This window comes from Flavobacterium sp. KKT103, assembly GCF_055640565.1.
In genome coordinates this window covers 115,344-173,014 of record NZ_CM145766.1, presented here as the reverse complement: position 1 = coordinate 173,014, position 57,671 = coordinate 115,344, and the positions used below count along the sequence as shown (strand labels likewise).

Annotated in this window: 48 protein-coding genes, 3 tRNA genes and 3 rRNA genes (1 of these 54 only partly in view); 30 read left to right on the top strand and 24 right to left on the bottom strand. The window is 35.6% G+C overall.

The features are described 5' to 3' along the window. The 10 genes from murD to ACZ2G0_RS00720 all read left to right on the top strand — a co-directional run. Nucleotides 1-836, top strand: partial view of a UDP-N-acetylmuramoyl-L-alanine--D-glutamate ligase gene (gene murD / locus ACZ2G0_RS00765; protein ID WP_470308569.1) — the 3' portion only. 496 nt of this gene lie to the left of the window's left edge; the window shows 836 of its 1,332 coding nt (coding positions 497-1,332); its start codon lies off the left edge, out of view; the stop codon is at nt 834-836. Nucleotides 837-866: 30 nt separating this feature from the next. Then, on the top strand, nt 867-2,156 hold the full coding sequence (locus ACZ2G0_RS00760; protein WP_470308568.1) for an FtsW/RodA/SpoVE family cell cycle protein: 1,290 nt from the start codon (nt 867-869) through the stop codon (nt 2,154-2,156). Between the two features lie 5 nt (nt 2,157-2,161). After that, nucleotides 2,162-3,253, top strand: coding sequence for an undecaprenyldiphospho-muramoylpentapeptide beta-N-acetylglucosaminyltransferase (murG, locus tag ACZ2G0_RS00755; protein WP_470308567.1), 1,092 nt, complete (start codon nt 2,162-2,164; stop codon nt 3,251-3,253). 10 nt (nt 3,254-3,263) lie between these two features. Continuing rightward, complete coding sequence (gene murC, locus ACZ2G0_RS00750) at nt 3,264-4,613, top strand: UDP-N-acetylmuramate--L-alanine ligase (RefSeq protein WP_470308566.1); 1,350 nt, start codon at nt 3,264-3,266, stop codon at nt 4,611-4,613. Next, a complete protein-coding gene (locus ACZ2G0_RS00745) occupies nt 4,600-5,322 on the top strand; it encodes a cell division protein FtsQ/DivIB (RefSeq protein ID WP_470308565.1) in 723 nt (240 codons plus the stop codon). Before murC ends, ACZ2G0_RS00745 begins: the two co-directional genes overlap by 14 nt. Nucleotides 5,323-5,329: 7 nt before the next feature. Beyond that, nucleotides 5,330-6,721, top strand: a complete 1,392-nt coding sequence (ftsA, locus tag ACZ2G0_RS00740; protein WP_300286765.1) for a cell division protein FtsA — start codon at nt 5,330-5,332, stop codon at nt 6,719-6,721. A gap of 56 nt (nt 6,722-6,777) precedes the next feature. Continuing rightward, entirely contained in the window at nt 6,778-8,736 is a 1,959-nt protein-coding gene (ftsZ, locus tag ACZ2G0_RS00735; RefSeq protein ID WP_470308564.1) for a cell division protein FtsZ, read from the top strand. Nucleotides 8,737-9,016: 280 nt separating this feature from the next. After that, nucleotides 9,017-9,466: a GatB/YqeY domain-containing protein gene (locus ACZ2G0_RS00730; RefSeq protein WP_470308563.1), complete on the top strand. Its 450-nt coding sequence runs from the start codon at nt 9,017-9,019 to the stop codon at nt 9,464-9,466. Nucleotides 9,467-9,538: 72 nt separating this feature from the next. After that, nucleotides 9,539-9,615 (top strand) — tRNA-Arg (locus ACZ2G0_RS00725). A 262-nt stretch (nt 9,616-9,877) separates the two neighbouring features. After that, nucleotides 9,878-10,528: a zinc-dependent peptidase gene (locus ACZ2G0_RS00720; RefSeq protein WP_470308562.1), complete on the top strand. Its 651-nt coding sequence runs from the start codon at nt 9,878-9,880 to the stop codon at nt 10,526-10,528. 92 nt (nt 10,529-10,620) lie between these two features. Here the strand turns inward: ACZ2G0_RS00720 and rpe are convergent, their stop codons facing one another. The 7 genes from rpe to ACZ2G0_RS00685 form a co-directional block, all read right to left on the bottom strand. Continuing rightward, complete coding sequence (gene rpe / locus ACZ2G0_RS00715) at nt 10,621-11,283, bottom strand: ribulose-phosphate 3-epimerase (protein ID WP_470308561.1); 663 nt, start codon at nt 11,281-11,283, stop codon at nt 10,621-10,623. A gap of 452 nt (nt 11,284-11,735) precedes the next feature. Beyond that, nucleotides 11,736-12,599, bottom strand: coding sequence for a sigma-70 family RNA polymerase sigma factor (locus ACZ2G0_RS00710; RefSeq protein ID WP_026707723.1), 864 nt, complete (start codon nt 12,597-12,599; stop codon nt 11,736-11,738). A gap of 260 nt (nt 12,600-12,859) precedes the next feature. Next, nucleotides 12,860-13,357 carry a hypothetical protein gene (locus tag ACZ2G0_RS00705; protein ID WP_470308560.1) on the bottom strand — a complete coding sequence of 166 codons (498 nt, stop codon included), beginning with the start codon at nt 13,355-13,357 and terminating at the stop codon, nt 12,860-12,862. After that, entirely contained in the window at nt 13,357-13,935 is a 579-nt protein-coding gene (locus ACZ2G0_RS00700; RefSeq protein WP_470308559.1) for a hypothetical protein, read from the bottom strand. The genes ACZ2G0_RS00705 and ACZ2G0_RS00700 overlap by 1 nt, the downstream gene beginning before the upstream one ends. A gap of 2 nt (nt 13,936-13,937) precedes the next feature. Further along, complete coding sequence (locus ACZ2G0_RS00695) at nt 13,938-14,642, bottom strand: hypothetical protein (RefSeq protein ID WP_470308558.1); 705 nt, start codon at nt 14,640-14,642, stop codon at nt 13,938-13,940. Then, nucleotides 14,623-15,873, bottom strand: a complete 1,251-nt coding sequence (locus ACZ2G0_RS00690; RefSeq protein WP_470308557.1) for a hypothetical protein — start codon at nt 15,871-15,873, stop codon at nt 14,623-14,625. The genes ACZ2G0_RS00695 and ACZ2G0_RS00690 overlap by 20 nt, the downstream gene beginning before the upstream one ends. 1 nt (nt 15,874) lies before the next feature. Further along, complete coding sequence (locus ACZ2G0_RS00685; protein ID WP_470308556.1) at nt 15,875-17,236, bottom strand: phospholipase D-like domain-containing protein; 1,362 nt, start codon at nt 17,234-17,236, stop codon at nt 15,875-15,877. A gap of 124 nt (nt 17,237-17,360) precedes the next feature. On the opposite strand from ACZ2G0_RS00685, the gene ACZ2G0_RS00680 reads away from it, so the two are divergent. Next, the gene (locus ACZ2G0_RS00680) at nt 17,361-18,245 is read left to right on the top strand and encodes an Abi family protein (RefSeq protein ID WP_470308555.1); all 885 of its coding nucleotides are present in this window, start codon (nt 17,361-17,363) and stop codon (nt 18,243-18,245) included. Nucleotides 18,246-18,464: 219 nt separating this feature from the next. Here the strand turns inward: ACZ2G0_RS00680 and ACZ2G0_RS00675 are convergent, their stop codons facing one another. From ACZ2G0_RS00675 to ACZ2G0_RS00660, 4 genes are all read right to left on the bottom strand, one after another. Continuing rightward, nucleotides 18,465-20,606 (bottom strand): polyribonucleotide nucleotidyltransferase, encoded by a 2,142-nt coding sequence (locus ACZ2G0_RS00675; protein ID WP_470308554.1) that lies wholly within the window; start codon nt 20,604-20,606, stop codon nt 18,465-18,467. A gap of 235 nt (nt 20,607-20,841) precedes the next feature. Then, nucleotides 20,842-21,108 carry a 30S ribosomal protein S15 gene (gene rpsO / locus ACZ2G0_RS00670; protein ID WP_144889279.1) on the bottom strand — a complete coding sequence of 89 codons (267 nt, stop codon included), beginning with the start codon at nt 21,106-21,108 and terminating at the stop codon, nt 20,842-20,844. A gap of 122 nt (nt 21,109-21,230) precedes the next feature. Further along, entirely contained in the window at nt 21,231-22,166 is a 936-nt protein-coding gene (locus ACZ2G0_RS00665; protein WP_470308553.1) for an energy transducer TonB, read from the bottom strand. Nucleotides 22,167-22,194: 28 nt separating this feature from the next. Beyond that, nucleotides 22,195-22,650: a GAF domain-containing protein gene (locus ACZ2G0_RS00660; RefSeq protein WP_300287691.1), complete on the bottom strand. Its 456-nt coding sequence runs from the start codon at nt 22,648-22,650 to the stop codon at nt 22,195-22,197. Between the two features lie 128 nt (nt 22,651-22,778). Here ACZ2G0_RS00660 and xrtF point away from each other — a divergent pair, with 128 nt between their 5' ends. The 3 genes from xrtF to ACZ2G0_RS00645 all read left to right on the top strand — a co-directional run bounded on the left by xrtF (nt 22,779) and on the right by ACZ2G0_RS00645 (nt 24,809). Then, the gene (xrtF, locus tag ACZ2G0_RS00655) at nt 22,779-23,267 is read left to right on the top strand and encodes an exosortase family protein XrtF (protein ID WP_470308552.1); all 489 of its coding nucleotides are present in this window, start codon (nt 22,779-22,781) and stop codon (nt 23,265-23,267) included. Further along, a complete protein-coding gene (locus ACZ2G0_RS00650; protein ID WP_470308551.1) occupies nt 23,248-23,697 on the top strand; it encodes an exosortase F system-associated membrane protein in 450 nt (149 codons plus the stop codon). Before xrtF ends, ACZ2G0_RS00650 begins: the two co-directional genes overlap by 20 nt. A 428-nt stretch (nt 23,698-24,125) precedes the next feature. Continuing rightward, nucleotides 24,126-24,809 (top strand): DedA family protein, encoded by a 684-nt coding sequence (locus ACZ2G0_RS00645; RefSeq protein WP_470308550.1) that lies wholly within the window; start codon nt 24,126-24,128, stop codon nt 24,807-24,809. An 84-nt stretch (nt 24,810-24,893) separates the two neighbouring features. On the opposite strand, the gene groL is transcribed toward ACZ2G0_RS00645, so the two are convergent. The 8 genes from groL to miaB form a co-directional block, all read right to left on the bottom strand. Beyond that, nucleotides 24,894-26,519: a chaperonin GroEL gene (gene groL / locus ACZ2G0_RS00640; protein ID WP_470308549.1), complete on the bottom strand. Its 1,626-nt coding sequence runs from the start codon at nt 26,517-26,519 to the stop codon at nt 24,894-24,896. 83 nt (nt 26,520-26,602) lie between these two features. Beyond that, nucleotides 26,603-26,878: a co-chaperone GroES gene (locus tag ACZ2G0_RS00635; RefSeq protein ID WP_007137725.1), complete on the bottom strand. Its 276-nt coding sequence runs from the start codon at nt 26,876-26,878 to the stop codon at nt 26,603-26,605. Nucleotides 26,879-27,018: 140 nt separating this feature from the next. Further along, the gene (gene secG / locus ACZ2G0_RS00630; RefSeq protein ID WP_300287697.1) at nt 27,019-27,348 is read right to left on the bottom strand and encodes a preprotein translocase subunit SecG; all 330 of its coding nucleotides are present in this window, start codon (nt 27,346-27,348) and stop codon (nt 27,019-27,021) included. A gap of 3 nt (nt 27,349-27,351) precedes the next feature. Continuing rightward, a complete protein-coding gene (locus tag ACZ2G0_RS00625; protein ID WP_470308548.1) occupies nt 27,352-28,191 on the bottom strand; it encodes a tetratricopeptide repeat protein in 840 nt (279 codons plus the stop codon). 55 nt (nt 28,192-28,246) lie between these two features. After that, nucleotides 28,247-28,750: an LptE family protein gene (locus tag ACZ2G0_RS00620; protein ID WP_470308547.1), complete on the bottom strand. Its 504-nt coding sequence runs from the start codon at nt 28,748-28,750 to the stop codon at nt 28,247-28,249. Between the two features lie 67 nt (nt 28,751-28,817). After that, nucleotides 28,818-30,074, bottom strand: coding sequence for a sigma-54 interaction domain-containing protein (locus ACZ2G0_RS00615; protein ID WP_470308546.1), 1,257 nt, complete (start codon nt 30,072-30,074; stop codon nt 28,818-28,820). 78 nt (nt 30,075-30,152) lie between these two features. Next, a complete protein-coding gene (locus tag ACZ2G0_RS00610; RefSeq protein ID WP_470308545.1) occupies nt 30,153-30,524 on the bottom strand; it encodes a GxxExxY protein in 372 nt (123 codons plus the stop codon). A 231-nt stretch (nt 30,525-30,755) separates the two neighbouring features. Then, nucleotides 30,756-32,201, bottom strand: a complete 1,446-nt coding sequence (gene miaB, locus ACZ2G0_RS00605) for a tRNA (N6-isopentenyl adenosine(37)-C2)-methylthiotransferase MiaB (RefSeq protein ID WP_470308544.1) — start codon at nt 32,199-32,201, stop codon at nt 30,756-30,758. A 472-nt stretch (nt 32,202-32,673) separates the two neighbouring features. Here miaB and topA point away from each other — a divergent pair, with 472 nt between their 5' ends. The 7 genes from topA (at nt 32,674) to ACZ2G0_RS00570 (ending at nt 42,464) form a co-directional block, all read left to right on the top strand. Then, complete coding sequence (topA, locus tag ACZ2G0_RS00600; protein ID WP_470308543.1) at nt 32,674-35,208, top strand: type I DNA topoisomerase; 2,535 nt, start codon at nt 32,674-32,676, stop codon at nt 35,206-35,208. 64 nt (nt 35,209-35,272) lie between these two features. After that, nucleotides 35,273-36,421, top strand: coding sequence for a formimidoylglutamase (locus ACZ2G0_RS00595; RefSeq protein WP_470308542.1), 1,149 nt, complete (start codon nt 35,273-35,275; stop codon nt 36,419-36,421). A gap of 261 nt (nt 36,422-36,682) precedes the next feature. Then, the gene (gene porK / locus ACZ2G0_RS00590; protein ID WP_470308541.1) at nt 36,683-38,089 is read left to right on the top strand and encodes a T9SS ring complex lipoprotein PorK/GldK; all 1,407 of its coding nucleotides are present in this window, start codon (nt 36,683-36,685) and stop codon (nt 38,087-38,089) included. 61 nt (nt 38,090-38,150) lie between these two features. Then, on the top strand, nt 38,151-38,804 hold the full coding sequence (gene porL / locus ACZ2G0_RS00585) for a type IX secretion system motor protein PorL/GldL (protein ID WP_470308540.1): 654 nt from the start codon (nt 38,151-38,153) through the stop codon (nt 38,802-38,804). Nucleotides 38,805-38,849: 45 nt separating this feature from the next. Beyond that, nucleotides 38,850-40,391, top strand: coding sequence for a type IX secretion system motor protein PorM/GldM (porM, locus tag ACZ2G0_RS00580; protein WP_470308539.1), 1,542 nt, complete (start codon nt 38,850-38,852; stop codon nt 40,389-40,391). Nucleotides 40,392-40,439: 48 nt separating this feature from the next. Next, nucleotides 40,440-41,330 (top strand): type IX secretion system ring subunit PorN/GldN, encoded by an 891-nt coding sequence (gene porN / locus ACZ2G0_RS00575; protein ID WP_470309799.1) that lies wholly within the window; start codon nt 40,440-40,442, stop codon nt 41,328-41,330. Nucleotides 41,331-41,414: 84 nt separating this feature from the next. Beyond that, complete coding sequence (locus ACZ2G0_RS00570; protein WP_470308538.1) at nt 41,415-42,464, top strand: NAD(P)/FAD-dependent oxidoreductase; 1,050 nt, start codon at nt 41,415-41,417, stop codon at nt 42,462-42,464. 4 nt (nt 42,465-42,468) lie between these two features. Here ACZ2G0_RS00570 and ACZ2G0_RS00565 read toward each other — a convergent pair whose 3' ends face one another. Next, the gene (locus ACZ2G0_RS00565; RefSeq protein ID WP_300288190.1) at nt 42,469-42,852 is read right to left on the bottom strand and encodes a DUF983 domain-containing protein; all 384 of its coding nucleotides are present in this window, start codon (nt 42,850-42,852) and stop codon (nt 42,469-42,471) included. Nucleotides 42,853-42,917: 65 nt separating this feature from the next. Here ACZ2G0_RS00565 and ACZ2G0_RS00560 point away from each other — a divergent pair, with 65 nt between their 5' ends. Further along, on the top strand, nt 42,918-44,825 hold the full coding sequence (locus tag ACZ2G0_RS00560; RefSeq protein ID WP_300288189.1) for an ABC-F family ATP-binding cassette domain-containing protein: 1,908 nt from the start codon (nt 42,918-42,920) through the stop codon (nt 44,823-44,825). A gap of 135 nt (nt 44,826-44,960) precedes the next feature. Here ACZ2G0_RS00560 and ACZ2G0_RS00555 read toward each other — a convergent pair whose 3' ends face one another. Further along, on the bottom strand, nt 44,961-45,947 hold the full coding sequence (locus ACZ2G0_RS00555) for an App1 family protein (protein ID WP_470308537.1): 987 nt from the start codon (nt 45,945-45,947) through the stop codon (nt 44,961-44,963). Nucleotides 45,948-46,012: 65 nt separating this feature from the next. Between ACZ2G0_RS00555 and ACZ2G0_RS00550 the strand changes: the two genes are divergently transcribed. Continuing rightward, complete coding sequence (locus tag ACZ2G0_RS00550) at nt 46,013-46,882, top strand: diacylglycerol/lipid kinase family protein (protein WP_470308536.1); 870 nt, start codon at nt 46,013-46,015, stop codon at nt 46,880-46,882. A gap of 7 nt (nt 46,883-46,889) precedes the next feature. Here ACZ2G0_RS00550 and ACZ2G0_RS00545 read toward each other — a convergent pair whose 3' ends face one another. Together ACZ2G0_RS00545 and ACZ2G0_RS00540 are read right to left on the bottom strand one after the other, a co-directional pair. Then, nucleotides 46,890-47,774, bottom strand: coding sequence for an 8-amino-7-oxononanoate synthase (locus ACZ2G0_RS00545; RefSeq protein ID WP_470308535.1), 885 nt, complete (start codon nt 47,772-47,774; stop codon nt 46,890-46,892). Continuing rightward, a complete protein-coding gene (locus ACZ2G0_RS00540; RefSeq protein WP_470308534.1) occupies nt 47,764-48,057 on the bottom strand; it encodes a hypothetical protein in 294 nt (97 codons plus the stop codon). The genes ACZ2G0_RS00545 and ACZ2G0_RS00540 overlap by 11 nt, the downstream gene beginning before the upstream one ends. Nucleotides 48,058-48,140: 83 nt before the next feature. On the opposite strand from ACZ2G0_RS00540, the gene ACZ2G0_RS00535 reads away from it, so the two are divergent. From ACZ2G0_RS00535 to rrf, 7 genes are all read left to right on the top strand, one after another. After that, nucleotides 48,141-48,416 (top strand): 4a-hydroxytetrahydrobiopterin dehydratase, encoded by a 276-nt coding sequence (locus tag ACZ2G0_RS00535; protein ID WP_470308533.1) that lies wholly within the window; start codon nt 48,141-48,143, stop codon nt 48,414-48,416. A 222-nt stretch (nt 48,417-48,638) separates the two neighbouring features. After that, the gene (locus ACZ2G0_RS00530) at nt 48,639-49,493 is read left to right on the top strand and encodes a leucine-rich repeat domain-containing protein (protein WP_470308532.1); all 855 of its coding nucleotides are present in this window, start codon (nt 48,639-48,641) and stop codon (nt 49,491-49,493) included. A 1,494-nt stretch (nt 49,494-50,987) separates the two neighbouring features. Continuing rightward, nucleotides 50,988-52,501, top strand: a 16S ribosomal RNA gene (locus ACZ2G0_RS00525). Between the two features lie 140 nt (nt 52,502-52,641). Further along, nucleotides 52,642-52,715, top strand: a tRNA-Ile gene (locus ACZ2G0_RS00520). 91 nt (nt 52,716-52,806) lie between these two features. Further along, nucleotides 52,807-52,880 (top strand) — tRNA-Ala (locus ACZ2G0_RS00515). Between the two features lie 190 nt (nt 52,881-53,070). Next, a 23S ribosomal RNA gene (locus ACZ2G0_RS00510) occupies nt 53,071-55,955 on the top strand. Between the two features lie 155 nt (nt 55,956-56,110). After that, a 5S ribosomal RNA gene (gene rrf / locus ACZ2G0_RS00505) occupies nt 56,111-56,220 on the top strand. The 16S, 23S and 5S rRNA genes sit together here with 2 tRNA genes alongside, the layout of an rRNA operon. Before the next feature lie 564 nt (nt 56,221-56,784). Here the strand turns inward: rrf and ACZ2G0_RS00500 are convergent. Then, nucleotides 56,785-57,483: a pseudouridine synthase gene (locus ACZ2G0_RS00500; RefSeq protein ID WP_470308531.1), complete on the bottom strand. Its 699-nt coding sequence runs from the start codon at nt 57,481-57,483 to the stop codon at nt 56,785-56,787. Nucleotides 57,484-57,671: the final 188 nt, after the last annotated feature.

Sequence of the window (57,671 nt, the reverse complement as noted above, 5' to 3'; positions counted from 1 at the left end):
ACTACAAGCCACATATTGCAATAATAACTAACATTAGTCCTGATCATTTAGATCGATACGAATACAAATATGAAAATTACATTGATTCAAAGTTTAGAATTACGATGAATCAAACAGAGGAGGACTACCTCATTTATGATGCAGATGACGAAGCAATTGCATCATGGCTAGCCAACAATAAAACAAGAGCACAATTAATTCCTTTTTCATTGACACAAATTATCGAAACGGGAGCTTATATAAAAAATAACATAATGGAAGTATCAATCAATCAAGAAGAATTTAAAATGGAAACCGAATCTATGGCTTTAGAGGGGAAACATAATATGAAAAATGCAATGGCAGCAACCTCTGTGGCAAAATTAATGCAAATTAGAAAAGCGACAATTCGCGAAAGTTTATCTAATTTCCAAGGTGTAGAGCACCGTCTTGAAAAAGTTTTGAAAATCCAAAATGTACAATACATCAACGATTCTAAAGCTACAAATGTAAATGCTACATTTTTTGCATTAGACAGCATGAATACACCAACCGTATGGATTGTTGGAGGTGTTGATAAAGGAAATGATTACAATGAATTAATGTCATTAGTGCGTGAAAAGGTAAAAGCAGTGATTTGCTTAGGTGTTGATAATAAAAAAATTATTGATGCTTTTGGTAATGTAGTTGACATTATGGTTGAAGTTACCTCCATGAATGATGCGGTTAAAATGGCAAAACGTATCGCTGAGAAAGGGGATACAGTATTGCTTTCTCCAGCTTGTGCTAGTTTTGATTTGTTTGAAAACTATGAAGATAGAGGAAATCAATTTAAACAGTCAGTACAGAATTTATAAGACTGATAAACAAATAGTAAAACAACAATAATGAAGCAACTAATAAACAATTTAAAAGGAGATAAAGGCATTTGGTCATTCGTGGCCTTATTGGCACTGTTTTCGTTTATGCCTGTTTTTAGTGCGAGTAGTAACTTGGCCTATTTAGGACATGGTACAGGGAATACCTTGGGGTATTTGGTGAAGCATTTTATTCATATTTGTTGTGGTTTTGCAATTATATATTCGGTTCATAAAATTCCGTATAACTACTTTCGTTCCATCTCTAAGATGCTACTTCCGGTTGTTTGGGTGATATTGGCCATAACCATGATAAAAGGGCAAGTTATTGCCGGTGCTAATGCAAGTAGGTGGCTGCAAATTCCTTTTGTTGGGATTTCATTTCAGCCATCAGCCTTTGCTGCTTTAGTTCTATTTGTATTTGTGGCAAGGTATTTATCCAAAACAAGAGAAGAGCCTATTGTTTTTGTTGAGTCTCTTAAAGAGCTTTGGCTGCCAGTATTCATCACATTGATGTTTATTTTGCCTTCCAATTTCTCAACTACGGCATTAATATTTGCCATGATTATTATGCTCGTATTTATAGGTAAGTATCCTATGAAATATATCGGCGTAATTGTAGGAGTTGGAATTCTGTCGCTAGCCTTTTTCGTTTTAATTGCGAAAGCTTTTCCGGGTGCTTTTAACAATCGTGTCAGTACGTGGGAGAGCCGAATCGAAAATTATATGAACAAAGATAATGAAGAGGATGACTACCAAATTGAGAAGGCTAAAATTGCAATCGCTTCAGGAAAAATTTACGGTCTAGGTCCAGGGAAAAGTGTACAGAAAAATTTCCTTCCCCAATCTTCCTCTGATTTTATATATGCAATCATTGTTGAGGAATACGGATTAATGGGTGGTTTGGGAGTCCTAGCGTTGTATTTGTTACTGATGTTTCGCTTCGTAGTTGCTTCTCATAAGGCTACGACATTATTCGGGAAGTTAGTGGTGGTCGGTTTAGGTTTTCCAATGATATTTCAAGCAATGATTAATATGGCAGTTGCAGTCGAATTGCTTCCTGTGACAGGGCAAACCCTTCCTTTGATCAGTAGTGGAGGTACGTCTATTTGGATGACATGTATTGCTTTAGGTATTATAATTGGTGTAACCAAAAAGGAAGAGGAAATAGAAGAAGAACAAAAAGACGCTGCAAGAAGAGAGGAAGCATTACAAAAGCTAATTGACGATCAGTTAAGTAGTGATGATGAGAAAGAGTTGAGTTATTCGATTGAAGATAAAGTATCGAATCCTATGAATGCAGTTAAAAACAAATATTAAAAAGAATGAAACCATATAAATTCATATTAAGCGGCGGAGGAACAGGTGGACATATCTACCCGGCTATTGCTATTGCTAATGAATTAAAATTGCGATTTCCTGATGCCGAATTTTTATTTGTAGGTGCCAAAGACAAAATGGAAATGCAAAAAGTGCCTCAAGCAGGATATGCTATAAAGGGTTTGTGGATTGCAGGGCTTCAACGCCAAATTAATTTAAAAAATGCGTTGTTTCCAATGAAGTTGATCGATAGTTTGTGGAAATCAAGACAAATTATTAATGATTTTCGTCCAGATGCGGTCATTGGTACTGGCGGTTTTGCTAGTGGTCCTTTGTTACAAGTTGCAAATACAATGCGTATTCCAACCTTGGTGCAAGAACAAAATTCCTATCCCGGAATTACCAATAAATTGTTGAGTAAGAAAGCGAGCGTTATATGTGTTGCTTATGAAAATTTAGAACGTTTTTTCCCGAAGGATAAAATGGTGTTAACGGGTAATCCGGTTCGTCAAGATTTAATTGATGTTTCAAGCAAGCGTGATGAAGCGAACGCTTTTTATGGTTTGGATTCCAATAAAAAAACGCTTTTAGTACTTGGAGGAAGTTTAGGTTCTAGAAGAATTAATCAGTTAATCGAAAAGGAGTTAAAAAACATACTGAATCAGGAGGTACAAGTGATCTGGCAATGCGGAAAACTGTACTATGAAGAGTATAAAAAATACAATGATGGCAATGTGCAAGTTGTAGCTTTTATTGAAAGAATGGACTTAGTATATGCTGCTGCAGATGTGATTATTTCTCGTGCAGGTGCTTCTTCAGTTTCGGAATTGTGTATCGTGGGTAAACCAGTGATTTTTATTCCGTCTCCCAATGTGGCAGAAGACCATCAAACGAAGAATGCAAAGGCAATTGTCGAGAAAGATGGTGCTATATTGCTAGCGGAGTCCGAATTAGATGCTAAGTTTAGCACCGTATTTGAAGCCTTATTGAAGGATGAAGTCCAGCAAAAGCAGCTAAGCGCAAATATTAAAAAGTTAGGATTGCCGCAAGCCACTCAAGAAATTGTAAATGAAATTGTAAAATTAATTAAGAAATAACAACCTAAAAATGAACTTAAACCAAATACATAACGTCTTTTTTATTGGCATTGGTGGCATTGGAATGAGTGCGTTAGCTCGTTATTTCAAAAATATCGGAAAGCAAGTTGCTGGTTATGATAAAACGCCAACTGCGCTAACTAAAGAATTGATTGAGAACGGGATTGCCATTCATTTTGAAGATCGAATTGATTGGATACCTCAAAATTTCAAAGCGGATAATACGTTAGTTATTGTAACGCCAGCGGTACCAAAAACGCATTTGCAATGGAATTACTTTTTAGAAAAAAACTATGAATTAAAAAAGAGAGCCGAAGTATTGGGGATCATAACCAAAGATACGTTTTGTTTTGCTGTTGCAGGTACGCATGGAAAAACAACGACCTCAAGTATTTTAGGACATATTTTGTATGAGAGTGGCGTGGATGTTACTGCTTTTATTGGAGGAATAGTTGAAAACTATAACTCTAATTTGATAGGAAGCGGTAAAACAGTTACAGTGGTAGAGGCGGATGAGTTTGATCGCAGCTTCCTGCATTTGCATCCTAATATTGCTTGTGTTACTTCTATGGATGCCGATCACTTAGATATTTATGGTAGCAGTGATGCAATTGAAGCCTCGTTTGTAGAATTTGCTGATAAAGTAAAAGACAAGACTAAATTATTTATAACTAACGAATTACCTCTTGAAGGTGTTACAGTAGCGGTAAACGCAGCTGCTGTTTATAAAGCTTTTAATGTACGAATTGCTGATGGTAGTTATGTGTTTGATATCGAAACACCTGCAGGAATCCTTACTGATTTTAAGTTTGCTTTACCAGGGCGACATAATTTAATGAATGCTTTGATGGCTATCGCAATGGCAGTTAACTTCGGCACCCCAACCGATGCCATTGCAGTAGCCTTAGCTTCATTCAAAGGCGTTCGCCGCCGTTTTTCATACCAAATAAAAAAGGAAAACTTGGTGTACATCGATGATTATGCACATCATCCTACTGAGATAAACGCAGTGCATCAAGCGGTTAGAGAATTGTATCCAGGTAAAAAAGTTTTGGCTATTTTTCAACCACATTTATTTAGCAGAACTAGCGATTTTGCTGATGATTTTGCGAAAAGTTTGTCTAATTTTGATGAACTTTTGTTGATGGATATTTACCCCGCTAGAGAGCTTCCAATGGAAGGAATCACATCGGAATGGTTATTGTCTAAAGTGCAGAATAATAGTAAAAAATTAGTTACAAAAGAGAATGTGATTAGAGCAATTTTGGAAAGTGACGCTTCGATAATTGTAACTATTGGAGCAGGAGATATTGGAGAGTTAGTGGAACCAATTAAAACAGCTTTGTATGAAACTATTTAATTGGACCAACACGCGGTTAGTGCTAATGATTGGAGTCGTTCTTTTTCTGTTTTCGTTTACATCAAAACGAAATGGTCATCGAAAATTGACTAAATCAGAGGTTATTTTTGTAGGAGAAAATACTTTGTTTATTAAACAAGAAACGGTTAATAAATTGTTAATAGAAAATAGTGGTAAGGCATCAAGCATTGAAAAAGATAAATTAGATTTGAATAAGTTGGAGAGAAACCTAGATTCAAATGATATGATTGAGAAATCAGATGTATTTGTAAGTATCGATGGTGTCTTAAAAGCAGTGGTGAAACAAAAGACTCCTGTAGCGAGAATAATCAATGGAAATAGATCCTTTTACATTGATTACAAGGGAGGTGAGATGCCATTGTCGAATAATTTCGCAGCAAGAGTACCACTTGTTTCGGGGGAAATAAATAAAAAGAACAGCGAAGATTTTGCCCAATTGTGTCGGGATATTTATGACGATGATTTTTTGAAAAAAAACATCATTGCGATTCAAATTATGCCTAATGGAGACTTAAAAATGTTCAATAGGAACTACAACTACCAAATTGAATTTGGAAAATTGTCAAATGCGTCGCAAAAATTTAAAGATTATAAAGCTTTTTTTCAAAAGGCAGTTGTAGATAGTACGTTGTACAAATATAAAAAGATAGACCTCCGGTTTACGAGTCAAGTAGTTTGCACTAAATAAATAGATAATGGAAAAAGAGAATATTGCAGTGGGTCTAGATATTGGGACAACAAAAATTGTTGCCATGATAGGCAAGAAAAATGAATACAATAAGTTAGAAATTTTGGGTGTTGGTAAATCCAAAAGTTTGGGTGTTGCTAGAGGTGTAGTTAATAATATAACGCAAACCATTCAGTCGATCCAACAAGCTATTCATGAAGCTGAAAATAACTCAGGTTACAAAATAAAAGATGTTGTAGTAGGGATTGCTGGACAGCACATTCGTAGTATTCAACACACCGATTACATCAGCAGAAACAATCCTGAAGAGGTAATCAGCGTGGCAGATATTCAGTTGTTAATTGACCAAGTTAACAAGCTCGCAATGCTTCCCGGAGAAGAGATTATCCATGTACTGCCTCAAGAGTTCAAAATCGATGGTCAGTCAGAGATTAAAGAACCAATAGGAATGTATGGCGGTCGACTAGAAGCTAGTTTTCACGTTGTAGTAGGGCAAGCAGCTTCGATTAGAAACGTGGGCAGATGCATTCAAAGTTCAGGTATCGAATTGTCAGGATTGACATTAGAACCTCTAGCTTCAGCAGATGCTGTTTTAAGCCAAGAGGAGAAAGAAGCCGGTGTTGCTTTAATCGATATTGGTGGTGGAACTACTGATTTAGCCATTTTTAAAGATGGGATTATCCGTCATACTGCAGTAATTCCTTTTGGAGGAAATGTAATTTCGGACGATATCAAAGAAGGTTGTTCTATTATAGAAAAACAAGCAGAATTACTAAAAGTAAAATTCGGTTCGGCTTGGCCAGGAGAAAACAAGGATAATGAAATTGTTTCAATCCCAGGTTTAAGAGGAAGAGAGCCAAAAGAAATATCATTAAAAAACTTGTCAAAAATCATACACGCTCGTGTTGTGGAGATTGTTGAGCAAGTGTTTACTGAAATTAAAACATACGGTCACGAAGATCCACGTAAAAAATTAATTGCGGGAATTGTCCTTACTGGTGGAGGAGCACAATTAAAACATATCAAGCAATTAGTAGAATACATTACAGGAATGGATACTAGAATTGGGTATCCTAATGAGCATTTAGCGGGTAATTCTGATGAGGAGTTTTCAAGCCCATTGTATGCAACCGCTGTAGGTTTAGTGATGAATAGTATTGATAATAAATCACAAAGTGCAGTTCGAAAAGAGGAGTTAGCGCCGCCACCAATTCATACGCGACCAATCTTTCCTTCGGAACCCGTTGTAGAATATGCTGATGATAGGAATTATTCTTATCAGCAAGAGGGAAGTGAAAAAGCAGAAAAGAAAGAAGAATCTACCGGAGAGACAATAAGAAGATCGTTTTTTGATCGTTATGTAGATAAGATTAAGGATTTTTTAGATAATGCAGAATAGGCTTTGGCCAAAAAAAATACAATAGTTAATAATTAATATCAAAAACCAAATAAAAGATGAGCAACTCAGAATTTGGAAGTATTTCATTTGATTTACCAAAAAACCAATCAAATGTAATCAAAGTAATAGGTGTAGGAGGAGGCGGAAGTAACGCAATTAATCACATGTTCAAGCAAGGAATCAAAGGTGTTGATTTTATTGTTTGTAACACAGATTCACAAGCGTTGCAAAATAGTTCAGTACCAAATAAAATTCAGTTAGGTGTAAACCTTACTGAAGGATTAGGTGCAGGAGCAAACCCTGATGTAGGACAACAATCTGCTATTGAAAGTATCGCTGACATCGAAAAAATGTTAGATCGCAATACTAAGATGGTTTTTATCACTGCCGGAATGGGTGGTGGTACAGGTACTGGAGCAGCTCCAGTTATTGCGCAATTAGCAAAAGAAAGAGAAATTCTTACGGTAGGTATCGTAACACTTCCTTTTTCTTTTGAAGGTAAAGTGCGTCAAGAACAAGCGCTTATCGGAATCGAAAAATTGCGTAAGCAAGTGGATTCCTTAATCGTAATCAACAACAATAAATTAAGAGAAGTATACGGAAATCTTGGTTTCAAAGCTGGGTTTTCGAAAGCTGATGAAGTTTTGGCAACAGCCTCAAGAGGAATTGCTGAAGTAATTACACATCACTATACTCAAAATATCGATTTACGTGATGCCAAAACTGTTTTAGCGAATAGTGGAACGGCTATCATGGGATCTTCTGTTTCTTCAGGAGAAAATAGAGCTAAGGAAGCAATCGTTTCGGCTTTAGATTCCCCTTTACTAAATGATAACAAAATTACAGGTGCTAAAAACGTATTGTTGCTCATCGTTTCTGGCTCTAATGAAATCACTTTAGATGAAATAGGAGAGATAAATGACCACATCCAAACTGAAGCTGGTTTCAATGCAAACATCATTATGGGTGTTGGTGAGGACGAGACTCTTGGTGATGCTATTGCAGTAACTATTATTGCAACTGGTTTTGATATTGAACAACAAAACGGAATCGTAAACACGGAGCCAAAAAAAATAATCCATACATTAGAGGATGAACAAAGAAGTGTTCATAACCTATCAAATACTGCAGTTCCTGCTTTTGACTTGAATGCAGATAGTGCGGCTTCTAATGTAAATGACAGAGTAGTTTTTGACTTAGTTGAAGAGGAAGAAGACGAGAGATTCGTTCCTACAGTACAACAAACAGTTGTTCCAGTTGCGGGAAACGAAGATTTGATGGCAATGTCTGAATTTATTAAAAATCTAGATGTAACCTTTGAAATCGTTTCTCCATTAAAAGATATTGATTTTACTTTTACTACACCAAGAGCTACCGAAACGAAACAAGTGGAGCAGCCTAAAGCTGTTGAAAAAGAAGAGCAAACTACTTTTTCTTTTGATTTGCCACTTTTTAAGTCAGAGCCAGTTGTTGAAGTACCAGTTGAAAAAGAAGAGAAAATTTTGTTTGAATTAACAAATGAAACTCGTGAAATTAAAGTAAATCAACCGGTACAGTTTGTTCCTGTAACGGAGCTTTCGGATAACGGAATTATCAAATATTCTCTTGAAGAATACATGGAAGTTGAAAATGATTTTATTGCCTCAAAACCAGCTGCAAAAGTGGAGGAAGTGATTCCTGAGGAAATGAACATCACAATGAAACAAGTAGATACTACGCAACAAGCGCCATCGAAGTTTGAAGAAATTTCTCCAATGGAAATGACAATCGAAGAGACATTGCGTTTAAGAGCTGATGAAAGAAGAAAGAAACTAAAAGAATTTAATTATAAGTTTCACAATAATGTATCTAAAATTGATGAATACGAAAGAGAGCCAGCTTATAAGCGTTTAGGAATAGATATTTCTAATAATCAAGCTAACAATACCAACTCTAGAATATCAGTAGGTACGGACAGTAATAATGATTTACAATTGCGTTCTAATAATTCTTATTTGCACGATAATGTAGATTAACTTTGAAATTAACAAAGGATATAACCCGAAAATTACATTTAATTTTCGGGTTATTTTTTTTATATTCGCACCACGGTTTACGAGAAAAAGGAGATGGGCCAATTTCCTGCTGTACGTTACAAGATTTTTTCGAAAAACGGTTATTTCTAAGGGTTTTAAAGAGCTTCCGTTGGTCGCTTTTCAAATCCAAGAAATAAATCCGTTTTCTCTTAAAATGCTTTTCACTACCATCAGGGGCAACAAACCCGTACTCTCAACCCCACTAATTAAATAAATAGATATGAGTTTAGCAACAAACATCATGGATGAGCTTAAAGCTGCCATGAGAGCAAAAGATACAGTAGCATTAGAAGCATTACGAGCGATAAAATCAGAATTGCTTTTAGCACAAACGGCTAACGGTTCAAAAGAGGAAATCTCAGAGGACGAAGAGGTAAAATTATTACAGAGATTGGTAAAAACCCGCAAGGAAAGTGCTAGAATCTTTACGGAGCAAAATCGTTTGGATTTAGCTGAACCCGAATTGGCTCAAATTGCTGTAATCGAGAAGTTTTTGCCAGCACAATTAAGTGAGGCAGAAGTAGAAGCTGTAATTGCAAAAATTATTGCTGAAACAGAAGCATCTGGAATTGCATCGATGGGAAAAGTAATGGGATTAGCCTCTGCTCAATTAGGAGGAACGGCAGAAGGAAAAGTAATTTCTACTATCGTTAAAAAATTATTAGTATAAATAAGTAGCATTTGTTTATCGGTTTTAAATTATACTATTTAAAACCGATATAACGAGCGGTATCATTAATAAGGCTGAGTAGTTCAACTGGATAGAATATCAGATTTCGACTCTGAGGGTTGCAGGTTCGAACCCTGTCTCGGCCACCAAAAGCAAGCTTTTAAGCTTGCTTTTTTTATACTATCTTTTCAATTAATTTGAATTGGGTAAGCAGTTTTGTAGCTTCGTTTATCTAATTCTTTTCTGTTAACTATAATGAGCGTCTTTCAATTTTTTGTTTTTACTATTTTAGCAGCATTGCTCGTTATCTATATAATGGGTTTGATAGTCGAACCCTTGTATGTGCTAATTTTCAATAAACCATTTTACATTCATTGGTATCCTATCCCAAAAAGGTTAAGCTCAAGTCAGATGAAAGTTTTAAGTCAAGAATTTACTTTTTATTCAAAGCTTCCCGAGAAATACCAAGTATATTTTGAGCATCGAGTAGCTTCTTTTTTGAGGCATTACAAAATAATTGGAATGGATGGTTTTGAACTCTCGGATCGATCTCGCGTGCTGATCGCAGCGACTTATGTGATGCTGACCTTTGGTATGCGCCGTTATTTAATTACCATCTTTAAAAATATAATCGTTTATCCTGAGGCTTATTTATCCCGCATCACAGGTGAAATGCACAAAGGAGAATTTAATCCTGGATTGAAAATTATCGTGTTTTCTTGGGCTGATTTTGAAGAGGGATTTCAGTTTGCAAATGATAATCTAAATTTGGGTCTACATGAGTTTTCTCATGCTTTGTATTTTCATGGCTTAAAAGGGAGGGACCATTCTAGCGCTATTTTCAGTGACGAATACAGCAAACTTCAAGAATATTTGGTTCAGCCTGAAGTTGTTCAAAAATTAACCGAATCTGATTATTTTAGAATTTACGCTTATACTAATCACGCTGAATTTTTTGCTGTAGTATTGGAGCATTTTTTTGAAACTCCGCATAGTTTCAAAAGTGAATTCCCGGACTTATATACTATCGTTAAAAAAATGATTAATCATAAAGATCATTAGCAAATAATTCCTGATGAACTAGTAAATGGTTAGAGAGTGCTGTAAAAGTAAAAAGTCCTGAATTTTCAGGACTTTTTACTTTTGGGTATCGATTAAATTGTAGTCAGTTTTTTTAGGTCGGCTACAGTTGCGATTGGATCAGCCGCGCCAAACACGTAGCTTCCAGCAACTAAAACATCCGCTCCAGCTTCTGCTAGTTGTTTAGCATTTTTATTCGTTACACCACCGTCAATTTCGATCAGCGTTGTAGCGCCTTTTCTTTCGATCAAGGCTTTCAGTTTTCGTACTTTATCGTAGGTGTTTTCAATGAATGATTGCCCACCAAATCCAGGGTTGACACTCATGAGGCACACTAAATCAATGTCATTAATTACGTCTTCGAGTAAATCCACATTCGTGTGCGGGTTCAACGCAACTCCGGCCTGCATACCCTCTGCTTTAATGGCTTGTAAGGTTCTGTGTAAATGTGTACAAGCTTCGTAGTGTACGCTAAGAATATTGGCGCCTAAGGCTGCAAAAGTTTTGATGTAGCGGTCAGGGTCAATAATCATTAAATGAACGTCTATCGTTTTAGTTGCATGCTTGTTGATAGCTTCTAATACAGGCATTCCGTATGAAATGTTTGGAACAAAAACACCGTCCATGATGTCGATATGAAACCAATCGGCTTCGCTAGCATTAATCATTTCGATATCACGTTGCAGGTTCCCAAAATCGGCAGCAAGTACGGATGGAGCAATAAGAGTATTTTTCATGTTGTAGTTGTTTGATCTGAATTTGAGTCAGATTCTTTAGTAGTTGTTTGTGCAAAAATAGTTTTTTTGAAGCAACGGAGAAAGTTTTTTGTGTAGACAGTTCGTGATTTGTATTCTTATTTGCGTAAGGGATAGAGGCGGCATCCTCGTAGCGGAGCGCAGAGATACAGCCGAAAGCCCGACCCGAAGTCGCGAGGAGGAACGACGAAGCAATAACGGAGGGTTACGCCCTGTTGGTGATTAGTGATTAGTGATTAGTGATTAGTGAAAAGTGATTAGTAATTAGTAAAAAGAATTAAGATTAAAAAGTAAAACTCCGGTAATCAGCCGGAGTTTCAATCATCAATCAAAAAACGAACAGTTAATCAGACTGTTGTTTGCTGTACGCCAAAAGTCAAATATCCTAGTAGCCTGTGGCTTTAAGATATTTGACTCTTTTGGCTTTAGGTTTATTAACCTAAATATGTCTTTAAAATCTTACTTCTAGAAGTATGTTTCAATCTACGAATTGCTTTTTCCTTGATCTGACGTACACGCTCACGAGTTAAGTCAAACGTTTCACCAATTTCTTCTAAAGTCATTGGGTGTTGATCACCAAGACCAAAGTACAAACGAACAACATCAGCCTCACGAGGCGTTAATGTTTCTAATGAACGCTCAATTTCAGTACGTAGTGATTCGTGGATTAATTCTCTGTCTGGGTTAGGAGACTCACCTGAACGTAAAACGTCATAAAGGTTTGAATCTTCTCCTTCAACAAGAGGCGCATCCATTGATAAGTGACGACCAGAGTTTTTCATAGACTCTTTTACATCATTTACCGTCATGTCTAGTTCTTTTGCAATTTCTTCAGCAGATGGTGGACGCTCGTTAGATTGCTCTAATAACGCATACATTTTGTTGATTTTATTGATAGAACCAATTTTGTTTAATGGCAAACGTACAATACGAGATTGTTCAGCAAGTGCTTGCAAAATCGATTGGCGAATCCACCATACAGCATACGAAATGAATTTGAAACCACGTGTTTCATCAAAACGTTGAGCTGCTTTTATAAGTCCAAGGTTACCTTCGTTAATTAAATCGGGAAGTGTTAATCCTTGATTTTGATATTGTTTTGCAACCGAAACCACAAAACGTAAATTCGCTTTTGTTAATTTCTCTAAGGCTCTTTGATCTCCAGCCTTAATCTTTTGTGCTAATTCTACTTCTTCATCGGCCGTAATAAGGTCAACTTTACCTATTTCTTGTAAATATTTATCTAATGATGCAGTTTCACGATTCGTTACCTGCTTGGTAATTTTTAGTTGTCTCATGTGTTTGTCTCCTCTACTTTTAAGTGTACATATGGTTATACGTAGGAATCAGAATAAAAGTTACAAAAGTTTATAAAATAATTTATTTTAGTTTATCAATGAGTGAAGTCAAAGTAGGGCATTGCCTTCGGCCCGGGCTGTACGCTGTATCTTTGATTCCATTTCATTTCATCAAAGGATGCCGCTTCCATCCCTAATGCGGTTTTGGAGTTTGTAGAATGTTTTCTGCTTTTAGAAAAATAAAAATTCCGATTAAAATCTCATATAGAAAGCTTAAAATGGCGAAGGGTTATTATTTCTTTCAACACATTCTTCCATTTATATTTTATTTTTTTTCCATTTCCAAATTCATTGAAATGGCCAATATAGATTTCTTTGACTCCAAAAATATTTAATATTGCAAAACATCTATGAAAAGTATCAATTTTTTTTAATTCGTCTTTTATCGACAATTCATAAAGGTGAAAGTAGTCAACATCAAATCGAAAAAGTACTTCTATAAAATCTTCATAAATGTTCAATCTTAATTCCTCCAAAATTAATTCATATTTGAATTGAGGAGTTAATTTGGAGTTTCTCTGGATAAGCCGACCTTTATAAATGGGTTTTTTAGTTTCAAACGTAATAATTAATTCTTCCTTACTCTCAATTTTAATTGCTGCATTTAAACTTAAAGCTAAATCTTTTGCAAGTTGTTCTAAATTTGAAAGCTTTAATTTATGTGAGCCAACTATAAATGGATGTTTAAATTCGTCCATTATAAAATAGGTTTCCAATCCAGTTCCTTTTCAATTAAAGTCCTGTAATGGGTTTCAATTTGTGTTGGAGTTCTCCGAATATATTCCTCAGCTAAAACTCTTTTATTTCCTTTTAAGTTTTTTAAATAGTCAATTCTATTATCAGATTTAATTGTTTCAATGACTTCACCTTTTTCATTTTTGATTTCCCATTTTTCACCAAGATGTGTCCAGATTACAGCATCAATGTCGGTGTTGTTAATCCATTCTAAAATATTATTCTTGAAGAACACATTTTCATGCGAAAAAGTATCAATTGATTTTTTATAGCTACCAATTTGCTTTCTGCCAGAGCCTTCTCTAACTGCTAAATTAAATTTTGCTTCTTCCAGCGTTTTATAACTTGAAATTGCAAAATAAGTTTTAACTTCTTTTGTTTCTTTTGGTGTAATAACAAGCGTTAATCTCCCATCTTTTGAAATTCTTGCAAATTCAATGGGTAGCAGTGGACCATTTTGTGACCAGCCTATTTCTTTGTTAAATTGTAAATCTTTGGGTTGCCATAAAAGGGAACCCCAACCTAGTATTGCTATTTTCATTGTTATTTAGGTATTGATTCTTTACAAATGTGATTTAATTTGTCACGAAAATTATTTCTTAATTCGCAAGCTGAAAACTCATCAAAAATAGTTCTATTAATTATTGCTTTTTTGTAATTAAGAATTAATTCTTCTAAAGCGAGTTGGAGATTTTCTCGATAAATTATTTTTTCAACTTTATTTCCATTTTTAACTTCATCATAAGCTAAAGCTGATTTAGAAGAATCACATTTAATTTTCCAATTATTTTTTGTTTGTGTTTCATGTAAAAGACCGCAACGAACGTTTTGATAAAACTCTTCACCATCAATCTTCTTATCGTAATCTATGAAAGGTTTTCTTTTGTTAAAAAATGATTTGAAAATATCTTGATTTGAATTCATTAGAGTATCTTTTTGACCGTTTATTTTGAACCAGCCTTTCGGTTTATAATTATATTTCCAACCATTTATGAAAGATTCAATAGTCTCAATTAATGAACATTGTAGGTTTACTACAGCAAAACCTTCTCCTAAATCATCACCTATCGCTAAAATTGACTTAATAGGATTAATATATCTCGTTCTTATTCTTTCTTCAAAAAAATAAAAAGCAAGCCCCCAATTATCATCCTTTTCGTAATTGAGATTATTGCATAGTTCATCCCAATTTGAAATTGTTAAACTGCCTGCGATTTTCATATCATGTTTAAGATTCAATTTCTCCATTTTCTATTTTTTTAAGTAAGTTTATTATCATATCATCATCAATAAAAGGACTTAATGCATTCCATATTGCAGTAGGAGATCTGTAGCGAGGATAGGCTAACTTACCAGAATACTTGTGTAATAACTTAACAGACCATTTTATTCCTTTATTTTTAATCAAATTCGCCCAATTCCATCTATCAGTATATTTTTCAATTAAATTATCAGACCAAGGCAAGTTTTCGTTCGAGGACAAATCAAACCATGTCCATTTTGATTCATATTTAGAAATTAATTCTTCACTCCATGGTAGTTTTTTGTTACAACTTAGTCCTACCCAGCTCCAACTATTCCAACTATTTTCATATTGTTCTAATAGCTCACAACTCCACTGCATAGTTGTATTAGAGCTTAGATTTCTAAAAAAAATGCGATCTTCATTAAGTCTTATATAGTACTCATTCCATGCAATTTTTGTGTTAGCGCTTAAACTCTCCCAAGAGAATTTATCAGCATATTTTTCAATCAAGTCAAGAGACCATGGAATTTCATTACGAGCTAAATACCACCATTGTTTCACGCCCAATTTATCATAGTACTTTGTAATGTATTTTTCATTCCAAAAAGTACCATAAACAACGAGATTATCCCAGTCCCACTTATCTTCAAATTTATTAAGCAGATATTCAGACCATTGTATACTTTTATTTTCGCTTAAATACTTAAATTTCAACTTATTTGAAAATTTTTCAATCATCTCAGTGTCAAATAAAATCCCTTCGTTCCTACTTAACGAAAACCATTCTATTTTATCCATATGTTTTTCTATAAGTTCAGAAGTCCAAGGTATTGCAGTGTTCCAGCTTAATGTGTCCCATCTTAAATTGTTTTCAAGTAAATTTATTACATGATCCGACCACATAATATTCCTATTTTTACTTAACAATGACCAGTTAAAACTTTCAATTTTATGAAACTCTATAGGTGAAAGCTCGTTAGCTATATTTGATAATTCATTATATTCAGAGATAAGATCCCAATTTAAAATTTTCTCGAAAGCTAAAATATCTGAAGTCAAAGGATAGAATCCAGAAATCAAATCAACACAAAATTGCGGATTACTCTCGAAAATTTCAGTAACCAACTTTTTATTGTTTTCAGCAATCAATTTATTTGTAATGCCTATACTTGAATTCACCTTGTTAAGGAGCGAACTTTGCGATACAACGGTTAATTTAGAATTGTTTTCCATTTTAGTGTTCAATTTCTAAAGTTAAATTGTTTAATTCTTCTTTTAGTTGTTCTTTGGTTGCTGTAAAGTAGTTATCCCAATTGGTAATGTTATTGATTATTTCAAACGTTTCATTGGTTTTCAATTCAATAATTTCTTTTTCAATACGTTTTAAGTTTGCTTTTAATTTTTCTAAAATTATTTTAAGTTTTTCTTTCTCAGAGGTGGTATCCGAATTGGATTGAAACAATTTTCCTGATTCTAAATCTTTCAAAATTTGATTTACTTTTTCAACGTCGTGTTCGTCATACGCTTTTTTTAAGTTGATAAAGATTCTTTCGGCTTCTTCTTTTTGCTCGTGATTCACTTTGTCAGGATGGCAAAAAGTAGTCGCTTTTCTGAATTTTTTCTTTAAATCTAGTTTTTCTTCATCAGTAAGTTCAAATTGTATTTTCTCTTTTTCAATTTCAAATTGTTCTTGATAATTATTGAAATCTTCTTCCGTTTCTTTTTCTCTCGGTTGATTTTTAAACTTGATTTTTCGTAATTGGAGTATTTCTAAAATTAATTTTCCTAATTCTATTGTATGCCTGTGTTGAAAATCAGACAGTACTTTCTCTAATTCAATTTTTTCATTATCAAAAGCATTTATTTGGCTTTCTAACGTTTTGATTTCTAGTTTAATTCCCGCTACTTCGGGATCATTCCATATAGAAAGTTGCTGATAATTGGAGATAAAAAGGTGAATTGATTTTATTGCTTTGACGTATTCTTTTCCTTGAATAAAAGATATGATAGTATTGATGTCTATGTTGAATTTGTAAATAAGTAGCTTCTTTGTGATTAGTTCTAAATCATCAATATCTTCCAAAAGAATAAGATTTTTTAAAACTTCTAAACGCTTAATTATTTTGTCTAATGGGAAATCAAAATCTTCATTTGTTTGATCAGGAAATTCTTTTTCTATAATACAATTAAACTCTTTAATAAATTGCTGTGCTAATGCAGAATTGTGTGAGTTTACTACAATGTTTTCGTGATTTGTTTCAGCTTTATAACTCCAATTATAGGAGCCAGTTATTACTGTTGTATGGTCAATTATGCAAAATTTATTATGCATAAGATTGGTATCACCATTCCCAATTTTATATACTTTACCGTGTAATTTTTCTAATATTTCAAAATCGATTTGAGAATTTTCGTTGATTTTGTCATTTGAAATTATGATGTAAACTTTACAACCATTCTTTGCTTTGTTTACTAATTTTTCAAATATCAATTTATTTGTAAACCAAGCCACTGCAATATAAACGGATTGTTCTGCGGTATCTATTTCGCTGATAATTCTGTTGGCAATGTTGGCGAAAATGGCTTCGACTTGCATAATAAGTGTTTTAGGGTAGAAACAAATATAGTTTTTTTGCGGCTTGGTGTAATATAATAGTTGTTAAAAACTAGGTTTGTTTGTGGATAAGATTAATCTTTTATTATTGGAATAAAACTCATCTTTGTATAAAAAAACAATGGCAGGTATTGCGACAGATGTTGAAAATCAGATTCTAAAACTTCAGGAGCGTGGAATGATTCTGGATTTAGATCATGAAAAGGTTAAAGAAATTTTGCTTGATATTGGTTATTACAGGCTAGGATTTTATTGGAATCCTTTTGAAATTAATTCAAATCATCACTTTCAAGAAGGTACTTTATTTTCTAATGCAGTTACTTTATATTATTTAGATGTCGATTTAAGGAATCTACTACTGAAACACTTAAATAGAATAGAAATTAATTTCAGGACCAAGCTAGTTTATTATGTTTCTAACAAATACAAATCTTCTCCTACTTGGTTTATTAATCCAAGAGTTATTCATTCTAGCTATATTGGTACGATAGGGAAGTATTATAACGATGATTTTAAAAGAACAAACAAAACAATAAAATTACACCATTTAAATAATATAAATGATTTGTATGCGCCAGCATGGAAAACATTAGAGTTTTTTACTTTTGGTGCTATACTTAAAACCTTCAAGTCATTAAACGATAATGAATTAAAAGTGAAAATTGCAAATTTATACGGTGTTTTGAATTTATCAAAATTTATAAATTTGTTTGATACCATTGTGTATGTAAGGAATACGTGCGCGCACGGAGGTGTGTTATTTGATTTTATGACACCCAAAGGAATTGCCTTATTGCCAAGTATAAGTTTTAACGGTAACAATAGACATTCATTAGATTCCGCCATAAAAATAATTTCATTTGTTTTGAAATCAATTTCTAACGAGAGAAAAAATGATTTAGAAAATGATTTGAACGCTCTGTTTTATAAGCATTCTGAAAACGAGGTAATTAAAGAGATTGTCATTAGTAAGGTAGGATACCAATATTAATTATAATTATTGTAACAAAATAAAGTTTTAGTTGTATCTTTGCACCCTATTAAGTGCCCTGCTATTCATTTGCTTTAGTGCTGCACTATAAAAAAATAAGATAAACCCAGACTTGCTCTGGGTTTTTTATTTTTAAATTTAATCTCAAAACAAAAATCCCGTTTCAAATAAATGAAACGGGACTCTTTATAAATAAACCTTTAGTAAACTAAGATCTGATTACTCTTTTTTCTCCTCACGTGGAGGTCTTGGTAAAAGTGCTTTTCTTGACACTTTTTCTTTTCTAGTTTTTGGGTCCATACCTAAGTATTTCACTTCAAAAACGTCACCCATGTTTACTACATCAGAAACATTTTCTGTGCGTTCCCATGCTAACTCAGATACGTGTAATAAAACTTCGTTTCCTGGAGCTGATGTATATTCTACAACTGCACCAAAATCTAACATTTTGATTACTTTCACTTCGTAAGACTCATTCATTTGAGGTTTGAAAGTGATTGATTTAATTTTAGCTAATACTGCTTCAATTCCAGCAGGATCAGTCCCTAAAATTTCAATAACTCCTTCTTCAGTAATTGGATCTTCATTGATAACAATAGTAGTTCCAGTTGCTTTTTGTAATTCTTGAATCACTTTTCCACCAGGTCCGATCAAGGCACCAATGAAAGCATTAGGAATTCTTCTTGTGATAATTTTTGGAGCGTAAGCTTTAACATCTTCTTTTGGAGCTGCTAAAGTTTCGATTAATTTCCCAAGGATATGTAAACGACCGTCACGAGCTTGTGCTAGTGCAGCTTCCATAATCTCATATTTCAATCCATCAATCTTGATGTCCATTTGACAGGCTGTGATACCTACAGATGTTCCGGTTACTTTAAAGTCCATATCTCCTAAGTGATCTTCATCACCCAAAATATCAGATAATACAGCGTAACGATCACCATCAGTAATCAATCCCATTGCAATTCCAGAAACTGGACGAATCATTTGAATACCTGCATCCATTAAAGATAATGTACCAGCACAAACTGTAGCCATAGAAGAAGAACCGTTAGACTCTAAAACCTCTGAAACTACACGAATTGTATAAGGACAATCAGCAGGAATCATATTTTTCAAGGCTCTTTGAGCTAAGTTTCCGTGACCTACTTCTCTTCTTGAAGTTCCTCTTAAAGGACGTGCTTCACCAGTTGAGAAAGGAGGGAAGTTGTAATGTAAGTAGAATTTCTCTTCACCTTGCTCTGACGGAGAGTCAATTTGGTTTGCTTCTCTAGAAGTTCCTAAAGTTGCTGTTGCCAATGCTTGAGTTTCTCCACGAGTAAATAAAGCTGATCCGTGTACAGATGGTAAATAATCTACTTCACACCAGATATCTCTGATTTCTGTAGTTTTTCTTCCGTCTAAACGTGTTCCTAAATCTAGTGTTACATTACGTACGGCTTCTTTGTTTGTTTTTTTGAAGTATTTAGAAACTAAATCTCCGTTTTCAGCTAATTCTTCTTCAGTAAACAACGCTTTAACCTCGTCCTTTACTTCTTCGAATGCTGCAGTACGCTCTTGCTTAGAAGAACCTTTGCTAGCAATAGCATATATTTTATCGTAAGATGCTGCTTTTACTTTTGCGTAAATTGCTTCATCTTCTCTTTCTCCTTCGTAGGTACGAACTTCTTTTTTGCCAAAAGCAGCTTGCAAACGCAATTGAGCCGAAATTTGGTTTTTAATGTGTTCGTGAGCAAATTTAATTGCTTCTAACATTTCAGCTTCTGAGATTTCTTTCATCTCTCCTTCTACCATTGCGATAGAATCCATAGAAGCACCAATCATCATATCAATATCTGATAAGGCTAATTGAGCGCGGCTTGGGTTAATGATGAATTTTCCGTCGATACGACCAACTCTAGCTTCAGAGATTAATGTTTCGAAAGGAATATCAGAAAGTGCTAATGCTGCTGACGCTGCTAAACCTGCTAATGCATCTGGCATAACATCTTCGTCATAAGACATTAGTTGAATCATAACTTGCACTTCTGCATGATAGTCATCTGGGAAAAGTGGACGCAATACACGGTCAACTAGTCTCATTGTTAACACTTCGCTATCACTTGGACGTGCTTCTCTCTTAAAGAAACCTCCAGGAAAACGACCTGCTGCTGCAAATTTTTCGCGGTAATCTACCGTTAAAGGTAAAAAGTCAATACCAGGACTTGCTTTTCTTGATGATACAACTGTTCCTAAGATTACAGTTTTACCAATTCTTACTACTACAGATCCATCAGCTTGTTTCGCTAAACGACCTGTCTCGATTGTGATGTTTCTGCCATCACCTAAATCGATACTTTCTACAAATAATTGTGGAATCATAAATTTAATTCTATAAGTTAAACATGGGTTCTAGTTGTGTTGTAGTTGTTGTGTGCGTAGTTAATGCCTAAAACCCAATGAAAAACCAAACTTTTTTTATTCGTTAGTACTTCGTGTACTAACTTTATGTTGTTTTACTCTCTATAATGCCTTTTTGAAAAGGACTTATTTATTTAGTAAAAATAGGAACTATAAAAACAAAAAGAGGCACTTGCGCACCTCTTTTTTATATTGATTATTTTCTGATATTCAATACTTTGATAATCTCACGATATCTGTTAATCTCTTTCTTTTTCAAGTAATCCAAAAGTGATCTTCTTTTACCTACTAACAATACTAATGAACGCTCTGTATTGTAATCATGACGATTTTTTTTCAAGTGCTCAGTTAAGTGACTTATTCTGAAAGTAAACAAAGCGATTTGCGCTTCAGCTTTTCCAGTGTTAGTTTTTTCTCCGTGTTGTGCGAAGATTTCTTCTTTAATCTCTTTAGTTAAATACATTCCAATATTTGTTTAATGATTTTTATGTATGTCTAGCATCTATTGTTAGACGGGTGCAAAAGTACTTAATAAATTTTAAATTTGAATTATGAATTGAAAATAATTTCAAAACTATGCTTATTTTAATTTCTTCCTGATAAGGTGATTGGTAGCGAATATAAAACTCGTACATACTGACCTCTTTGTTTTGCAGGGATCCATTTTTCGTAACTTTTAATCACTCTTATAGCTTCTTGGTCTAAAGTTGGATTTAACGATTTTATGGTTTTCGGTTCTACAATTTCTCCGTTTTTATCTACGATGAAAGTGGTAAAAATTTTTCCATTTACCGATTTATATTCTTTAGGTATCCTAAAGTTGGTTCCAATATGCTTGTAAAAATCGTTGATTCCTCTTATTGGCTCTGGCTTTTTTTCCAGTTCGGTGTAACTGTACTGTTTGCCTTCAGCATCGGTGCTAATTCCTGATACTAGTTCGCCTTCTTTATATTTTTCACTATAGCCGCAGTTATTGCCGTAGCTTCCTATCCATTCTCCTTCCTTAAGCCCTTTTTTTATGGAGCCTTTGTCCGAGAATTTTTCTGTCTTTATTTCAAATACTCCATCTCCATCCTTAATGGTCTGCTGACCATCAGGATTCCAGTATTGGTTAATCTGGTAGTTGGAATTAAAACCTTTTTGTGTTTCAAAATGCTCTCCTTCTGATTTCTTCAGACCATTTTCGTACCATTCTTCATAACTTCCGCTCAATCGAGACTTTTTATAAAATGATTTATTTTTTACATTTCCATTTTCGTAGTAAAATACAAATTCACCTTCTCTTGAACCACCATCTTTAGTTTTGGAGTATCCTTCCATTTGTAAGGTTCCTGATTTATAATAATCCTTGATATAATACAAATCAGTAGTTGCATCATAGGATTCGATTACTCGGTAGTATTTGTGATTTGCTTCTGAGGTTTCATTCCATAACGAATCTAGGTATGTTTTTTGGTTATTCTCATTTTGCCCCAGCATAATTAAGGGCAATAAATACAGAGCGATTAGTAATGATTTCATGAGATTTAAAATAAATTTAGTACTTGTACTAGTATAACTTAGCAACTTCCTGATTTACAAACTCTAAAAATCGTTCGTCTTCGCTAGTGAAAGGATCAATAACGTGGCTATCAATATCAATTTGCCCTATGTTTTTGCCGTCAACAAATAACGGAACTACAATTTCTGATTTTACCGTAAAGCTGCAGGCAATGTAATTGTCTTGAGCGGCTACATCAGGTACGACAAAATTAGCATTTGACTCTGCTACTTGACCACAAATTCCTTTTCCAAACGGAATCACAGTATGATCTGTTTCAGCGCCTACATAAGGACCTAAGTGTAACGTTTGAGTATCATGATTGGCAAAATAAAACCCAACCCAATTGTAATAGTCTACGTTTGCGTTCAAAAGTTGGCAAATGGCTAATAATTTTTCGTCTCGTGATTTGGTGCTATTTGTTGTTATGGCAGTAACTTCTGGCTTTAATTCTGTAAATGTCATTTTGTTTTGTTTTTATACAAAAGTATTTAAACTCCCTATGATAATTTATATAAATTTGTTAAAAATTAGCTTTGAAACAATATCTCATTCAATACAAACCTTTTTTGTTATTCCTATCAAAGTTTTTTTTGAGCTATATTCTATTGACCTTGCTTTATCAGGCGTATCTTAGTCAGTTTACTACAGATCAAATGGACTCGATTACCTGTTTAGTAGCCAGTCATACGGAACGGTTACTTTCTGTATTTAATATCGATTTTCAAGTCAAATATTATGTAGGTGAAGCCTATCTCAGGCTAATCTATAATCAAAAGTATGTAGCAAGGATGATAGAAGGTTGCAATGCAATTAGCATTGTTATTTTGTTTATTGCATTTGTAGTTTCTTTTTCAGGTAAATTAAAAACTACCCTTTTATTTATTGGATTTGGTGTTTTTGTGATTTATGCTTTAAATATCATTCGGATAGCCTTATTATGTGTTTTGATATTTTGGTATCCAGCGAAAGAGGGTTTACTTCACGGTGTATTATTTCCGTTGTCGATTTATGGTGTCGTTTTTATATTGTGGTTAATTTGGGTTAAAAAATATTCTACTTATGCTAAAAGTAATTCTTAGGAATAAAATGAGAGTTTTTTTAGCAGCAGTGCTATTGTTTTTGTTGGTGCTAATCCGTGCCTATGAAAACATTTTGTTTTACGATCCTTTTCTGCTTTATTTTAAAAGAGATTTCAATTCCTTGGAGTATCCTGTTTATAATTTAGTACCATTTCTTGCTAGTTTAGTGTTCAGGTACGGATTGAATTCGGTTTTGTCAATTGGAATCATTTATTTACTCTTCCAAGATAAATTGATGATTAAGTTTGTCGCTTTTCTCTACGCACTATTTTTTGTTTTCTTATTGATTTCTTTTTTTGTAATTCTATATTACAATGATTTTTTCAGTAGTTGGTCGCTTTTTTATGTGCGAAGGTTTATAATTCAGCCTATTTTTTTGCTGTTGTTTATTCCAGCATTATACTATCAAAAGGTAACGCGTAAGATTTGATTCTTTATTATATCAAATCGAAATCAATTATTATGAAGTAAGTTAGTATTGATGATTCAATTAATTTGAAAAGTAGGAAATCACTATGTTTCTGGGTAGTTTTTGTAGTAACAAAACTAAAAATAGGTGTTTTATACTTTCTATTTTAGATTTAATTAATCTATTTTTCAGCTTTTTTCACTTCAATAGAGCACAGAGCTATTTCACTCTTGCGGTTTATTTTTGGTAGGTAAAGGTTTGGTTTTTAGTATCTCAAACGAATTTATTGGATAGGTTTTTGTGGTTTTAGTTTTTAAATAAATAAAGGTTGCTGTTGCTACTTCTCAATCTAAAGTTAATTATATTCTAAATTAAATTAATAAATTGTTCCTGAGCTAAATAATACTTACTTTCACGTTCAAATTATTTTTAGATAAAAACATTTTAGAATGAACAATTTTGATTGGAAGAATTTAATAGATCCGCTTTTTTATATACATTTTGATGTAAACGGAATAAAACTGGGGATTTATATTGTCTTATTTATTGTCTTTGCAGAGACAGGTCTTTTTGCTGGATTCTTTTTACCCGGCGATAGTCTTTTATTTCTTGCTGGAATTTACAACCGTGAATTAATTGAAAACTTAGTATTTATAGATAGTGATTTTATTAATGTAGTCTTATTGTCTACAATGGTTGCTGTTTCAGGAATATTGGGGAATATTGTAGGGTATTGGTTTGGAGCAAAAAGTGGGTATTATTTGTATAACAAAGAAGATTCGTTTTGGTTCAAGAAAAAATATTTAGTTCAATCGAAGGATTTCTTTGAAAAGCATGGTGGGCGAGCTATTATTTTTGCTAGATTTTTGCCTATTTTCAGAACTTTCGCGCCTATAGTTGCTGGAATTGTAACGATGGAGAAAAAGAAATTCATGTTCTTTAATGTCGTGAGTTCATTCCTTTGGTCTTTTACATTAATATTCGCAGGGCACTATCTTTATGGTTTCTTATTAGAGAATTACGGAATTAATTTAAAGGAGCATATCGAATTGATTGTACTTGGGTTAGTAGTGATTACGTTGTCTCCAGTGCTACTTAAGTTTGCTAAAAAACTTCCTACTACAGAAGAATAAATAATTAGTTTTTATAAAACAGTTTCATAAAAAAAAAATCCGTCTCTCACGAGACGGATTTTTTAGTATTTGGTAATCTTGATATTACATCATTCCCGGCATACCACCACCCATTGGCATAGCTGAGCCTTCTTCTTTAATATCGATTAAAGCACATTCAGTAGTAAGGATCATTCCCGAAACAGATGCTGCATTTTCCAAGGCAACACGAGTTACTTTTTTAGGATCAATAATTCCTGCTGCAAGCATATCAACATATTCATTAGTCTTAGCATTGTATCCAAAGTCTCCAGATCCTTCTGCTACTTTTGCTACAACTACTGATCCTTCAAGACCTGCATTTTCAACAATAGTACGCAAAGGAGCTTCGATAGCGCGAGAAATAATTTGAATTCCAGTTGCTTCATCAGCGTTCTCAGCAGTGATTTCTTTTAGAGCATTTTTAGCTCTTAATAAAGCTACACCACCACCAGCAACGATACCTTCTTCTACAGCTGCACGAGTTGCGTGTAAAGCATCATCTACTCTGTCTTTTTTCTCTTTCATTTCAACTTCTGATGCAGCTCCTACGTATAGAACAGCAACACCACCAGCTAATTTAGCTAGACGCTCTTGTAATTTTTCTTTGTCATAATCAGAAGTTGTAGCTTCCATTTGACCTTTGATTTGGTTTACACGGTTTTTGATCATGTCCGCTTCACCAGCTCCACTAACTACTGTAGTGTTGTCTTTATCGATAGTTACTTTTTTACAAGTACCTAACATTTCTATTGTTGTGTTTTCTAGAGTATAACCTCTTTCTTCAGAAATTACAGTACCACCAGTTAAAATAGCGATATCCTCTAACATTGCTTTTCTTCTATCTCCAAAACCAGGTGCTTTTACAGCAGCGATTTTTAATGCTCCACGAAGTTTGTTTACCACTAATGTAGATAACGCTTCTCCGTCAACATCCTCAGCGACGATCAATAAAGGTTTCCCTGATTGAGCAACCGGCTCAAGAACCGGAAGCAATTCTTTTAAAGAAGAAACTTTTTTGTCATACAATAAGATGTAAGGATTCTCCAACTCAACTTCCATTTTTTCAGAGTTGGTTACAAAGTAAGGAGATAGGTATCCTCTGTCAAATTGCATACCTTCGACAACATCAACGTAAGTATCAGTTCCTTTAGCTTCTTCAACAGTAATTACTCCTTCTTTTCCAACTTTGGCGAAAGCCGTAGCAATTAATTCTCCAATAACCTCGTCATTGTTAGCTGAAATAGAAGCGATTTGTTTGATTTTATCAGAATCTGACCCTACTACTTTGGCTTGTTTAGCTAAGTCACTTACGATTGCTTCAACCGCCTTGTCAATTCCTCTTTTTAAATCCATTGGGTTTGCTCCAGCAGCAACGTTTTTCAAACCTTCTTTAACGATTGCTTGCGCTAAAACAGTTGCAGTTGTAGTTCCGTCTCCTGCTAAATCATTCGTTTTTGAAGCTACTTCTTTTACCATTTGAGCTCCCATGTTTTCCAAAGGATCTTTCAATTCGATTTCTTTTGCAACAGAAACTCCATCTTTAGTAACAGTTGGTCCTCCAAATGATTTTCCAATAATTACGTTACGACCTTTAGGTCCTAAAGTTACTTTTACTGCATTAGCTAATGCGTCAACTCCACGTTTTAATCCGTCGCGAGCTTCAATATCAAATTTTATATCTTTTGCCATTTTAATTTTTCATTGCGAGTAACGAAGGAATCTCGTCCTCTTTGTTATTTATTTAAACTTAGTTCTTAAACGGGAAACGAAATTTAGATTATCGCAAGAATGTCATCTTCGCGCATGATCAAATAATCTTTTCCTTCTAATTTTAATTCAGTTCCTGCATATTTACCATAAAGTACAGAATCACCAATTTTTACGGTCATCGTATGCTCTTTAGTTCCATTTCCAACAGCAACAACAGTCCCTTTTTGTGGTTTTTCCTTAGCAGTGTCTGGAATGAAAATTCCTGATGCAGTTTTTGTTTCTGCGGCAACTGGTTCGATAAGAACGCGGTCTGAAAGTGGTTTAATGTTCAATGCCATGATTTTATAATTTTTTATTTGTTTTTATGATATTCTTCCTTATTTCAGAAATTATGCCAAGCTGAAATAGGTGACATTTTTACCTATAAAAAATGCCAGCTTTGACAAGCTGGCATTTTTTTATGATGTAAAATAATAAATTATTTAGCAGGTGTAGTTGCAGCTGGTGCATCTTGTATTGGTGTTGCCGGAGCAGCAGCCTCTGTATTGTCAATGATTTTAGAATCAGTGTCACTTAATGTTCCAGTGAAACTTAAAGTCGATAATAATATAAGTGCAATTAAAATTGTTGCTAGTGTCCAAGTACTTTTGTCTAAAAAGTCAGAGGTTTTTTGTACACCACCTATTTGAGTTGAACCACCTAATGAAGAGGAAAGACCACCACCTTTAGGGTTTTGAACCATTATTACTACCACCAATAGAAAACAAACTATTGTAATTAAAACTAAAAAAATTGAAAATGTGCTCATTGCTTAATTATTGTTTTGTTGTAAAATCTTAATATCCGATATGCGGTCTGCAAAGAAACTACTTTTTTCTGGATATTTCAAAATTAATATTTCATAAGCTTGAATCGCTTTTTGATATTTTTTTTGTTCTAAATATACCTTTGCAAGTGTCTCTGTCATTAACGATGAATTGTCATCTTTGTTTATGTCGAAATAGGCTGGAGATGGTGTTCCGTTTTTTACTGGAGCAATCTTTGGGCTTGTTTCTATAAATTTATTAATTAAAGCTTCTTTTTTCTTTTTAACCTCGTCAATAAGGGTTGTTTTGGGTTCTTCGATTGGCTCTTCTTCCCTGACTATGGGTTGAATTCTAGACAATTGTAACCATTCTTGAAATGAATGTTTTTCGTTTTCTGAAAATGCTATAGGTGTTCCAATATCCAATTTGTCCTCAATAGCGATTTTTTGTTCATTTGCTTCAGCAGGACTCGCTTCTTTAATTGAAGATAATATGGATCTTTCAAGCGTGTTAGGCTCTTTTGAAGCGGTAATTTCTTGACTATCTACTACCGTTATATTCAATAATTCTAATTTCTTTTTTTCAAAAAATGCTTTTTGGATAGCAGTAAAGGTTTCAGAGGTAATGAAATCAAATAAAATGCTTCTATCAGTAGTGTGAGCTGCGGTTACTTTTAAAGCAAAGTTATATTTAAAACTGTTTTGATTGTAAAGCCCTTTTAATCGTAAAGCGCGGGCACTTTGAAAATAAGGAAACTCATCCAACACGTTCTCCAACGCCAAAGTTTGCGTTTCAGAAATAGCATTGGGTTTATTCATTAATTGAGTATACTCCGTTACGTTCATATTAGTTAGCTCGTTGTTTTTATTCGGTTTGTTTATTTTTCTGTGTCAAGGAACATTACCATTTAGCCAAAGACTCGTTAAAGATATCTTGAGTTATTCGGTCAAAAATTTCTTTTAAAGCGGTATTTAATGAGGCTCCACTTAACTGAACTGTTGCAGGATAATCGTAGAAAAATTCAAACGATTTTTCGAAATTGTCAGCTTCCTTCTTTTTATTAGTAAAGCGAACATTTACACGAATTTTTAGACGGTTTTGTGAGGCTTGTTGATCAGCAGTTGCTGTCATTGGACTTATGCGATAATCTACAATTTCACCTTCGTAGGTTAAATCACCACCGTTTTTAACCAAATTAAGGTTGGTTTGATTTATGATTAAATCCTGCAGTTGTCTGGTGAATGTTATATCAATACCTGGTTCAATTAAGTCCGCATTGTTTTGGAAAAAATTAACTTGAAAAGTTTTCGCGTCTATTTTTCCGGTTCCCGTAAAGTTATACGCACCGCAACTGTTTAACAGGAGTAGGCTTGCAAGTAAAACGAAGTAATATATTTTTTTCATATCCACTGGACTAATCTTAAATTCTAATTTTCAAATGTACAAAAAAGGAGGCTGTTGTCAGTTGTCTTTATAAATCGAACTGCTTTATTTTGCGGTACAAAGTTCGTTCGGAAATACCCAATTCATCTGCAGCTGCTTTTCGCTTGCCTTTGTTTTTTTCTAATGACTTTTTAATCATTTCGATTTCCTTTTGCTCTAAGCGCAACACTTCTTCCTCTTCAATTGTCTCTGCAAACAAATAATTATCGTCTTCTTCAGCGTAATTGTCATTATGCTGTTGACTCGCCACCATTGCTGTTGTTGGCTGTTCTTCATAGTCAATTTCACTATCAGATTCTTTTGAGCCGTATATTTTTTGAATTAAATTCGGATTGATTTCTTGGGCCTTAGCAGCACCATTTTTCATCAATTCAAGCGTTAATTTCTTTAAGTCATTCAAATCGCTTTTCATATCAAAAAGCACTTTGTATAAAATATCGCGCTCCGTGCTAAAATCACTTTCCGCTTTTTTGTCTTTAATAACAGAAGGTAAGTTGCTTCCTTCTGCCGGTAAATAGGACAGTAAAGTAGTGGCTGTGATATCTCTGGAGGTTTCTAAGACTGATAGTTGTTCGGCCACATTTCGTAATTGGCGTATGTTTCCGCTCCAGCGAAACTTTTGCAAAACCTGTACCGCGCTGTCGTCTAATTTCAAAGGCGGCATTTTGTACTTATGAGCAAAATCAGCTGCAAATTTCCTAAACAATAAATGAATATCGTCCTTTCGATCTCTCAAAGGCGGAAGCAGAATATCGACTGTGCTCAAACGATAATACAAATCCTCACGAAACTTACCTTTTTCGATGGCATCAAATAAATTCACATTGGTTGCTGCGACTATTCTAACATCGGTTTTTTGAACCTGCGACGATCCTACTTTAATAAATTCACCGTTTTCTAAAACACGCAATAATCGTACTTGTGTAGTTAAAGGTAATTCGCCTACTTCATCAAGGAATATTGTTCCGCCATCAGCTACTTCAAAATAACCTTCACGTGTGCTAGTTGCACCAGTAAAAGCGCCTTTTTCGTGTCCAAAAAGTTCACTGTCGATTGTTCCTTCGGGAATAGCACCGCAGTTAACAGCGATATATTTTCCGTGCTTTCTATGGGATAAAGAGTGTATGATTTTAGGTATACTCTCTTTACCAACACCACTTTCTCCAACAACAAGTACAGAGATGTCGGTAGGTGCAACTTGAATTGCTTTTTCAATAGCACGATTTAGCTTTGGATCATTCCCAATAATCTCAAATCGCTGCTTTATATTTTGAATAGACTCCATTGTTTTTTAGTTTGAAGTTTTATTTATTTTTTGTTTTTGCCACAGATTAAAAAGATTTTCATAATTTTTTTGACCACGTTATAATGTATACCTTTTGTATTGTAGTGACTTTGTCTGAAAGTTTACCAATAAGCCAATATCTGAATTTGCTAATTTTAAATAATTAATCATTTGAGCAACATGCTCATTTGAGAATTCTTTTACCGCTTTAATTTCTAACACAATGTCGTTATCGATAACAAAATCAGCATAAAATTTATGTGGCAATATTGTCCCTTTGTAATTTATAGCGAATTCTTTTTCTCTTTCAAAAGAGATAGTATTGTTTTTAAATTCAATTTCAAGTGCATCGTTGTAAACGATTTCTAATAGACCAGGACCCAAATTTCTGTGGACTTCCATACAAATGCCGATAATTTTATAGGTATCTTCCTGTCTATATCCATCCATAGTTTTTTTTTTTGAATTATACTTACTTGATAAATGCTTGTCTTGTCCTTCCTACTTCAATTACCAAATCAAGAAATTATATCTATTAAAAAGAATGTATTTTCAAAATCGAAAAATAAAATCTTTTTAATCCCTGAAATCTGTGGCAAATAAAAATCAAAACGCTTAAAACAGTTCGCAAGCCAAAATTTAATCCATGTACTATGTTGCTTTCAAATTTTAAACATTTTTTTAGTTCATATCACTCAAGCCAACTGCTTCCCCTTTTAAAGTTCCACTAGTACAACTTGTGATTTTCACATTTACAAAATCACCTATTTTATAATTCTCCTTTGGGAAAACCACGGTAATACTTTGCGAATTTCTCCCTGAAAATTCCTCAGTCGATTTCTTAGAAACTTTTTCGACCAAAACCTCTACCGTTTGACCAATGAACTCTTCTGATCGTGCCCAAGCATGTTTTTGTTGCAAGTCTACGATTTCTTGTAGGCGTCTTGCTTTAGTTTCATCAGTGACATCGTCTTGCATTTTTCTTCCTGCCAATGTTCCAGGACGCTCAGAATACGAATACATATAACCAAAATTATATTTTACATACTCCATTAAGCTCAAAGTATCTTGGTGATCTTGCTCCGTTTCTGTTGGGAAACCCGCGATCATATCTTGTGATATAGAGCTATTCGGAATTATAGTTCGGATTTTATCAATCAAAGTCATGTATTCCTCACGGGTATGCAAACGATTCATTTCTTTCAAAATACGGTTGCTTCCTGATTGTACAGGCAAGTGAATGTGCTTACAAATATTATTGTGTTTTGCAATAACATGCAGTACACTCTCGTGCATGTCTTGCGGGTTCGAAGTCGAAAAGCGAATGCGCATCTTTGGGAAACCTAGGGCAACCATTTCAAGTAGTTGATCAAAGTCTACTACAGTTGCTTTTTGCATTTCTGAGGCGGTAGCAAAATCTTTTTTCAATCCACCACCGTACCAAAGGTAGCTATCCACATTTTGACCTAAAAGGGTGATTTCCTTGAAGCCTTTGTCCCATAAATCCTGAATTTCCTTCATGATGCTTTGCGGCTCACGGCTACGTTCACGACCACGAGTGAATGGTACCACGCAAAAGGTGCACATATTATCACAACCACGAGTGATGGAAACTAATGCAGTAATTCCGTTACTCATCAATCGCACTGGCGAAATATCTCCGTATGTTTCATCTTTCGATAAAATCACATTGATAGCGTCGCGACCCTCTTCAACCTCTGCTAATAAATTCGGTAAGTCTTTGTAGGCGTCAGGACCTACAACGAGGTCAACAATTTTTTCTTCTTCAAGAAACTGACTCTTCAATCGCTCCGCCATACAGCCAAGAACACCAACTTTCATTTTTGGGTTGATGCGCTTTACGGCATTATATTTTTCTAATCTTTTACGAACCGTTTGTTCCGCTTTGTCCCGAATGGAACAGGTGTTTACCAAAACTAAATCGGCATCTTCAAGCGTTTGAGTCGTGTTATATCCATTTTCAGATAATATGGAAGCCACAATCTCACTATCCGAAAAATTCATAGCGCAGCCATAACTTTCAATAAATAGTTTTTTAGTATTTCCCACTTTATTCTCTAAAACAAGCGTTTCCCCTTGTTTGCCTTCTTCAATAATCTTTTCCATTATATAATTTCAAAACGCAAAGATACAGCAATTCCAACAAATATGACAAGATGTCAGATGAAGAATTAACATAATTTGAAGATTTTAATTAGCCATTTTATGGGCTATGCTGAGGCTCAGTATGTTTTTAATTTTAAATTAGTTAAGCCCCGTTTACTAGTCCGTAGGCATTGTAGAAAAGCAGGGTAAGACAGTATCGGTTCTTGTTTTTTAGGAGCTAATCCTGCTTTTCGTTTCAAGTCCTCGCACTTTAAAGCCGCTTTCCTTTGTTTTAAAAAGAGCTTCCTTTGGTCGCTTTTTTAAAACAGGAAAGCAAGCTTAAACTACTGTGGGCTTTTCACTGCAATCAGGGCTAAAAATCAAAATTCAATCCCTACCTATATATAAGGTGAGATCTGAAATGAGTCTAAATTGGTTTGAAAAGCGCTATATTTAAAAAAAACTTCTACTTTTGTCCCAGAAAAATAGACCTATGGCAAAGAATTTAGTAATAGTGGAGTCCCCTGCAAAGGCAAAAACAATCGAGAAATTTCTAGGAAGTGATTATCAAGTCGAGTCAAGTTATGGGCATATCGCCGACTTGCCTTCAAAGGAGATTGGTGTAGATGTGGAGAATGGTTTTAAACCAAAATATGAAGTTTCAGCAGATAAAAAAGCCTTAGTTACTAAATTAAAAGGATTAGCTAAAAAAGCCGAAATGGTTTGGCTAGCAAGTGATGAGGATCGCGAGGGTGAGGCTATTTCTTGGCATTTAGCCGAGGAGCTAAAACTAGATTCTAAAAAAACAAAGCGTATCGTTTTTCACGAAATTACAAAAAATGCGATTCTTAAAGCAATCGATAATCCCCGTGAAATCGATTATAATTTAGTGAACGCACAACAAGCCCGTAGGGTATTAGACCGTTTGGTGGGTTACGAATTGTCGCCCGTACTTTGGAGAAAAATAAAAGGAGGACTTTCGGCTGGACGTGTGCAATCAGTATCAGTTCGATTGATAGTAGAGCGCGAAAGAGATATTCAAAATTTTAATGCAGTCGCTACGTATTCAGTAGTAGCTGAGTTTACTAACGAAGCTGGAAAGGCATTCAAAGCTAAGCTGCCTAAAAATTTTAACACCAAAAAAGAGGCCGAAGATTTTTTAAATAAAAACGTAGGTTCAACATACAAGGTTTCTGATTTAGAAACGAAACCAACCAAGAAATCCCCAACAGGTCCATTTACGACTTCGACTTTGCAACAAGAAGCAGCGAGAAAACTGTATTTACCAGTTGGAATAACGATGCAATTAGCACAGCGTTTGTACGAGGCCGGATTGATCACGTATATGAGAACGGATAGTGTGAACTTATCTAAGGATGCCATGGAAGCAGCTGAAGCTGAAATCATCAAATCCTATGGTAAGGAATTCTCTAAGCCAAGAACTTTTACCAATAAAAGTAAAGGTGCTCAAGAGGCACACGAGGCGATTCGTCCAACAGATATGTCACGTCATACCGTAAATATCGATAGAGACCAAGCTCGTTTATATGATTTAATCTGGAAAAGAACATTAGCCTCTCAAATGAGTGATGCGCAGCTAGAAAGAACTAATGTTAAGATCGAAGCAAATAATCATGATGAATTATTTACAGCTTCTGGTGAGGTTTTACTTTTTGAAGGTTTCTTAAAAGTGTACCTTGAAGGGCACGATGATGATGAAGAAGAGCAAGAAGGAATGCTTCCTGCAATGAAAGTGAACGAGAAACTTTTAAACAATTACATCACTGCTACTGAAAGATATTCAAGACCACCAGCACGTTATACTGAAGCATCGTTAGTAAAGAAATTAGAGGAACTAGGTATTGGTCGTCCATCGACTTATGCGCCAACTATTTCTACTATTATCAATAGAAACTACGTTGAAAAAGGAAATCTTGATGGTCAAGAACGCAACTATACGCAACTTACTTTACAAGCAAATAAAGTAGGGGAGAAGTTACTGAAAGAAAATACAGGTTCAGATAAAGGAAAATTAGTTCCTACAGATATTGGAACAATTGTTACGGATTTCTTGGTTAAGAATTTCGGTAATATATTAGATTACAACTTTACAGCTAAGGTCGAGCAAGACTTTGACGAAATAGCCGAAGGAAATGTAGATTGGTCAGTAATGATGAAAGAGTTTTACGATCAATTTCATCCAACAGTGAAAGATGTTGAAGCGAATGCTGAACGTGAAAGTGGAGAACGTATCTTGGGTACAGATCCAGCATCGGGTAAACCGGTATCTGTTCGTTTAGGTAAATTTGGACCCATGGCCCAAATTGGCGATGCCGAGGACGAAGAGAAAAAATTTGCTAGTTTAATGAACGAGCAAAATATAGGTACAATCACACTTGAAGAAGCATTAAATTTATTCTTGCTACCTAAAAATTTAGGAGAGTACAAAGAAGCCGAAGTAGAGGTGAGTAATGGTCGTTATGGTCCTTACATTCGTCACGGAGCTGCTTTTATTTCGTTGCCAAGAGGAGAGAATCCATTGGATGTAGATTTTAATCGTGCTAAAGAATTAATCGATGAAAAAGCACTTGCGGATGCTCCCATAGCCGTTTACAAAGGCGAAGGTGTTCAAAAAGGAACCGGTCGTTTTGGTCCTTTTATCAAATGGGATGGCTTATTTATCAACGTAAGTAAGAAATATAACTTTGACAACTTATCACAACAAGATATCGAAGCTTTAATTGAAGATAAAATTCAAAAGAATATCGATAAAGTGCTTCACAATTGGGAAGACGAAGGCATTCTGGTAGAGAAAGCACGTTGGGGACGTTCGGTTATTACCAAGGGTAAAATCAAAATCGAACTAAGCAAGGATGTGGATGCGACCAAATTGACTTTGGAAGAGGTGCAAGAAATGATTGCTAAAAAAACACCTGCTAAAAAAGCTGCAGCCAAAAAGGCACCAGCCAAAAAAACTACAGCAGCCAAAAAGCCAGCAGCTAAAAAAGCCGCTGTGAAAAAGAAATAATACAAGAAAAGATACTAGCTCTCGCCTTTTTTAAATTGTAAAAAAGGCGATTAAAACACATACAATGGAATTCGATTTTCTATCCCCTCTTACGGATGATTTTTTGGAGGCAGTTAATACACTTACCCCGCAACAATTAGGGAGCAAAATAGTTTTTCATACTAAAGATCAATTTCCAGATGTAAATAAGATCAATATTGCCATCGTCGGGGTTTTAGAAAACCGTGGTATCGACAGCTCTAAATTGGTTGATTTAACTGCAATCCGTCAGGAATTGTATGCAATGTTTCCCGGTAATTGGGACGCTTCGATTGCTGATTTAGGCGATATAGTTCAAGGTAATTCAATTGATGATACCTATTTTGCACTTAAAAAAGTGGTCGCTAATTTGATCAAAAATAAGATAATACCAATTGTAATTGGAGGTTCACAAGATCTTACCTATGGCATGTATCGAGCGTACGATGAATTAGAGCAAATGGTTAACTTGGTTGCGATTGATAGTAAATTTGACTTTGGTAAAGAAAACGAAAACGTATCAGCGGCTTCATACTTGACTAAGATTATCATTGACGAACCTAATAATTTGTTCAATTACTGTAATGTTGGTTATCAAACCTACTATAATTCACAAGAAGAAATTGATCTAATCGAAAAATTGTTTTTTGACGCATATCGTTTAGGCGAAATTTCAAATAATATTGCTTTAGCGGAACCTGTTTTCCGTGATGCTGATATTGTTAGTGTGGATTTAAACTCGGTTAAGTCATCGGACTCTGGGAATTTCAGCTCTTTTGTTCCTAACGGATTTAATGGTAAAGAAATATGTTCTTTGGCACGATATGCCGGAATTAGTGATAAAATATCTGCGTTTGGTGTGTTTAATCAAGGCAGCTCACAACAAGAGTCCCCTCTAGTAGCGCAAATTATTTGGTATTTTATAGAAGGTTTTCATTACCGTTCCAATGAGTATCCTTTTGGAAGTAGAGAAAACTATATCAAGTATATTGTACCCATTGAAGAGGATACACTAGTGTTTTACAAAAGCGATAAAACAGAAAGATGGTGGATCGAAATACCTTTTATTTCAAATGTTAATAATAAATTAAAAAGGAATACGTTATTACCTTGTTCTCATGATGAATATTTGGCAGCTTGCAATCAGGAATTGCCTGAGAGATGGTGGAAAGCACAAAGAAAAAATACCATTTAATTAGAAATTAATTTCGATTTAATTGAAGAAGTCATTTATCTGCTATTTGAAGAGTAGAATTAGTTAAAATGTAGTAGTTTATCTGATAAATATGTATTTTATCGTATTTTTATGCATTTTATCGGTAAAATATTTTTTTTATAATTTAATTAACTCTAATTTTGGTAAGGTTTTTATTTTAAGAGAAAAAGTATTGTTTTATTAATAAATTATAAATAGGTTTACAGACTTAAAAAAATAATGAATATAACCCGAATTTTTATGAAGAAGTTCATTGCATTTATGGCAATTTCGACCCTACTTATTGGTTGTGGTAAATCAAGTGATAAAGGAGAGTTAGTGGGTGTTGCAGGTAAAAAATGGAATCCTGAAAAGCCATACGGAATGACATTAGTTCCAGGTGGTGCTTTTATCATGGGTAAGTCTGATGATGATTTAGCAGATATACAAGATGCGCCTACAAAAACAGTTACTGTACGTTCTTTTTACATGGACGAAACAGAAATCACAAACAGTGAGTACCGTAAATTCGTAGAGTGGGTTAAAGATTCAACGATGCGTATGCGTTTAGCGATACTTGCAGATATGAATGGTGCGAAACCAGGAGATGGAAAAGGTAAAAAAGGAGGTAGCATTGGAGATTTTGCGTTTAATGATGCTGATCCTGAGAAAATGACTGCTTACGATAAATACATGTATGATAACTATTACAGTATTGGTACCGCTGATGATCCGTATGCTGGGCGTAAATTAAACAGAAAAGTTGCTCTTATAAAAGATCCTAAATTATATCCTGACGAATATTATGTTGAGGTAATGGACTCTATGTACTTGCCAATTGAAGCTTCTTACAATGGTCTTAGAACTGTTGATGTAGATAAATTGAAGTTCCGCTATTCTTGGATGGATATTCAAGCTGCTGCAAAAGCAAAAGTAGGTAAGCGTAAAGATTTCATAAAAACAGAAGAAGTTAAAGTGTATCCGGACACAACAGTGTGGATTAAAGATTTTGCTTATTCTTATAATGAGCCAATGCACAATGATTATTTTTGGCACAAGGCATATGGAGAGTATCCAGTAGTTGGTGTTAAATGGACACAAGCAAAAGCATTTTGTGCGTGGAGAACTTTGTATAAGAACATTTATATCAAGCAAAAGAAGAAAGGATTCGATCAAATTAATTCGTTCAGGTTACCAACAGAAGCGGAGTGGGAATATTCAGCTCGTGGAGGATTAGAGTCAGGTACATACCCTTGGGGAGGTCCTTACACTAAAAACGATCGCGGTTGTTTCTTAGCAAACTTCAAGCCAAGTAGAGGGGATTATGCAGCGGATCAAGCTTTATACACTGTAGAAGCCAAGTCATACGAGCCGAATGGTTATAACTTATATAACATGGCGGGTAATGTTTCAGAGTGGACGGATTCTTCATACGATCCTAATGCTTATGAATATGTGTCTACGATGAACCCAAATGTTTTAGATGCCTCTAATAAACGTAAAGTAGTTCGTGGTGGTTCATGGAAAGATGTAGCCTACTTTTTACAAGTAAGCACAAGAGATTATGAGTACGCTGACTCAGCTAGAAGTTATATCGGCTTTAGAACAGTACAAGATTACATGGGAGTTCAAACAACAGGAAAAGGAACTCGCGTAAAAACAAAATAATAAACCCTACTTAAATATTAAAATTAAACCAAATCTAACAAAACAAAAAACTTAAGAAATTATGGCAATATTAGGAAAAAAAGCAATGAATTTTGCATACGGAATGGGAGCTGCAGTCGTGATCGTAGGGGCTCTTTTTAAAATCACTCACTTTGAATTAGGACCATTAACGGGTACTGTAATGCTTTCAGTAGGTTTGTTAACTGAGGCACTTATTTTTGCATTATCTGCTTTTGAGCCTGTTGATGATGAATTAGATTGGACACTTGTATATCCAGAATTAGCAAACGGTGTTAAAGGTCCAGCTAAAGCAAAAGCTAAAGTAGAAACTCCTACAGATACTCAAGGAATGCTTTCTCAAAAATTAGACGCAATGTTAAAAGATGCTAAAATTGATGGAGAATTGATGGCTAGCTTAGGTAATAGCATCAAAAACTTTGAATCAGCTGCTAAAGGAATTGCTCCTGCTGCTGATGGAATTGCTGCTACTAAAAAATATAGCGAAGAGTTAACAACTGCTGCTGCACAAATGGAATCATTAAACAGCTTGTATAAAATTCAATTACAAAGCGCTTCAAGAAATGCACAAATTAATGAAGAAGTTGCGGAGAACAATGTAAAATTAAAAGAACAAATGCAATCATTAACGTCTAACCTTTCTTCTTTAAATGGAGTTTATGGTGGTATGTTATCTGCAATGAGTAATAAAGGATAATTAGTTTCGAACTATTTAAAAACAACTAACTAATTATTAGAAAATATGGCAGGAGGAAAACTAACCCCTAGACAGAAGATGATTAACCTAATGTACTTGGTTTTTATCGCTATGTTAGCAATGAATATGTCAAAAGAAGTTTTATCTGCTTTTGGTTTAATGAATGAAAAGTTTGAAAGCTCTAATGAAACTTCAAAGTTATCAAATGAGCAAATGTTAATGGCTCTTGATGCTAAGGCCTTAGAAGCAAAAGGTGAATTTGCCCTTGCAGATGTTACTGCTCACAAGGTAGAAACTGCTACAAAACAATTTTACGACTATATTGGAACTTTAAAAACGGAAGTTTTAAACGGATTTGAAGTAGACTCGAAGACAGGTAAATTACCTTACGAGGAAATGGATAAAGGAGATAATATCGATAGTTGGTTTCTTGGCGAAGGATATTCTGCTAGAGGAACGGAGATTATCGCGACGATTAATAAGTACAAGGCTGATATGAAAGCAGCTGTTGGAACAGATAAAAAATATGCAGCTATTTTAAGTGACATAGATCGCAAATTTGATGTTTCTGACGTTAAAGATAGCGAAGGAGTAACAATTAAGTATTTGTCTTACCATTTTAAAGGATTTCCTGCAGTGGCATCAGTTGCTAAACTATCTGCTTGGCAAAATGATGTTAAAAAATCGGAATCTGATGTGTATAGTGCTGCATTAGGAAAGGCGGCTGTAGCTGCTGCATCTTACAGTAATTATCAGGCAATTGTTGTTTTAGATAAAAATGCTTATTTCCAAGGGGAACCAGTAACAGGTAAAGTAGTTTTGGGTCGTTATGATGAAAACACAAAACCAACAAATGTTACAGGTGCTAAATTAGATCCTGCAACTGGTCAAGCTAAGATCGCTTTGACAGCTGGTGGAGTTGGAGAGCAAAGCATTGCTGGACAATTTACTTTTGTTGAAGATGGAAAAACGATTCCTCTAAAATTTACAGGAAAATATGTTGTCGTTCCAAGACCTAATTCAGCTACTATTTCTGCTGATAAAATGAATGTTGTGTACAGAGGAGTTGTTAATCCAATGTCTATTTCGTTCGCTGGGATTTCGGATAGTGATGTTAGTGCTTCTGCTCCAGGTTTATCTAAAGTTGGAAATGGTAAATACAACATGAGCCCACAAGGTGGAAATGAAGTAGTAATCAATGTATCAGGTAAAATGTCTGATGGAAAAGTTGCAACAGATAAGAGAGTATATAGAATCAAAGGAATTCCAGGTCCAACAGGAACAATTAGAGGAGAAACAGGTGTTGTAAAAGGACCTAAGTCAAATTTAGAAATTGCAACTATTGGAGCTAAATTAGAAGATTTTGATTTTGAAGTTGGTTTAAATGTTGTTGGATTTAATTTAAAAATTACTGGTCAACCTACAGTTGTTGTACAAGGTGATCGATTAAATGCACAGTGTAAAGCGGTTCTTTCAAAAGCAGGAAGAGGGGATCAAGTGACCATTTCAGAAATTAAAACAAAGTTAGTTGGAGCAGGTAGTTATTTATTACCTAGAACTGCACCAGTTATTTTTGAAATACAATAATACAGAAGTAGGCTAATATCGCCTTCGATATTTTATAATCATACCATGATGAACGCAAAGAAATTTTTAATAGCTGTTATTACTCTAAGTACAAGTTTAACTTCGTTCGCGCAGTCTAATTTGCTTAATGCAAAAATACCTGAGGAAATAGGATTGAAAACAGCAGCACAATTGATATCTGATAACGATAAGCCTTTGGCTTATGGATATGTTCATGATAGAGATGTGTTGATGGGTAAAATGACTTGGGAAATTATTGATTTAAGTGAAAAAATCAATTTCCCTTTATACTTTCCTATTGACACAGCAAACATTGGTTCTGACAGACGTTCATTATATGATGTGTTAACTAAAGCAATTCGTAATGGAGATATAAGCGAAGTCTACTCTGATAGCTACTTCAATACTAAAAAATCTTTTAGTGATATTCAGGGTTCTTTAACTCGAATTGATACAACGGATGCCGGTAGAGAACAAGTAAACGCAGGACAAAGTGTATCTCAAGAATATATCATGAGATCTGATTTAACCGCACAAGATGTTACTCAGTATAAAATTAAAGGATATTGGTATTTTGATAAGCGTCAAAGTGAATTAAAATATCGACTTTTAGGACTTTGTCCTATTACTCCTGATGTTTATACGATGAATAGTGATGAGAAGGATTATATTGATTTATTCTGGATTTTCTTTCCAGCGGCTAGAGATGTATTACATGAAGCGAAATCTTTTAATGACAAAAACTCAGCAATGCCCATCTCGTTTGATCAAATATTAAATTCTAGACATTTCAATAGCGTTATTTATAAAGAAGAAAACGTTTATGGTGATAGAGAGATAAAAGATTACATGAAAGACAACGCTCAGAGCCAGTTACTAGAATCAGAACGTGTTAAAGAAAAAATTCGAAATTTCGAACAAGATATGTGGAATTACTAATATAGTTATCTACCTAACAAAAACTCTTACCTAACGGTAGGAGTTTTTTGTTTTATAAAAGTACCTTTGTATTTTAATTGTAGTATGGTAGATTATATTATTGTTGGGTCAGGTTTAGCAGGAATAACTTTTGCAGAAATAGCGTTGGAACATAACAAAACTATTGTGGTCTTTGATAATGGTTCGCAAAGTTCTTCCAAAATAGCTGGAGGATTATATAATCCTGTAATATTAAAGCGGTTTAGTGAAGTATGGCAAGCGCAAGAGCAACTGGATTTAATGCGTGGTTTTTACCGTACTATTGAAAATAAATTAAATGTTACTTTAGTTTTTAAAACACCTATTCTTAGAAAATTTTTCTCCATCGAAGAACAGAATAATTGGTTTGCGGCTTCAGACAAACACGCTTTAGCTCCATTTTTATCAACAGAATTAGTAAATACTAAATTTGCAGGTATTGAATCTCCCTATAATTATGGACAGGTTTTACAGTCTGGTTATGTCGATACTGCCTTGCTGCTCGAAAAGTACAAAGAGTACCTCGACGATCGAGCACTATTGATTAAAGAAACGTTTCTCTATGATAATTTGCTGTTTACTGATTCAGGAGTACACTACAATGGTATTGAAGCGAAGCAGATCATCTTTGCTGAAGGTTTTGGAATGCATGCAAATCCTTATTTTAATACTCTTCCGCTCGATGGTACTAAGGGGGAGTTATTCATAATTGAGTCAAAGGAACTTGAGTTGGATGTAATTGTGAATACAAGTGTATTTATATTGCCCCTAGGTAACAATCTGTTTAAAGTAGGAGCAACCTACAATTGGAAAGACAAAACTGATATGCCGTCTAACGAAGGGAAGCAGGAATTGATAGACAGGATTAAGGAAATCATTACCTGTGATTTTACAATCAAACAGCATTTCGCAGGAGTTCGACCAACGGTAAAAGATCGCAGACCATTAATTGGTACACATCGCGATCACGCAGCATTACATATACTTAACGGTTTAGGTACTCGTGGTGTAATGTTGGGACCTGCGATGGCCGAAGCTTTATTTGAATGGATAGAATTAAAAAAACCTCTTGATCCAGTAATTGATATCGAGCGGTTTTATAAGAAAATAAAATAGGTTTTTATTCTTTATCCCAATTAGGGTTATAAGATACAAACATGTTAATATAAATGTTTCTTGCCCATCTTAAAACGTACGGGAATAGAATAATTAGAGCAATTATAATTGCTATAAAAGCAGTTTTTAATGTAGTTCCTAAAATGACGTAGGAAATAATAAATGCGGCTATTCCTGTTGCTACATTAAGACCGTAACTTACATACATTGCCCCATAAAAAAATGAAGGTTCTATTTGATAAATTAATCCACAATGGCTGCACTTTTCGTGCATTTTCAATGTGTTTGTCAAATTAAATGGGTTTTTGTCCAAATACATGCTCTCATTCTGGCATTTAGGACAAGTTCCTGTTAAAATACTATTTAGTTTGGATCCTTTTTTTAACATTTGCAAAAATTTTAAACAAAGGTACATTTTTAGTAAATGTACCAATGTAACATTAGTCACAATATATGCTTAATATACACAATTTATCGGTTTCTTTTGGAGGTACATATTTATTTGAAGAGGTTACTTTTCGATTAGGAGCCGGAGATAGAGTTGGTCTCGTAGGAAAAAATGGTGCTGGTAAATCAACCATGCTTAAAATGTTAGCTGGAGATTTTAAACCTGATTCAGGGGTGATTTCACAAGAGAAAGATATCCGCATGGGTTTCTTGCGTCAAGATATTGATTTTGAACAAGGAAGAACTGTTTTAGAAGAAGCCTACGAAGCTTTTACGGAGATTAAGATAGTTGAGAAAAAGCTAGAGGAAATTAATCATCAGTTGGTAACGCGAACTGATTATGAAAGTGATGAATATTCTAAAATCATTGAAGATCTCTCTGATTACACGCACCGATTCGATCTTTTAGGAGGATATAATTATGTTGGTGATACTGAGAAAATTCTTCTTGGTTTAGGTTTCAAACGTGAAGTATTCAATAATCAAACAGAAACTTTTTCTGGAGGATGGAGAATGCGTATCGAATTAGCCAAATTGTTATTACAAGCTAATGATGTATTGTTGCTGGATGAGCCAACCAATCACTTGGATATCGAAAGTATTATTTGGTTAGAAAGCTTTCTTCGTAACTATCCTGGAGTCGTTGTAATTGTTTCGCACGATAAGATGTTCTTAGATAATGTGACTAATAGAACGATTGAAATTTCGTTAGGAAAAGCATACGACTTCAATAAGCCCTACTCGCAATACCTTGAGTTGCGTCATGAAATTCGTGAAAAGCAATTGGCAACACAAAAAAACCAAGCCAAAAAGATTGAGGAGACTGAAAAACTGATCGAGAAATTCCGTGCCAAAGCTTCTAAAGCTTCCATGGCACAATCGTTAATAAAAAAACTTGATAAAGTAGAACGAATTGAGGTAGACGAAGATGATAATTCAGTAATGAATATCTCATTTCCAGTTTCAAAAGAACCAGGTAAAGTGGTTGTAGAAGCAGAGAATGTGACAAAAGCCTATGGTGATAATGTGATTTTAAAAGATATCGATCTACTAGTAGAACGCGGAAGCAAGATCGCATTCGTTGGTCAAAACGGTCAAGGGAAATCTACCTTTATAAAAGCAATCGTTAACGAATTTGAATACAGCGGAAATATTAAATTAGGACACAATGTGCAATTGGGTTATTTTGCTCAAAATCAAGCCGAATATCTTGATGGCGAAATCACCCTGCTCCAAACCATGGAAGATGCCGCAACTGATACCAATCGCTCTAAGGTACGTGACATGTTAGGGTCATTTCTTTTTAGAGGTGATGACGTAGAGAAAAAAGTAAAAGTATTATCAGGAGGTGAGCGAAATCGTTTGGCTTTGTGTAAATTACTACTGCAGCCTATCAATGTCCTGTTAATGGATGAGCCTACGAATCACTTGGACATTAAATCTAAAAATGTACTAAAGGCAGCATTACAAAAATTTGGCGGAACCTTATTGCTTGTTTCTCACGATAGGGATTTCTTGCAAGGAATGTCAAATATTGTGTACGAATTCAAGGATCAAAAAATCCGAGAATACCTGGGGGATATCAACTATTTCTTAGAACAACGCAACATGGAGAACATGCGCGAAGTAGAGAAAAAAGATATTGCCAAAGCCGCTGCGCCTAAAGAAAGTAACAAGGCTTCCTACGAAGACCAAAAGAAGGGGAAATCTTTGCAAAATAAACTTAGTAAAATAGAGAGCCAAATCAAGCAACTCGAAAGGGATATCCAAAATGACGATAAGATGCTGACGTCTAATTACGATAAGCATATTGAGGACGCCGCATTTTTCAAGGCCTATAACAAGAAAAAAGCCGAATTAGATAAGTTGCTTTTAGATTGGGAAGTAGTGCAGGAGGAAATTGATTCCTTGTAGCTAATCCTGCTTTTCGTTTCAAGTCCTCCGCTGGTTGTTTGTTTTTTCACGGCACCACAAGAGCTTCTTCCAGTCGCTTTGTGTCACCCGTAAAAACGAAACAACCAGCGTCCGGGCTTTCCACTGCAATCAGGGCTAAATGTCAAAGTCAATCTGATTATCAATCAAACCAATTTTTTTAGAGTGCAGTATAGCATCGCTACTGTTCTTAAAGTAGCAAACTTCAACACCCAAACTGCTAACATTTTCAAGCGTTGATGTTACCTTTTTTTTGCGACTCCTACCAGTTTGTCTTATGTAAACCGCTTTTACAGTCAAGGGAAATATTTTGGCTATAGCCTCATATAACTTAGGATCGTGCTGTGAATCATCCCCAATAAGCACATATTTGAGGTTAGGGTAAAATTCAAGAATGTGTTTTATCTTCTCAAATTTATGGCTATGACCGCCTCTTCCAGTCCATAAAAAGTCAAGTAAGCTTGTTTTTATATCTTTTAAAAGTAAAACCGCTTTGGGTAATTGATGGAGTTCAGTGAATTTTACCAAAAAGCGATACAAATTCCATTCGCTACTCGAAACATAAAAAAAAGCATTCCATTCATCCGCCTCTTTTCGCCCCGCCGTACTTAAAGCCCTGTAATGTGTTGCAGCGTCTTCAAATATTTTACGTGATTCTACGTTTCTAGAAAGTAAATGAAAAAGTTTTTTAAGTGGATTTAAGGTATAGGATACTAAAAACGTGTCGTCAACATCAGAAATAATTCCTAATTTGCCCATTTTAGGTCGGATGTAGGACGCTCTGCTCGTTATGATTTCATTTTGGTAGGCAATACTAACTTCATAGTCTATCCAGCCATATTCTAATTGACTCAGAGGTATACAAAATTTGAAGTAACCGTCGTTTAATGTTTTAGTAACTATTTTTACTTTATTGTGTACGAGGGAAACGGTGGCATTTGGCCATGTTTTAAGCTGAAACAATTTTATAATTGATCGTGCGTTTTTAAGGTTTTTATCTAAAAAATCGTAATCAGTGGCCTTGGTTGGGTTAAAGACGTGCCCCATAACAATTAACTCTTGTTCATTAGCATAACCACGGTATAATTTTAAAATAGGCTTCATTTATTGTAGTACTTTTGTAAAGGTGTTCTAATTTAAATTTTTTTAATGAATTAAGGAGTAAATTAATGAAAAAGAATGTCATGATGATTGTCAATCCTATTTCTGGGGCGATAGATAAAGCAGAATTTATAACTGCAGCAGAACGATTTTCTCATCAAGAGGATTGCAACTTCGTAGCCTATGAAACTAAAGGCATTGGAGATGCCGTCAAAATTAAGGCATTATTTGATCAATACAAACCGGAGCGGATTATTGTTGCAGGTGGTGATGGGACTATTAAATTAGCTGCTGATGCTCTCGAAAATGAAGAGGTTATTTTTGGAATTCTCTCTGCTGGCTCAGCTAATGGCTTAGCTACTGATTTAGGTTTGCCAAAAGATTTAGAAGATTCGCTTCTGGTTGCATTTCAAAATAACTACATTGCTATTGATAGTATTTTAATAAACGGAAATAAAAGTTTACACCTAAGTGATTTAGGGCTCAATGCACTATTGATTAAAAATTATGAGAACAGCACCATTCGAGGAAAGCTGGGATATGCCATGCAAGCAATCAATACACTCTTAGAGGATGATGAACTCTTTCATGCAATTATAGAGGTTAATGGAGAACGTATAGAATGCGATGCAAGAATGATTGTCATTGCTAATTCTCAAAAATATGGAACCGGAGTTGTAATCAATCCTGATGGAAAGATGAATGACGGCTTTTTTGAATTAATTATTTTAAAAAATTTAGATTTGTTAGTTATGGGTAAAATCATAACCGGTAATATGCCTGACGATACAAATGATGTTGTAATCATATCTTCTGACAAAGCAACCATAGAAACTAATATTCCAGTTAATTTTCAAATTGATGGAGAGTATCATGGAACCGAATCTAAATTGGAGATCTCCGTTTCTTCTCAAAAAATTAAAGTAGCAATTCCTTAAAGCAAGACTACGATTTAAATGGATTTCTCTGTTGCCATTCGATTTTCGGTTCAAAGTAGCGAAAGGTTTTCGAAACCAACAAATTAACAAAATAGTTGCTATGTTTCATTAATCCGTACATCTCTAAAGGTTGTGCACCAACCGAGCTTTTGATTTCTAAAGCTGTTCTAGCAAAAATTATTTTTTTGTAGCCTTTATTGATAGAGTACGCAATCATATCATATAGCATATTCAAGTACAACATCTTTTCGCGCTGGTAATGATCGTCATACCCTAAAAAATAGGTATCGATGTCATTCCCGTTCTTAATTAAGGTATTGAAACCGATCAATTCGTCTTCGATAAAGTAGCCATAAAAAAGAAACTTATCTTTTAAAGACTCCTTAAATATTTCAAAATGGTTTTCGGGTAAATAAAAAGTGTTAAAAGGAGCATTTTTGGCCACATTCAAATACAATTCATGAATTCTAGAATTGTAAGTAACGATTTCCTCCAGGGATAATTTCCTTTTTGATATAGTATCAGCCTTTTTTCGAGCTCTTTTGTACTGATCACGGTATTTTTTATTCAAACAACCTATATAATCATCAAATGTATTTAAGTCAGCGGCGATGTTAAAGACCATATTGGGCTGAGTAGAAAATTTGTAAAAGGTCTTGAACCGGGTTAGTTTGGTCTTCTTGATTTCTTGTTCTGAAAAATCTTTAAATATAGTAAGATGTGTCTTAAATCCTTTTGCTGATAATATTCTCTTTAGTGCAATCGCAGCTTTCATTAAAATGGTAATTCCATCTGCCGCAGTAATTTGTTCACTAAAGCAGTAACCGTTTTGCCCCGTAAGCATATTGTTGCCAATAACTAGGACTTTAGAGCTAATATTTTTAAAAAACAAAATTCCTAATAGTTGTTTTTAATCGTGCATCTCTTTCTCCAAATGAATTCAGTTCACTCAAATTAATGAATTGAGAGAGCGCAATACCAACCAAATCAGAACCCTTAAAAACCCCAATAAAATGGCTTTGCATATTCGTAGGCGCTGATTTTTCTGCAATTCCCAAGTAGGCTTTCGAAAGAAAGATATTGGGTAACGCAATAGAATCCCATGCGGTGGGAAGTTGTGCAACTGTAGAATAAATTTGAAAGGAATAGGTATCAGTCAAAATTAGTAGGGACATTAATGGTAGGCAAAATTAATATTTAAAGTTAAAACTAAAGGTGTATTACTCAATTTTAATTATTTTTAAAGAAATTAGAAATTATGAAAAAGTATTCAGCAGCCACAGCAGCACCACTATTGGAACAATTGACCGATTGGAATTTTAATAATGACGGGATTGAAAAGAAATTTGTATTCGAAAACTTTGTTCAAGCAATGGGTTTTTTAGTTCAAATAGGAATTCTAGCTGAAAAGCAAGGACATCATCCTGAAATAACAAATACATACAATAAGGTTTCTTTACGACTAACCACGCATGATGCAAAAGGCTTGACAGAAAAAGATTTTGATTTAGCCTCTGCAATCGAAAAATTGTAGCAATTGGTATTTTATTTTGCCTGCTTTTGTCGTAGTTGTCAATTATTGGGGTTATCAGGGTCTAGATAGCTGTTAAACAGTTCTTTTAGAAGGATTGGCTTTTGTTTTAATTGTAAGATTTAATCTTTATTTTTACGCACAATTGTGTAGTTCGTCGATTTTATTTGTTCATTATCCTTCATGTGTGTACATTTACATAGTAGAAATCAAATAACACACGCCATGAAAAATATCTTTACTTTTTTATTTACAGTTCTAGCATCAGTAACGTTGTTGGCTAATGTATCGGTTTCTGACAAAGCTATTCTCTTGAAAATTTACAAATCTACTAACGGTGAGAACTGGAAAGTAAAGTGGGATTTAAATGCTCCAGTAAATACTTGGCACGGTGTCAAGGTAGACGGAGATAATGTAATCGCTATCGATTTGTCAGATAATAATTTAACGGGACAAATTCCAAGTGATATTACAAATTTAGTTTCCTTGCAGGAATTAAACTTACACAAAAACAATATCGAAGGTGTTATTCCTGTTACAATTTCAAATTTAAAACAATTAAAAACTTTAGATTTATCATTCAACAGACTTTCTGGTTCTATTCCAGTTACAATCGGAGAAATGACAAGTCTTAAAGATTTAGAATTGTATATGAACAAGATTTCAGGTACTTTACCTCAAACTATTGGGAAACTACAAAATCTTGAAACTTTAGCTTTATTCAATAATGAGATTGAAGGACAGATTCCAAATGAATTATTTGAAGCGAGTACACTTAAAATTGTCTTATTGAATAGTAACAAATTAAGTGGTAAATTAAGTGCTGATGTTTCTAAGTTGAGTAAATTGGAAAACTTAAGTTTATTTGAAAATAATTTAGATGGGCAAGTTCCTTTCGATTTAGAAAAATTAAAAAATCTTAAAGAAATGAATATTTCTTATAATATGTTCAGCGGTTTAGTGTCAAGCAGATTGGCAGTTTTAGATACCTTGAACCTAACAATGCTTAACGATAGAGGAGTTGCTGTTTTAATGGACGTTAAAATGGAAATCGAAAGACCTCTAGTTTCAGAAGATTAATGAGTTTTTTATGGTAGTAGATAAAGTAGATGATTGGTTATTAAATGGTTTGTTACTACTCAAATAGGATTGGTTTTAAATATAATTAGTTTAGTTTAGTTAAAGCCCACAAAGTGAAACTTTGTGGGCTTTTTTGTATTAATACCGTTTAGCCGTAGCCTAAACCTTGAATAGGGAGGTCTAATATGCTTGAAATGCTATGTTAGATTCAAAGTAAGATAAGTCCAAGAGGTAATCGGGTTTTGTTTTACATCTAATGATATTTTAGCACTTCCATAAAGGGTGTTTTTCCTAGGAGCTATTTACTTCGTCAGTTCGCTTCGCTCGTGTCCAGCTATCTGTTTCAATCTTTTACGGGGATAAAAATCCCCGTAAAAGGATTTCCACTGCTATCAGGGCTAGGGTAGTAGTAGTAGTAGTAGTAGTAGTAGTAGTAGTAGTAGTAGTAGTAGTAGTAGTAGTAGTAGTAGTAGTAGTAGTAGTTTTCGAGAATATTTATGTACCATTTAAACAACGCTGATTTATTCTCCCTACCTTGTTTTCTTTTCTACCTTATATATAGGAGGAAAAAAGCACCATTAAAACCTAACAACACGCCTCAATAGTCAAACCTCCAATGTCGAGTGCCAATGTTTCCAAACACAATTGCGTTATACATATACCTGTACATATATGTAAAGTAATTATATACGAAACCTTCTATGGTCATAAAATCTGCTAGAATCTGCGAAATCTGCGTGCTAATGTATCCAAACACAATCACAGCATACATACATATATGTACGCAATCATATTCAAAACACTTCAAAAACAATAAATCCGCTATATCCGCGTCATCCGCGTTCCAATAATTCTAAACACAATCACAACCTACATATATAGTAGCTCAGTTACCTAAATTACATATTAAAAACAGTAAACCCGCTAAATCACCCTGCCAATAGTTCTAAGCACAAGTCACTCACATATAAAATTAGCTTTCGAACACCATCCAAACACTAGCAACACAAGAACAAACCCGCTAATTCACTTACTTTTTTCTTACAAATGTAAAAATCACCAAATTTCAATAAACAGTAACAATGTTGTTTTTCAGAGTTTTAAAACGAGTGATAAAAAAAGATTAAAAAAAGTGTGTTGTAAAGTATTGTTTAACGGTAAAGACTCACTACTTTTGCACCCGCAACAGCGACAAAGTTCTTTACATAATGACAAGCAAACGAAAAGGGAGTTGAAAATTTATTTTCAAATTATTTTCAAAAAAGCTTGTGAGAAGTAAAAGAGTTTATTACTTTTGCACCCGCTTCCAGCGACACACACAGTGAGTCAAGGAGAGGAAAAAAAGATACACACGTTCGTAGACATATTGAATTGACAGCCGTTTTAAGAGAAATCTTGAAACAAAAGAATAAGAGTAATGAGATCGAGAGATTAAAAAATGAACCGATAGATCTTCAGTCAAAAATAAATAGCTTAGTAATAAGCAAATAATATACGATGAAGAGTTTGATCCTGGCTCAGGATGAACGCTAGCGGCAGGCTTAACACATGCAAGTCGAGGGGTATAGTTCTTCGGAACTAGAGACCGGCGCACGGGTGCGTAACGCGTATGCAATCTACCTTTCACAGAGGGATAGCCCAGAGAAATTTGGATTAATACCTCATAGTATTATAGAGTGGCATCACTTTATAATTAAAGATTTATCGGTGAAAGATGAGCATGCGTCCCATTAGCTAGTTGGTAAGGTAACGGCTTACCAAGGCTACGATGGGTAGGGGTCCTGAGAGGGAGATCCCCCACACTGGTACTGAGACACGGACCAGACTCCTACGGGAGGCAGCAGTGAGGAATATTGGACAATGGGCGCAAGCCTGATCCAGCCATGCCGCGTGCAGGATGACGGTCCTATGGATTGTAAACTGCTTTTATACAGGAAGAAACCACTCTACGTGTAGAGTCTTGACGGTACTGTAAGAATAAGGATCGGCTAACTCCGTGCCAGCAGCCGCGGTAATACGGAGGATCCAAGCGTTATCCGGAATCATTGGGTTTAAAGGGTCCGTAGGCGGTTTAGTAAGTCAGTGGTGAAAGCCCATCGCTCAACGGTGGAACGGCCATTGATACTGCTAGACTTGAATTATTAGGAAGTAACTAGAATATGTAGTGTAGCGGTGAAATGCTTAGAGATTACATGGAATACCAATTGCGAAGGCAGGTTACTACTAATTGATTGACGCTGATGGACGAAAGCGTGGGTAGCGAACAGGATTAGATACCCTGGTAGTCCACGCCGTAAACGATGGATACTAGCTGTTGGGCGCAAGTTCAGTGGCTAAGCGAAAGTGATAAGTATCCCACCTGGGGAGTACGAACGCAAGTTTGAAACTCAAAGGAATTGACGGGGGCCCGCACAAGCGGTGGAGCATGTGGTTTAATTCGATGATACGCGAGGAACCTTACCAAGGCTTAAATGTAGATTGACCGGTTTGGAAACAGACTTTTCGCAAGACAATTTACAAGGTGCTGCATGGTTGTCGTCAGCTCGTGCCGTGAGGTGTCAGGTTAAGTCCTATAACGAGCGCAACCCCTGTTGTTAGTTGCCAGCGAGTCAAGTCGGGAACTCTAACAAGACTGCCAGTGTAAACTGTGAGGAAGGTGGGGATGACGTCAAATCATCACGGCCCTTACGCCTTGGGCTACACACGTGCTACAATGGACGGTACAGAGAGCAGCCACTGGGCAACCAGGAGCGAATCTACAAAACCGTTCTCAGTTCGGATCGGAGTCTGCAACTCGACTCCGTGAAGCTGGAATCGCTAGTAATCGGATATCAGCCATGATCCGGTGAATACGTTCCCGGGCCTTGTACACACCGCCCGTCAAGCCATGGAAGCTGGGGGTGCCTGAAGTCGGTGACCGCAAGGAGCTGCCTAGGGTAAAACTGGTAACTAGGGCTAAGTCGTAACAAGGTAGCCGTACCGGAAGGTGCGGCTGGAACACCTCCTTTCTAGAGCCTTAATTGTTAGTTGATTTATCAACACGTTAGGGAAAAAGACGAAAAGACCTAAAGGTTTTTTAGTTTTAAGATTTTATTACTCTTGCTGTTAATTTATAAAAAAATTGAATAAAGGAATTTAAGAATAAGAGTGTCTCGTAGCTCAGCTGGTTAGAGTACTACACTGATAATGTAGGGGTCGACAGTTCGAGTCTGTCCGAGGCAACTATTTACCTTAAATAAGGAAATTCTAGAGTTGAAAAGCAACAAAAATTAGTGCTAGTCACTAATTACTGTTCACTAGTCACTCATGAAATGGGGGATTAGCTCAGCTGGCTAGAGCGCCTGCCTTGCACGCAGGAGGTCAACGGTTCGACTCCGTTATTCTCCACGAATTTGGTCATAAAGTCCAAAGTCGATAGTCCAAAGTCCTAGACTTTAAGACATTTGACTTTACGATTTTAGACTAAATAAAGTTCATTGACATATTGAGATAAGAAAAATATTAAAAAGTAGAAAGCATTTTACTTGTTTATCATTAGGCAAGTAGAAAGAACGGCATTCTTAACTGAATGTTGGTACAATAAGCAAAATAAGGGCGTATGGGGGATGCCTTGGCTCTCAGAGGCGATGAAAGGCGTGATAAGCTGCGAAAAGTTACGGGGATTGGCACACACAATATGATCCGTAAATACCTGAATGGGGCAACCCACTAGATTGAAGATCTAGTACACCTACGGGTGGGCAAACCCGCTGAACTGAAACATCTAAGTAGGCGGAGGAGAAGAAAACAAAAGTGATTCCGTAAGTAGTGGCGAGCGAACGCGGATTAGCCCAAACCAATGTTGTTACGGCAATGTTGGGGTTGTAGGACCACGACATTTTATGTATGAAGAATTAGAATCTACTGGAAAGTAGAGCCATAGAAGGTGATAGCCCTGTATAAGTAATGAATATAATAGATAGTGGTATCCTGAGTAGGGCGGGACACGAGAAATCCTGTCTGAATTTGGCGGGACCATCCGCTAAGGCTAAATACTCCTGAGAGACCGATAGTGAACCAGTACCGTGAGGGAAAGGTGAAAAGAACCGTGAATAACGGAGTGAAATAGATCCTGAAACCATACGCTTACAAGCGGTCGGAGCCCTTTCGTGGGGTGACGGCGTGCCTTTTGCATAATGAGCCTACGAGTTAACGTTGCTGGCAAGGATAAGTGGTTAAGCCACGGATCCGTAGCGAAAGCGAGTCTGAATAGGGCGCTTTAGTCAGTAGTGTTAGACGCGAAACCGTGTGATCTACCCATGGGCAGGATGAAGCGCTGGTAACACAGTGTGGAGGTCCGAACCGGTTGACGTTGAAAAGTCTTCGGATGACCTGTGGGTAGGGGTGAAAGGCCAATCAAACTCGGAAATAGCTCGTACTCCCCGAAATGCATTTAGGTGCAGCGTTAGTTATAAAGTTATATAGAGGTAGAGCTACTGATTGGATGCGGGGGCTTCACCGCCTACCAATTCCTGACAAACTCCGAATGCTATATAATGTTCACTAACAGTGAGGGCTTGGGTGCTAAGGTCCAAGTCCGAGAGGGAAAGAACCCAGACCATCAGCTAAGGTCCCCAAATATATACTAAGTTGAAAGAACGCGGTTTGTCTGCATAGACAGCTAGGATGTTGGCTTGGAAGCAGCCATTCATTTAAAGAGTGCGTAACAGCTCACTAGTCGAGCGGACGAGCATGGATAATAATCGGGCATAAGTATATTACCGAAGCTATGGATTTACAATTTATTGTAAGTGGTAGGGGAGCATTCTATCAGGGTAGAAGGTGTGTTGTAAAGCATGCTGGACTGGATAGAAAAGAAAATGTAGGCATAAGTAACGATAATGCGGGCGAGAAACCCGCACACCGAAAGACTAAGGTTTCCACAGCTATGCTAATCAGCTGTGGGTTAGTCGGGACCTAAGGCGAACCCGAAAGGGACAGTCGATGGACAACGGGTTAATATTCCCGTACTACTGTTAACTGTGATGGGGTGACGGAGTGATGAAAGTGCCGCGAACTGACGGAATAGTTCGTTGAAGTACCTACCTATAAGGCCCGCAGGCAAATCCACGGGCTTTGGGGAAATACGATAGTACTCGGCGTCTTCGGACAAAGAGATAGTGCACCTAAGGGCTTCCAAGAAAAACCTCTAAACTTCAGGTTAATAGTACCCGTACCGCAAACCGACACAGGTAGTCGAGATGAGAATTCTAAGGTGCTCGAGAGATTCATGGCTAAGGAATTAGGCAAAATAGACCCGTAACTTCGGGAGAAGGGTCGCCAGCAGCAATGCTGGCCGCAGTGAAGAGGTCCAGGCGACTGTTTATCAAAAACACAGGGCTCTGCAAAATCGTAAGATGAAGTATAGGGCCTGACACCTGCCCGGTGCTGGAAGGTTAAGAGGAGATGTTATCTTCGGAGAAGCATTGAATTGAAGCCCCAGTAAACGGCGGCCGTAACTATAACGGTCCTAAGGTAGCGAAATTCCTTGTCGGGTAAGTTCCGACCTGCACGAATGGTGTAACGATCTGGACACTGTCTCAGCCATGAGCTCGGTGAAATTGTAGTAACGGTGAAGATGCCGTTTACCCGCAGTGGGACGAAAAGACCCTGTGCACCTTTACTATAGCTTAGTATTGACCTTGGATAAATGATGTGTAGGATAGGTTGGAGACTGTGAAGTGGCGTCGCTAGGCGTTGTGGAGTCATTGTTGAAATACAACCCTTTGTTTATCTGAGGCCTAACCCCGCGATTGCGGGGGACATTGCTTGGTGGGTAGTTTGACTGGGGTGGTCGCCTCCAAAAGAGTAACGGAGGCTTCTAAAGGTTCCCTCAGTACGCTTGGTAACCGTGCGAAGAGTGCAATGGCATAAGGGAGCTTGACTGAGAGACATACAGGTCGATCAGGTACGAAAGTAGAGCATAGTGATCCGGTGGTTCCGCATGGAAGGGCCATCGCTCAAAGGATAAAAGGTACGCCGGGGATAACAGGCTGATCTCCCCCAAGAGCTCATATCGACGGGGGGGTTTGGCACCTCGATGTCGGCTCGTCACATCCTGGGGCTGGAGAAGGTCCCAAGGGTTGGGCTGTTCGCCCATTAAAGTGGCACGCGAGCTGGGTTCAGAACGTCGTGAGACAGTTCGGTCTCTATCTACTGTGGGCGCAAGAAATTTGAATGGATCTGATTCTAGTACGAGAGGACCGAATTGGACTAACCTCTAGTGTATCTGTTGTCACGCCAGTGGCACCGCAGAGTAGCTACGTTGGGAAGGGATAAGCGCTGAAAGCATATAAGCGCGAAACCCACCATAAGATGAGATTTCTTTTAAGGATCGTGGGAGATGACCACGTTGATAGGCTATAGATGTAAAGGCAGTAATGTCATAGTCGAGTAGTACTAATAATCCGTAAGCTTATGTACACTTTTCCTGCGGGGTAACCCGCAGGGAGAAACTTTCTCCCTTCGACTTCGCTCAGGGCAAGTCAAGATTAATACTTTTTTCTTTATCTCAATGTGTTAAGATATTATGTAATGTTAATTAGCAAATAGCTAATTTACCCATTGCAAAACGACCTTAAGGTGGTTATTGCGGCGGGGCTCACCTCTTCCCATCCCGAACAGAGTAGTTAAGCCCGCCTGCGCAGATGGTACTGCAGTTATGTGGGAGAGTATGTCGTCGCCTTTCTTTTTAAAAACCCTGATTCTAAAGAATCAGGGTTTTTTGTTTTATAGATGTCCCGTCCTGAAATAGCGGCTCGGTTCGTTGTCTTTCTTTATTGAAATCCTGATTCATCTGAGTTAGTTTCTTCTGTTTTTCAGCTGATTTTCTTGTAAAAACTGATTTTTTGCCTGAGGGATAGTAGTGAAAATCCTTTTTTGAGGCTTTTTTTTAGCCGCAAAAAAGATTGTAACGAATAGCCCGACGGTACTGGAATGAAGTGGAAGTAGCGGCAGGCCCAAGAAAATGGAATAAATAGTTAACTTAGTTAAAAGATTCCTCTATTGTGTTTTTCTGAATTATGCCTAAAAACATCATTAAATGTGGCTAAATGCCGGTATGTGGCGCAAAGTAGCTCAAGTTTAAAAGTTGCATATTAACTGAACGTGGTATGTAATTCAAATTGATACAATCTTCATTTTTTTAGATCATTATGGTGAAAGCTATATAAGGATATCTAAAGCTTTTTTAATCTTAAGGGTGTATCTAATTCGCGCTTTTGATAAGTATATTATTGATTTTGTTGCTAAATTAAATATATGGGCTTAAATCTAGATTAAGAATAGTTCCGACTTTATAGAACTCCTCATTTATCTTTGCATTCAGAATTAGTTTTTCGTCAGATACCGGATGGTTAAAGATTAATTGATGTGCGTGAAGCATCATTCCTTTTAGTTCATAGTTCTCTAGCCACAATTTGTTTTGTTTGTTACAGCCATGAGGACGACTTCCTAATATTGGATGGAAAATATGTTTGAAATGTTTGCGAAGTTGGTGCATACGTCCCGTTTCAGGAATCGCTTCTACTAGACAATATCTTGAAGTTGGTTTATTATTAAATGCTAAATCAATTTCTGTGGTTTGTAAGCGATGAAAGTACGTTATCGCATTTTGTTTGATGTCATCATCATTAGTTAAATCATAATCAATGGTCGATTCTGGAAGAGTCCAACCACGTAAAATGGCTAAGTATTTTTTTTCGACTTCCCGTAAAGCAAAACGGTCATTCATGATTTTCAGGGTCGACTTGTCTAAGGCAAATAATAAAACTCCCGATGTTTTTCGGTCTAATCGATGAATAGGGTACACATGTTGTCCTCCTATTTGATTGCGCAGCTCTTGTATAGCATACACTTTTGCATCACGGGCATAAAAAGATTTGTGTACTAATAGACCGCTTGGCTTATTAATAGCAACTATATATTCATCTTGATAAAGAATTTCTAACATCCCACAAAAATACTAGACATTTCCTTTGAATTCAGTTTTAAAGCTTTTAATTTTCAAGCCTTACACAATTGATAATTGATTGCCTCTTTAAGTAAGTTTTGAATTTTATTTTGAATTGATGTTGAAAGAAATTTCGATTGGCATAATGAATTGTGCCATCCAAATTCCTAAAAGGGTGATTCGTAAGT

Coding starts and splice junctions, on each gene's coding strand:
- ACZ2G0_RS00760 (WP_470308568.1), top strand. CDS start 867: ATGAAGCAACTAATAAACAATTTAAAAGGAGATAAAGGCATTTGGTCA.
- murG (WP_470308567.1), top strand. CDS start 2,162: ATGAAACCATATAAATTCATATTAAGCGGCGGAGGAACAGGTGGACAT.
- murC (WP_470308566.1), top strand. CDS start 3,264: ATGAACTTAAACCAAATACATAACGTCTTTTTTATTGGCATTGGTGGC.
- ACZ2G0_RS00745 (WP_470308565.1), top strand. CDS start 4,600: ATGAAACTATTTAATTGGACCAACACGCGGTTAGTGCTAATGATTGGA.
- ftsA (WP_300286765.1), top strand. CDS start 5,330: ATGGAAAAAGAGAATATTGCAGTGGGTCTAGATATTGGGACAACAAAA.
- ftsZ (WP_470308564.1), top strand. CDS start 6,778: ATGAGCAACTCAGAATTTGGAAGTATTTCATTTGATTTACCAAAAAAC.
- ACZ2G0_RS00730 (WP_470308563.1), top strand. CDS start 9,017: ATGAGTTTAGCAACAAACATCATGGATGAGCTTAAAGCTGCCATGAGA.
- ACZ2G0_RS00720 (WP_470308562.1), top strand. CDS start 9,878: ATGAAAGTTTTAAGTCAAGAATTTACTTTTTATTCAAAGCTTCCCGAG.
- rpe (WP_470308561.1), bottom strand. CDS start 11,283: ATGAAAAATACTCTTATTGCTCCATCCGTACTTGCTGCCGATTTTGGG.
- ACZ2G0_RS00710 (WP_026707723.1), bottom strand. CDS start 12,599: ATGAGACAACTAAAAATTACCAAGCAGGTAACGAATCGTGAAACTGCA.
- ACZ2G0_RS00705 (WP_470308560.1), bottom strand. CDS start 13,357: ATGGACGAATTTAAACATCCATTTATAGTTGGCTCACATAAATTAAAG.
- ACZ2G0_RS00700 (WP_470308559.1), bottom strand. CDS start 13,935: ATGAAAATAGCAATACTAGGTTGGGGTTCCCTTTTATGGCAACCCAAA.
- ACZ2G0_RS00695 (WP_470308558.1), bottom strand. CDS start 14,642: ATGGAGAAATTGAATCTTAAACATGATATGAAAATCGCAGGCAGTTTA.
- ACZ2G0_RS00690 (WP_470308557.1), bottom strand. CDS start 15,873: ATGGAAAACAATTCTAAATTAACCGTTGTATCGCAAAGTTCGCTCCTT.
- ACZ2G0_RS00685 (WP_470308556.1), bottom strand. CDS start 17,236: ATGCAAGTCGAAGCCATTTTCGCCAACATTGCCAACAGAATTATCAGC.
- ACZ2G0_RS00675 (WP_470308554.1), bottom strand. CDS start 20,606: ATGATTCCACAATTATTTGTAGAAAGTATCGATTTAGGTGATGGCAGA.
- rpsO (WP_144889279.1), bottom strand. CDS start 21,108: ATGTATTTAACTAAAGAGATTAAAGAAGAAATCTTCGCACAACACGGA.
- ACZ2G0_RS00665 (WP_470308553.1), bottom strand. CDS start 22,166: ATGAAATCATTACTAATCGCTCTGTATTTATTGCCCTTAATTATGCTG.
- ACZ2G0_RS00660 (WP_300287691.1), bottom strand. CDS start 22,650: ATGACATTTACAGAATTAAAGCCAGAAGTTACTGCCATAACAACAAAT.
- ACZ2G0_RS00650 (WP_470308551.1), top strand. CDS start 23,248: ATGCTAAAAGTAATTCTTAGGAATAAAATGAGAGTTTTTTTAGCAGCA.
- ACZ2G0_RS00645 (WP_470308550.1), top strand. CDS start 24,126: ATGAACAATTTTGATTGGAAGAATTTAATAGATCCGCTTTTTTATATA.
- groL (WP_470308549.1), bottom strand. CDS start 26,519: ATGGCAAAAGATATAAAATTTGATATTGAAGCTCGCGACGGATTAAAA.
- ACZ2G0_RS00635 (WP_007137725.1), bottom strand. CDS start 26,878: ATGGCATTGAACATTAAACCACTTTCAGACCGCGTTCTTATCGAACCA.
- secG (WP_300287697.1), bottom strand. CDS start 27,348: ATGAGCACATTTTCAATTTTTTTAGTTTTAATTACAATAGTTTGTTTT.
- ACZ2G0_RS00625 (WP_470308548.1), bottom strand. CDS start 28,191: ATGAACGTAACGGAGTATACTCAATTAATGAATAAACCCAATGCTATT.
- ACZ2G0_RS00620 (WP_470308547.1), bottom strand. CDS start 28,750: ATGAAAAAAATATATTACTTCGTTTTACTTGCAAGCCTACTCCTGTTA.
- ACZ2G0_RS00615 (WP_470308546.1), bottom strand. CDS start 30,074: ATGGAGTCTATTCAAAATATAAAGCAGCGATTTGAGATTATTGGGAAT.
- ACZ2G0_RS00610 (WP_470308545.1), bottom strand. CDS start 30,524: ATGGATGGATATAGACAGGAAGATACCTATAAAATTATCGGCATTTGT.
- miaB (WP_470308544.1), bottom strand. CDS start 32,201: ATGGAAAAGATTATTGAAGAAGGCAAACAAGGGGAAACGCTTGTTTTA.
- topA (WP_470308543.1), top strand. CDS start 32,674: ATGGCAAAGAATTTAGTAATAGTGGAGTCCCCTGCAAAGGCAAAAACA.
- ACZ2G0_RS00595 (WP_470308542.1), top strand. CDS start 35,273: ATGGAATTCGATTTTCTATCCCCTCTTACGGATGATTTTTTGGAGGCA.
- porK (WP_470308541.1), top strand. CDS start 36,683: ATGAAGAAGTTCATTGCATTTATGGCAATTTCGACCCTACTTATTGGT.
- porL (WP_470308540.1), top strand. CDS start 38,151: ATGGCAATATTAGGAAAAAAAGCAATGAATTTTGCATACGGAATGGGA.
- porM (WP_470308539.1), top strand. CDS start 38,850: ATGGCAGGAGGAAAACTAACCCCTAGACAGAAGATGATTAACCTAATG.
- porN (WP_470309799.1), top strand. CDS start 40,440: ATGAACGCAAAGAAATTTTTAATAGCTGTTATTACTCTAAGTACAAGT.
- ACZ2G0_RS00570 (WP_470308538.1), top strand. CDS start 41,415: ATGGTAGATTATATTATTGTTGGGTCAGGTTTAGCAGGAATAACTTTT.
- ACZ2G0_RS00565 (WP_300288190.1), bottom strand. CDS start 42,852: ATGTTAAAAAAAGGATCCAAACTAAATAGTATTTTAACAGGAACTTGT.
- ACZ2G0_RS00560 (WP_300288189.1), top strand. CDS start 42,918: ATGCTTAATATACACAATTTATCGGTTTCTTTTGGAGGTACATATTTA.
- ACZ2G0_RS00555 (WP_470308537.1), bottom strand. CDS start 45,947: ATGAAGCCTATTTTAAAATTATACCGTGGTTATGCTAATGAACAAGAG.
- ACZ2G0_RS00550 (WP_470308536.1), top strand. CDS start 46,013: ATGAAAAAGAATGTCATGATGATTGTCAATCCTATTTCTGGGGCGATA.
- ACZ2G0_RS00540 (WP_470308534.1), bottom strand. CDS start 48,057: ATGTCCCTACTAATTTTGACTGATACCTATTCCTTTCAAATTTATTCT.
- ACZ2G0_RS00535 (WP_470308533.1), top strand. CDS start 48,141: ATGAAAAAGTATTCAGCAGCCACAGCAGCACCACTATTGGAACAATTG.
- ACZ2G0_RS00530 (WP_470308532.1), top strand. CDS start 48,639: ATGAAAAATATCTTTACTTTTTTATTTACAGTTCTAGCATCAGTAACG.
- ACZ2G0_RS00500 (WP_470308531.1), bottom strand. CDS start 57,483: ATGTTAGAAATTCTTTATCAAGATGAATATATAGTTGCTATTAATAAG.